Origin of the sequence: Leifsonia sp. ZF2019, assembly GCF_019924635.1 — a bacterium.
Taxonomy (GTDB): domain Bacteria; phylum Actinomycetota; class Actinomycetes; order Actinomycetales; family Microbacteriaceae; genus Leifsonia.
Genome location: NZ_CP065037.1, coordinates 2429065 through 2486735 on the forward strand (window position 1 = coordinate 2429065; position 57671 = coordinate 2486735).

Sequence of the window (57671 nt, forward strand, 5' to 3'; positions counted from 1 at the left end):
CGGAGCCGATCTCCTCCGGGAACGAGAACAGGTCCAGCTCCGCACCGAGCTTGCGGTGGTCGCGCTTGGCGGCCTCCTCCATGCGGGTCTGGTACGCGCGCAGTTCGTCCTTCGTCGGCCACGCGGTCCCGTAGACACGCTGCAGCTGCGGGTTCTTCTCGGAGCCGCGCCAGTAGGCGGCGGCCACCCGGGTGAGCGCCCAGCCGTTGCCGATCATGCGCGTGCTCGGCACGTGCGGCCCGCGGCAGAGATCCTTCCAGACGGTCTCGCCGCTCTTCGGGTCGACGTTGTCGTAGATGGTCAGCTCGCCGCCACCCACCTCGACGTTCTCATTGTCGCCGCCGTCGGAGGCGGATCCCTTGAGACCGATCAGCTCGAGCTTGTACGGCTCGGACGCCAGCTCGGCGCGCGCCTCGTCGTCGGTGACGACCCGGCGCACGAACCGCTGGCCCGCGCGCACGATGCGCGCCATCTCCTTGTCGAGGGCCTTCAGGTCCTCCGGGGTGAACGGCTCGGCGACATCGAAGTCGTAGTAGAAGCCGTCGGTGATGGGCGGCCCGATGCCGAGCTTCGCCTCCGGGTTGACCGCCTGGACCGCCTGCGCGAGCACGTGGGCCGTGGAGTGGCGCAGGATGTTGAGGCCGTCGGGCGAGTCGATCGTGACCGGCTCGACGACGTCGGTCGTAGTGACGGTCGTCGCGAGGTCCTTCAGCTCGCCGTTGACGCGCATCGCGACAACGGAACGGTCGGTGAAGAGCTCGAAGCCGTCGGCCACCTGTCCACTCCTTGAGTTGTAGTTGTTGGGACGGAACAACTCTACTGGTGCCGCGGAGCGGCGTCGTCCGGCCCTACACCAGCTCCCGCGTCATGTAGACGCTGTTCGGGTCGAGCCGGTACGACCCGAACGGCCCGCAGAAGGCGAAACCGTGCCGCTCGTACAGCCGGCGCGCGGGAGCGAAGAACTCCGTCGACCCGGTCTCGAGGGACACCCGCTGCGCGCCGCGAAGCCAGGCGTCGTCGAGCGCGTGCGCGAGCAGACGGGCCGCGATCCCCTCCCCGCGCCGTCCGGGGTCGGTGCGCATGCTCTTGAGCTCTTCCCACCCGTCCGAGAGCGGGGCGAGAGCCGCCGTCCCGATGACCGCGCCACCGTCCTCCGCGACCCACAGCCGAACCCCCGGGCGTTGCAGCCCGGCCAGGTCGAGCGCGTGCCGACTCTCGGGGGGCGCCGTGTGCTCCATGTCATCGAGGTGCGCCTGGAGGAACGAGCGGAGCGCCGGCTGGGAGAAGTCGGCGCGGGCGATGCGGAACGTCATGCGCCGATGGTAGAGCGGGCATGTGTCGGCGGTGTTACCGCAGGGGCAGACAGGCTTTGCCGTCATCCGGCGCCGAACACGCCCGTCACGGACTGTGCCGCGATGAGCCCGCCGGAAATGACGGTCCGAGAACTGTCAGAGCGCTTTCAGATACCCGGCCGTGGGGACCTTGACGAAGCCGAGGCTCTCGTACAGCCCCCGCGCGGCGGCATGGAAAGCGTCATCCCCCGTCCCGATCCCGACGACGTCGACGTCGCCACGGTCGGTCATCCGGTCGAGTGCGTGCATGCACAGCTCTCGGCCGACGTTGTGCCGCCGTGCGGCAGGTGAGACGGCGAGCAGGTAGATCTCGCCGTGTCGCTTGCCCTCGTAGACCCTCCACGAGACGTAGCCGACCGTATCGTCATCGACCGTCGCGACCGCTACCCACGAGAGGCGCTCTGGTGCGTGAAGTGAGGGAACTTCGTCGCGGTAGTCCTGCTCCCAGCGGCCATGCTGATGCGCGAAGATCGCATCGCCGAAGAGCGGGCGCACGAAGTCCTCGTAGAACGGCCGAAACGTCTCAATCGTCAGGTCGACCAGGGCGCCGGTATCGGCGGCGTCGAAGTCTCGTATCTGCATGGTGCGATTATCGCCCTCCCGTGTCACCGCGCGGATCGCTGGCGGCACTCGCTCGCCTGCTCGATCGCCGCGTCCGTCGGCGGTCCGAGCTGCCTGCCGCCCCCGATACTCCCCCATGACGTCTAAGCCGGTGCGGAATCGGCACAGGAACGCCCCGATTCGCGGGGCGTGGGGAGGCTCTGCGCACGGCGTCGAAAGCTCCTGCGCGCCCGAACGAGCCACAAAGACAGCCAGCTCGGTGCGGGTCGGGATGCCCCACTTCGTGCGTATCCCCGCGAGCGTGGACGTCACCGTCGTCTCGGCGACGAAGAATCGCTACGCGAGCTCCGCGTCCGATGCGCCACCACCACCGGCGCAAAGTCGCGTTGCCGATCAGCCCGTTGCGCCATCTTCGCTGCGGCGTCGCGACGGGCGTCGTTACCTCGGGAGTCATGCACCTACGCCGACAGTGCTTCGCCGCGCGTGGCGAGAACGCCGCGTCACCGGCTGCAACGGACCGGGCGCCATCGTCATCCGGCGCCGAACAGACTCATCACCCATTGTGCCGCGACGACGATCCCGATCACGACCACACCGCCGGCGGCCGACGCTGCGAAAACGACCAGACCCCGCCGGGTGCGGCGGCCGACGACGGTTCGGCGATCGAACGACACGACGGAGACCTTGTCGATGTTCGGCGCGACGATCGCCACGAACGGTTCCTGCGGATCATCCGGCAGCCCGTACGGCAGAGGCCTGTCCGGGCCGTCGGCTCGGACGGCTCCGTCCTCGTCCTCGCGCATCCCGATCATGATGCCGCCATCCCCTCGATACCCGAAGCATACCGAATCGGCGGAAGGGCGGTCCTCAGCAGAACGCCTCGAGCGCGCCACGGTACCGCACCGGATCGCCACGGGATTCCGCGGTGATGAGGATGGCGTGCGGGCCGATGCGTCGGGCGAACGTTCCCCTGCACGGGATCTCCACGATCGTGGTCAAGCCGCACCTCCACGCCTCGATCAGCGCTTCGAGCGCGACGCGCTCAGGCTGTGCCTCGAACGCCGCCGGCAGGAGCGCGGCTCGGCGCTCGAATTGAGCATGCAACCACTGCTGCGCGTCGTCGGTGATCGCGTCGTCTCCGACCTCCTCCCTCCACGAGGTCCCGACGAGTTCGTGCAGAAGTCGAGCACGTTCGTCCGAACCGTCGGCCGAGGCCTGCAAACGGTCGAAGATCCCAGGGTCGCGGGGAGCGCCCGCGTGGTGCAGGACCTGTTCCCACACCCGGGGCCACGCATCCGCCCACGCGCCGATCGGCGCAGATCTCCGCAGTGCGTCACCGATGGCGGGCGGCGTGTCGACGAGCACCGGCGGCAGCTCGGCGCCCGGCGGATCGAGTTGCCACGCCTCCCGAATCCACAGCAGCTCCAGCAACGACTGCACATCGTCCTCGATGGTGATCACCATGTCGGGCGGCCAGGGGTTTCCCGGCATCGGCTCGGTAGAGAACAACGGACTCCCCCTCGACTCGTCACCCTCATCCTGGCTTTCTGCGCGAGAACGGGCAACCCATCGGCACCTCCACCCGAACCCGTCCGAGAAGGGCGTCCTCAGCAGAACTCTGTGAGCGCGGCCCGGTACCGCGCCGGATCCCCACGGGTCACCGCGGTGACGAGGATGGAGTGGGGCCCGATGTGTCTGGTTAACGTGCCGCTGCACGGGATCTCCAAGATCTTCCTCAGACCGCATGCCGCAGTTCCACCACCGGCTGCAGATCGTCCTCGACGGTGATCACGATGTCGTGCGGCCAGGGGTCACCCGGCATCGGCTCGGGTTGTGACTCCTTGACGCCGTGATGCTCGAGGTCGGTCTTCTCGACGACTGGGTCGTCATCGCATCGACGGAGACGGGAGGACCGTCGATCACCGTCTACGAGTGCTCGTGGCGCCGGATCGTCGCTGCGGCTGAGAGCCGGCTCGCCTCACGGTGAAGCCAGAAGTTGTGATTCTGCGTCATGAAACGGGTCCCCCCTGTCTCTATGGGAGAGGTTCGGTTTCGGGCATCGGGGGTTCTTGGTCGCTCAGGGACTCTTCGATACCGTGACAGTGTCGTAAGCATGATGGAGGGGTGCCCGTTATCGCAGATGTCAGAGGTTCAGGGGGCAAGCCGACGAGGCTGGGTCGCCTTCTGCTGGCTGCCGGTGCGTCGGTGCTTCTCGTGTCGTCGCTGGCCGGATGCTCGATCCCGGGAATCCTCTCCGGCGAAGGGGGTTCTTCGTCCCGTTCGGCAGCCAGCTCGGACGACCTTCAGAGCGTCACGAGCGCCGTGCTCGCCGCGGATTCCCGCGTGACGGACGCGTCCGGCACGGTGAGCTACTCCGGTGCCGCCCGCACGCTCACCGTGGCGGTGATCATGAGCGGTGAGGATCCGGTGACCACCTCGACGCTCACGGCGGTGCTGATCGCCGTGCGTGATGCGACCCCTACCGGCATCCAGACAATCACGGTGATCGCCCGCAAGGCGGCCGACGAGGAGAAGATCCTCGATCTGAGCGGCGCGATCGCGGGACTCCCGAAAGATGTGACACCCCTCTGGGACGGTGGGGTCACCCTGAGCCGTGTGGATCTCGAGAAGCTGAAACCAGCGCAATGAGGACCCTGAACCGGGTTCTCCGGATCGGGGTGCTGCTCACCGCTCTCGCTGCCGTGGCGGTGCTCCTTCTCGCAGCCGGCGGGAGTGCCGCGCTGACGGTCGACACGGTCATCCCCGTGATCGCTGCGACCGGAGCAGCGGGCGGGCTGGTCTCGAGTGTCCGATACGGCACGGTGCGGCTGGCCGTCGGCAGAGACAGCGCTGCGGCGACGTCCATCGATGCAGCCACAACGACATGGGGGAAGCTGAGGGGTATGACAGCCGACGCCGCCTGGTCGGTGCTGGCGGGCGTGATCGGATGGATCATCGCGTCGATCCTCAGCGGGGACGCTCTGGGGTTCTTCGTGCTCGGATCGATGTGGCTGGTGGGGTTCCTCGCGGTGGTCGTCGCCGTGTTCCTGGTGTGGATGCCGGTGGCGGTCTTCGTCGCGGCAGTGAGGGCGAAGGGAGCGGGCGGGAAAGCCCGCGGGAGCTGGCTGGCTCTGGCGTGGTGCCTGGTCGGCCTCGACCTGTTTGTGATCCTGATGGTCGCCGACGCTGTCCTCGTTCCCCGCGGCACGGACGGCCAGTCCCACCCGGAGAATCTGTGGCAGACGATCTTGTTCGTGGGGGTCAGCGGGCTGTTGGTCCTTCTGTCCATCGCGTGGGTCGTCTTCCGGGTCAGCTCCTGGAGCCCCCATGTGAAACGGCGGCGTTCCGCAGAGCCGTCCCGATCGGACACGCAGAAACGGAGTCGGCGATGAACAGCAGGACGAGCACCCCACGACGTACCCGGAGCTTTCTGGGAGCGTCGATTCTGCTCGTCGTCGTCGGATCGGCGATGTCAGGGTGCGCGGTGCTGCCACCGTCGCGGGACGCAGACCTCGACATGCTCACGCACCGAGAAGGGAGCATGTCATGACGAACGCGCCTGCAGGCTGGTACACGAACCCCGACCCGGCACGGCCGGGATCTCTCCGCTACTGGGATGGCACCCGATGGACGGAGCACGTTCACCCGCCGGCCGGATCCCCGGCGCAGGTCCCTCCGCGACGGAGAACGGGCAAGCTCGTCGCGAAGATCGTGGTGCCCATCGCCATCTTCTTCGTGTTGGGCATCGCCGTGACGGTCTACCTCGGCTTCGCGATCGTCTGCGGCGAAGCACCCCACTACTGCTCGTAGTCGCCGTCGGACAACGGCAGCGACGCTCGCGTGGCGGCTGTGGTCAGTGCGGTGGAAACGGCAGACACTCGGGTCGTGAGCGCAACCTTCGAGGAAGGCGTGAGCGGCACCGGATACGGGTGGAGCGTCGATGTCGTCTTGTCCGGCGATGAGCCCGTCACCCCTGAAGAACTTTCTGCACTGCTGCTGGCTGCGCGCCGCGCGGGCGACCGCGACCCCACGTTGATCGATCTTTTCGCCACGAGCCCATCCGGGGCCTCGCTAGACCTCACCAGCCCGGCAGACGACCTCGGCGTGCGCTACGCCGAGGTCGGCGCCCGAATCGGCGTCGTTCGCAGCGCGATCGATGACGCTCTCGGCGCGCGCGGCGCTCCACGGTGGTGCTGGACACGGGCATCTCCTGGTGGCAGCGGCGCCCCACCGTGCGAACACGTAAAGGCACCTCGTGGATGAGATGCCTGCCGAGTGTCGGGTGCAGGCGGTGCCGTCGCGAAGATTGTTGAGGCCGTGCGCGAGATCCCGTGTCGCTATCCAGCCTACGGCGCTACGTCTGATTCTTGGTGATAGTCGCCAAATAGGCTCGCTGGCTCCGTACCACGGGCGTACCACGCGACGCCACAGACTGGTGCGGAGAAACAAAAAACCCCCGGAAATCCGGGGGTTTCTCTCTGTGGGCGATACTGGGATCGAACCAGTGACCTCTTCCGTGTCAGGGAAGCGCGCTACCGCTGCGCCAATCGCCCAGAGCCTGAAGCGGGTTCAGGATCGAGGTGGATACGGGATTCGAACCCGTGTATACGGCTTTGCAGGCCGCTGCCTCGCCTCTCGGCCAATCCACCGAAGCCACAACACGGATTTCAACCGTACCGTATCGAGAAGCCCGGAATCCGAAGAAACCGGGCCGACTCGAGCGGATGACGAGACTCGAACTCGCGACCCTCACCTTGGCAAGGTGATGCGCTACCAACTGCGCTACATCCGCATTTCGTTCCGCGGTTCCCCGCGGCACTTGAATGACTTTAGCCGATCCTTTCACCGAATCCAAAACCAGACCCGCCACCCGGGTGTGTCGCCGCGCCCGGGCGCCACCGATGTGCATTCGCGGCCCTGCGTCGGCTAGTATCGAATCTCGCAGCCGGGCGACCGGATGCGATCCCCACGGGCGATTGGCGCAGTTGGTAGCGCGCTTCCTTCACACGGAAGAGGTCATCAGTTCGAGTCTGGTATCGCCCACCAGAGTGAAGGCCCCCGGTTCGCCGGGGGCCTTTCGACGTCCCCGCGGCGGTCGATGCCGCTGTCGGCGGCGTCATCCTCGCCGCCGACATCCCCACCACGCCGACCGTCATCGTCGTCGCCGGTGCGGGAGCCTTCGCCGCCTGCTCGCTGAGCGGCGGCCCCTGAGCCTCCGTCGGGCCTTTGCTACGCCCCGTGACGCCTCCGCTCGCGCGTCGCGGGCGCGTGAGGCACCCTGAACTGCATGAGCTTCGGACCGGCACGCCCCCTGGAGCAGCTCTTCGCGACCAGGTCGAGTATCAAGTGGCGCCGCTACCCGGCGGACGTCCTTCCTGTCTTCGTCGCGGAGATGGATTTCGACGTGGAGCAGGCGGTGCTCGACCGTGTGGCGGAGACGTTGCGCAACTCGGACACGGGATACCTGGACTCGGCGGGCCCGCTCGCTCCGGCGTTCGCGCGCTTCGCGGAGGAGTCGTGGGGATGGCGGGTCGACACCGAACGGGTGCACCTGGCGACGGACGTGACCGTCGGTGTCGTGGAGGCGCTCCGGCTGGCGCTGCCGGAGTCGGGCGGACACGTCGTGCTCACTCCCCCGGTCTACCCGCCGTTCTTCGAGATGGTCGAGGAGGCGGACGCGGTGGCCGTGACGGTCCCGCTGCTCGAGGAGAAGGACTGGTCGCTCGACCTGATCGGCATCGAGCGCGCGTTCGCCGCCGGTGCGGACGCGCTGCTGCTGTGCAATCCGCAGAACCCGACCGGTCGATGTCATAGCCGCACCGTGCTCGAGTCCCTCGCCCGCCTCGCCGCCGCCTACGACGTCTTCGTCGTCAGCGACGAAGTGCACGCTCCGCTCGCCCATCCGGGCACCCGGTTCACCCCCTTCGCCCCTCTCGCCGCAGCAGCCGGGGCACGCTCCGTCACCGTGACCTCGGCCAGCAAGGCCTGGAATCTCGCCGGCCTCAAGTGCGCCGTCGTCGTCGCCGCGGAGGAGCGCTCCGCCGCCCTCCTGCGCGGGCTCCCCGATGAGCTCGCCGCCCGCACCAGCATCCTGGGCCTGCACGCCAACGTCGCGGCCCTCTCGTGCCTCGAGTGGCGGGATGCGCTGCTCGACCGCCTGGTCGACAACCTGCACGTGCTGGAGACCGAACTGGCCAGGCGGGCGCCCTCGGTCCGGCTCGTGCGGCCGGACGCCGGCTACCTGGTGTGGCTCGACTTCCGGGCGACGGGGCTCGGCGACGATCCCGCGCGCGTGCTCATCGACGAAGGCCGTGTCGCCCTGAACTCCGGCCTGGCGTTCGGGGAGCCCGGCCGTGGCTTCGCCCGCCTCAACCTGGCGTGCGACCCCTCCACCGTCGTCGAGGCGGTGCGCCGCATCGCCGCCACGCTCGACGCGCGAGGCCCGCGCCGCCACTCCCCCGCACCGATCCTCGCCCGCGCCGTGTAACGCGCATCCAGGGGCCGCGAAACGCCGTTCCGGAACGCCCGGAACGGCGTTTCGTGACCCCTGCGTGCGCGAGCCAGGTGTTACACGCCGGCGGCGTCGAGTGCGGCCGCGAGGTCGGCGGCGAGATCGCGTGGGCTCTCCAGGCCGATCGAGAGGCGGATGAGACCGGGGGTGATGCCGGCGTCGGCGCGCTCCTCAGGCGTCAGCTTCGCGTGGATGGTGCTGGCGAGGTGGATGGCGAGGCTCCGGACATCCCCGATGTGCGTCATCGGCGTGATGAGGCGCAGCGCGTCGATGAAGCGGCGCGCGGCCTCCCGGCCGCCGGCCAGCTCGAACGACACGATGGAGCCGGCCCCGGAGGGAAGGTACCGCTGCGCGAGGGCATGATTCGCATCCGACGGCAGGCCGGGGTAGAAGACGCGCGCGACCTCGGGCCGGGCGGCGAGCAGCTCGGCGACGGCCTGGGCGTTCGAGACGTGGCGGTCCATCCGCACCGAGAGAGTCTCGATGCCGTGCAGCAGGAGGAACGTGCTCGACGGAGGGACGGTCGGTCCGTACTCCAGCACGATCACCGAGCGCAGGTACGCCAGGTAGGCGCCGGCGCCGTACCGCTCGACGAACGACGGAACACCCGCGCGCGGCGGCTCCGTCAACTGCGGGAACCGGTCGGCGTGGGCGGCCCAGTCGAAGCGGCCGCCATCGACCACCGCGCCGCCGAGGACGGCCCCGTGCCCGGCGAGCCACTTGGAGGTCGAGTGGATGACGATGTCGGCACCGTCCGCGATGGGGCGCCACAGGTACGGGGTCGGGACCGTGTTGTCCACCACGAGCGGGACGCCCGCCGTGTGCGCGATCGCCGCGAGCCGTTGGATGTCGACCACCTGGTTCAACGGGTTCGGCAGCGTCTCCGTGTACACCGCGCGCGTGGTCGGGCGCACGCGCGACGCCCATTCGTCGTCGGAGGCGTCGTCCGCTACGTACTCGAAGTCGATCCCCTGGCGGGCGAGCACGCCGCGGAACATCTCCCGCGTCCCTTCGTAGAGCGAGCGGGTGACCAGGACGTGGTCGCCGGAGGCGGCCAACGCCGTCAGCGCCGCGGCGATCGCGGCCTGGCCACTGGCGACCACGATGCCGTCGACGCCGCCCTCCAGGTCGGCGATACGGCGCCCGGCGACGGCGTTGGTGGGGTTCTCATTGCGGGAGTAGGCGCGGTACGCGCTGCGGCCGGCGAACCGCGCCTCCCCGTCGTCGAAATCGTCGAAGACGTAGCCGGCCGTCTGATAGATCGGCGTGACACGCGAGCGGGTCTCGGCGTCGATCACCGCCCCGGCATGGATCTGGCGCGTCTCGAAGTCCCAGGTACAGTCCTCTGGCATGCGGCCACCCTAGTGTCCGCCTCCGGCCCCGGCATCTCCGCGTTGCGCTGTGCGACGCACGATGACGAACGGTGTCTCACCCCCACCCGTAGCGCTGCCGCAGCGACGCGCGCACCGCGTCGAACGCGCGGCGGTCGAGCGCGGCGGCCTCGCGCCGCATGCCGCCCTGGTGCAGGCGGTACACCCGGTCGACCCGGGCATAGCTGGGGCGGTGCCTGCCGTCCCACGACCCGGCGCCCACCGGGACGTACTCGGGTCGGCCCGGATGCTCCTGACTCGTCAGAGCCACCGCCAGGACGGTTCCTGCGGACTCGGAGGCGACGACGAGCACCGGCCTGTCCTTGCCACGCCCGTCCGCCTCCTCGAAGGGCACCCAGGTCCACACGATCTCCCCCGGGTCGGCGTCGCCGTCCGTGCTCGGAACGTAGGACGTGCGGATCGCGCCCAACCGCCGCGGGTCGACCTGCACGGTCGCCGTCGCCCCCGAGCGGCCTGGCTCAGCGCCGGGGCGGGCGGGGGTCGGTGCGGAGGGGGTCGGAGCCGCGCTCGGACGGAACAGCCGGCCGATCGCGCTCAGGATTCGTCGAGGGGATGCCACGCTCCGCACCATAGCGGACGCGCGTGAGACCGACGGTGAACCGGAGCAGCACGGCGATGAGCAGCGCGATCACGAAAGCGTAGACGAGCACGGCGACCGCGGCGACGCCCTGCGCGATGAAGAGATCGAAGTTGCCGCTCTCGACCATCCCGCCGCCCGCTCCGAAGAGTCCGACGAACAGGAGTCCGACCGCGCTGCCGACGATCATGATGACGCACAGCGCCAGGGCCGGCCCGAACCGCGCGCGGGCCGCGAGGTCCACCATCGTCGCGCAGGCCAGCGCGGCGAGCGCGCCCAGGAGGAGGGACCAGCCGAGGGTCAGCACGCCCGACGCGGGCGTGATCGCCACCAGTCCGGACGCCGCGCCGCAGAAGACGCTGACGAGGGTGGGCCGCCGCAGGAGCACCCGATCGACGAGCATCCACATCAGGCAGCCCGCCGCGGAGGCCAGGAACGCGTTGATGGCGATCGTGGCCGTGTACTGGTCGACCGCGCCCTCCGACCCCGTCACGAGTCCGAGCCAGCCGACCCAGACCAGCGTGCCGCCGATCGCGACGACGGGGAGGCTGCGCCCGCTCTCGGCCGGGTGCTCCCCTCGTCCGCACGCGACGATCACTCCGACGGCGGAGGCGCCCGCGGCGAGTCCGACGGGGAGCGCTCCCCCGTAGTCCACGACGCCGAGCAGAGAGACCGCCCAGCCGTCGCTCAGCGCGAAGACGGCATAGCCCACGGGGAACAGCACGAGGACGCTCCACGCCGCGCAGAACAGGAGCCACGCACCCAGCGTGATGCGCGAGGCGACTGCGGCACCGACGACGGCGATCGCGACCGCGCAGACGGCGATCAGGGATCCGGCCCTGGCGAGCGCGTACGCACCCCGCTGGCCCGCGAGCGCGACGTCCGGCGCACCGACGATGTGCGGGAGGAGCGACTCCCCCGCGAGCATCCCGTAGCCGCCCAGGACGGCGAGCACGACGACCACCGCCGTCCCCGTGAGGACGAACAGCAGCGCGCGCCGTGCCCGGGCGCGCCCGGCGAGACCCCCGACGAGGAACGCGAGGCCGGGCACGACCAGGAGGGTCAGAGCGCCGCAGAAGAACAGCAGCAGCGCATCCACCTGATCGCTCGTCGCCATCCCGCCCCTTCGCTCGAGAATGCCAGCATCACCCTACCGAGCCGCGGCGGCATCCGGCACGGCCCGCTCACACGGCGGACGGGGCGCCGCCCGAAGGCGGCACCCCGTCCGGCGTGCTGTGTGCGGAGGACCGAGAGGCTCAGACCGTCTCGAGGGCGTAGCCCTCTTCACCGTGGACCACGGTGTCGACGCCGGCCAGCTCGTCCTCGTTCTTGATGCGGAACCCGATGGTCTTCTGGATCGCCCAGCCGATGACGTAGGCGAGGACGAAGGAGTAGATCAGCACCGCGAAGGCACCGAGCGCCTGGACACCCAGCTGCTGGAAGCTGCCGCCGTAGAGGAGGCTGGAGAAGGGCTTGCTGGCGTCGCCGTCCACGTGGGTGAAGCCGAAGAAGCCGATCCACAGGGTACCGATGATGCCGCCGACGAGGTGGATGCCCACGACGTCGAGCGAGTCGTCGAAGCCGAGCTTGAACTTCAGGTCGATCGCCAGGGCGCAGACGGCGCCGGCGACGACACCGAGGAGGATCGCCCATCCCGGGGTGAGGATGTTACAGGCCGGGGTGATCGCGACGAGGCCCGCGACGGCGCCGGATGCCGCTCCGATGGAGGTCGGCTTGCCGTCCTTCAGCTTCTCGACGATCAGCCAGCCGATGGTCGCGGCGGCCGGGGCGGCGAGGGTGTTGACCCAGGCGAGCGCTGCGACACCGTCGACCGCGGCCTCCGAACCGGCGTTGAAGCCGAACCAGCCGAACCACAGGAGGGCGGCGCCGAGGAGGGTCAGCGGCACGTTGTGCGGCTTGCTCATGCCCTTCTGGAAGCCGACGCGCTTGCCGAGGACGAGCGCGAGGGCGAGGCCCGCCGCACCGGCGTTGATGTGCACCGCCGTGCCGCCGGCGAAGTCGTTCACGTGCAGGCCGGCCGCGATCCAGCCGTTCGAGAGGTTGAACACCCAGTACGCGACCGGGAAGTAGACGACCGTGACCCAGATGCCGGCGAAGATCATCCACGAGCCGAACTTGGCGCGGTCGGCGATCGCGCCGGAGATGAGGGCGACGGTGATGATGGCGAAGGTCGCCTGGAACCCGGCGAAGGCGAGCCCGCCGAGGTCGGGGGTGAGCCCGTCCTTGCCCATGAGGCTGCTCAGGAACCAGTCCGGCGTGCCGAGGACGCCCTTGATGGACTCGGGCCCGAACGACAGGCCGTAGCCGTAGACGACCCAGAGGACGCCGACGAGGGCCATCGCGCCGAAGCTCATCATCATCATGCTGACGACGCTCTTGGCTCGGACCATGCCGCCGTAGAAGAAGGCGACACCGGGGGTCATCAGCAGAACGAGGGCTGCGGCGACCAGAAGCCACAGGGCGTTGACCGTCCCGGCTTCTGCGTAGTCCGCTGCTGTGTGGAGCACCATGCGAATTGTCTACCTCTCTGTGCGTGCCCCGGCTCACGTGCGCTCCCATTCGGGGCGGGAGCGGTTCGGGGTGGAGCCAGTCTGAACGCGAGAGGTTTCGGTCGGAGACAGCGCGTGTTTCGCGGGTGTTACGCGTGGGGCCCGCGTGTAAACACTGTGTTTCCGCGGGCTTTCGATGTGCCGGGCGGTCGGTGCGAGTCCACCTAGGGCGTGTCTCCTAACCGTTGTTGTGGTCGTGGTGCAGGCTGGGCGTTGTGTCGCGGTCTCGGGTGTTGTCGGATTCTCAGTGGGAGCGGATCGCGTCGTTGATGCCGGCCCCGTCGCCGAAGGGCGGTCGCCCGTTCGGTGATCATCGTTTGGTGGTCGAGGCCATCATTTGGCGGTATCGGACCGGGATTCCGTGGCGGGATCTGCCGGCGGAGTTCGGTCCCTGGCAGACGGTCTGGAAGCGTCACAACCGATTCAGTCACGACGGCACCTGGGACCGGGTGCATGCTGCGCTGTTGACTGAGGCCGACGCGGCCGGGGTGCTGGATTGGACGGTGAGCGTGGATTCCACGATCAACCGAGCCCACCAGCATGCGACCACCTTCGCCCGTGTCGAGGAGCCCGCGGGCCGCCGCCCCACCAACACCCCAGGGGGCACGATCGAATCACAAGAATCTTCGTCAGGAACCCGCTGACCACGCGATCGGCCGCTCGCGTGGCGGCCTGTCGACGAAGATCCACCAACTCGTCGATGGCAACGGACTCCCGCTTGTCGTGCTCCTCACGCCGGGCCAGTCCGGTGATTCGCCGATGTTTGACGCCTTGATGGGACAGCTCCGAGTAGATCGAATGGGTCGAGCTCGCACCCGGCCCGACGCCGTCCGCGGCGACAAAGCGTATTCATCACGCGCAATCCGCTCCCACCTCCGCCGACGCGGTATCGCGGCAGTCATCCCCGAACCCGACGATCAGAAGCGACACCGCCTCAACCGCGGCAGCGCGGGCGGCAGACCACCCCGATTCGACGCGATCAACTACCGAGGACGGAACGTCATCGAACGCGGCTTCTGCGACACCAAGCAATGGCGAGGCCTCGCCACCCGCTACGACAACCTCGCCGTCACCTACCGGGGAGCAGTCGTCCTCCGCGCAATCACACTCTGGCTCAAACGGTTAGAAGACACGCCCTAGGCGTCGTGCGGAGGCAGTTCGCCGGCGGTCAGCGCGATCATGCGCGAGACGGAGCGGAGGTACTTCTTGCGGTAGCCGCCGCCGAGCATGTCGTCGTCGAACACCTCGTTCAGCGGCACACCGGTCTGCACGATCGGGATCTCGGCGTCGTAGACGCGGTCGATGAAGGCGACGAGGCGCAGGGCGGCCATCTGGTCGTGGAGCACGTGGACGCCGTCGAGGCCGATGACGTCGACGCCGTCGATGATCTTGATGTAGCGGGAGGGGTGCACGGTCGCCAGGTGGGCGATGAGGTCGTCGAACCCGTCGGAGGTCGTGGTCTCGCCGCGTTCGGCGAGCGCTCCCAGCACCCGCGCGTACTCGTCGGGCTGCACCGTGACGGCATTGCCGGTGGTGTCGCGGCGGCGGTAGTCGAGGCCGTCGATGCGGAGGGTCTCGAAGTTGGCGGAGAGGGACTGGATCTCGCGGAGGAAGTCGCTCGCGGCGAACCGGCCCTCGCCCAGCGCATTCGGCGGGGTGTTGCTGGTGGCGGCGATGCGGGTACCGGAGGCGACGAGCTCGCCGAGCATCCGGGTCATCATCATGGTGTCGCCCGGGTCGTCGAGCTCGAACTCGTCGATGCAGATGAGCGTGGAGCCGCGGAGGAGGTCGACCGCTCCCGCATAGCCGAGCGCGCCGACCAGCGCGGTGTACTCGATGAACGTGCCGAAGTACTTCGGTCCCGGCGCCTCGTGCCAGAGGGAGGCGAGGAGGTGGGTCTTGCCGACGCCGAAGCCGCCGTCGAGGTAGACGCCCGGCTTCATCGCGGCGACCTTCTTGCGGCTGCGGCTGAACAGGCCGGCCGGGCGCTGCGGCTCCCACGACTTCGCGAAGAGCTTGAGGGTGGCGACCGCCTCCGCCTGCGAGGGGTAGTCGTGGTCGGGGCGGTAGGTCTCGAAGGACGCGCGCTCGAACTGCGACGGCGGGACCAGGCTGGCGGCGATCTCGGCCCCGGTGATCTGGGGCGAGCGGTCGGCGAGGCGCGGGAGGGCGCCGAGCTGGTCGAGGGTCATGGCGGGAGGGCACCTTCGTGGTCGGGAGCGGGCGCGTGGATGTCGCTGTGTTTCGCTGTGCGGGCGGCCGCCTGTCGCAGGCGGTCCGCGGCCGCGTAGCCTGAGACGGCGTCCCCTGCTTTCGCAGAGCCCCAGCCTATCCCGGAGGAAGAACAGCATGGCCATCGAGACCGACCCGTCCACCGACTTCGCCGACTACGCCCACCCGGAGCGCCTCGTGAGCACGGCGTGGCTGGCGGAGCACCTGGGCGAACCGGGGCTCGTCGTGGTGGAGTCCGACGAGGACGTCCTCCTGTACGACACCGGGCACATCCCGGGCGCCGTCAAGATCGACTGGCACACGGACCTCAACGATCCGGTCGTGCGCGACTACGTGAGCGGGGAGCGGTTCGCCGAGCTGCTGGGCTCCAAGGGGATCGCGCGCGACTCGACCGTCGTGTTCTACGGCGACAAGAACAACTGGTGGGCGGCGTACGCGCTGTGGGTCTTCACCCTGTTCGGCCACGAGGACGTCCGCCTGCTCGACGGCGGCCGTGACAAGTGGATCGCCGAGGGCCGGGAGATCACGCGCGACGTCCCCGCGCCCACCCCGGTCGAGTACCCCGTGGTCGAGCGCGACGACACGCGCGTGCGCGCGTTCAAGGACGACGTGCTCGACCACCTCGGACGGGTGCGTGCGGGTCGAGGGGCCCTCATCGACGTGCGCTCCCCCGAGGAGTACAGCGGCGAGCGCACCGAGATCCCGGGGTACCCGACCGAGGGCGCCCTCCGTGCCGGACACATCCCGTCGGCGGCCTCGGTGCCGTGGGCGCGGGCTGCCGCGCCGGACGCGACGTTCAAGCGCCGCGCCGACCTGGAGGCGATCTACCTGGGTGACGCCGGACTGGAGCCGGGCGACGACGTGATCGCCTACTGCCGTATCGGCGAGCGCTCCAGCCACACGTGGTTCGTGCTGACGCACCTGCTCGGCTTCGAGAACGTGCGGAACTACGACGGCTCGTGGACGGAGTGGGGTTCCGCGGTGCGCGTGCCGATCGCGACGGGCTCCGAGCCCGGTGAGGTCCCGGCGAAGTAGCCTGGAGACATGACCGACCTGACCGGCGTCCTGGCCGAGATCCGCGACGACTTCCTCGCACTGGAGCAGCCCGACCGACTGCAGCTGCTGCTGGAGTTCTCCGACGAGCTGCCCCCGCTCCCGGAGCGCTACGCGGATCACCCCGACCTGCTGGAGCGGGTGGAGGAGTGCCAGGCGCCGGTCTTCATCTTCGTGGAGGTCGACGAGGCGAACGTGGTGCACCTGTTCGCCACGGCGCCGCCCGAGGCTCCGACGACGCGCGGATTCGCGTCCATCCTGGTCCAGGGCCTCGCCCGGCTGACCGCCGACGAAGTGCTCGCGGTTCCGGACGACTTTCCGCAGACCCTGGGTCTGACCCAGGCGGTGTCCCCGCTCCGCATCCGCGGCATGTCGGCGCTCCTGGGGCGCGCGAAGCGCCAGGTGCGGCAGAAGCTCGCGGCCTGAGGCGAGGCGGGTCGGGCGGTCCGATCGCGCGGAGGGTCACTCCCCGGGCGCGTGGACGGTGCCGTCGAGCCACTCCGTGATCGACGTGCTCCACTTCGTCTCGTCGTAGTTCCACAGTTTGGTGTGGAGGGCGACCGTGAACGGCACGAATGTGACGATGTCGCTCCGCGCCTCCGCCAGCGCACGGGACGACGTCGAGGGCACGAAGCCGTCGTCGTCGCTGTGCAGGATGAGGGTCGGCAGCGTGAGGTCGGCAGCGCGCGCGACGAAGTCCATGCTCGCCAGGTCGATCGGGGCGTCCTGTCCGGTGATCGGACCGCTCCACGTGGACTCGATGAGCCGGATGGCGCCCCGCGAGATCGGCTCGGGCAGGCGGAGCAGATGCGCCTGATACTCGAGGGTGTCGACCCAGTCGACGACCGGCGACTCCAGGATGATGCCCGCGACCCGTCCCAGGTTCTCGGAGCGGGTGACCGTCTGCAGCACGACGGCTCCGCCCATCGACCAGCCCATGAGCACGATCGACTTCGCCCCTTCGGCGATGGCGTAGCGGATGGCCGCGTCGATGTCGTGCCATTCCGTCCCGCCGAGACCGTACCGCCGGTCGGCGCTGTCTGGGGCGTCGCCGTCGTTGCGGTATGAGGCCAGGAGGCAGGTGTAGCCGGCCTCATGGAAGGTGCGGACCGCCCGGAGGCCCTCCTGGCGGGTGGCGCCCCAGCCGTGCACCTGGATCACCCAGCGGCCCTCGTCGGCCCGGGAGGGGTCGGCCGGGAACACCCACGCGGGCGCCTGCCCGAGCTCCGCCGGGATCTCGACACTGCGCACCGGGAATCCGGGCTCCTCCGGCTGCAGGTAGTAATAGCCGCTGATTCGCGCGCGGCCCGGCCGCAGGTCGCCGTACTCGATGCGCTCGAGCTCGCGGGTGACCGTCGACTCGTCCATCGCGAGCAGGCCGCCCACCTTGGCGTGCCCGGAGTCGCCGTCGAAGAAGACGCCGAACCGGCCCGGCATCCGGCTGTCCGGCGTGGAGGCGAGGGTGATGGTGCCGCGGGCGGTGTCGACGGCGCGCACGCTCTGGTTCTGCGGGCGGCGGCGCACCGGCGTGATCACCGTGCGGGCGACCCGGCTGATCGCGTAAGCGGCGCCCGCGGCGGTGGCGAGCGCCAGCCCGCCGGCCGCGATCGCCGTCACGGCGAGCGCCTTGGTGAATCCACCCGTCCTGTTCCCACTCGCCATGCGGTCAGCGTACCGGCGCGGCCCGCCGCCCACCCTCAGGAGTTCTTCAGGCGGCGTGCCTTACCGTCGGCGACCCGCAAAGGCTTCTAGTGTTCAAGACGTGTCGACTCCTCCCGCCACCCCGCACGTGCCGGCCGCGTTCGCCGCGGCCCTCGCGTCCGTCCGTGCCGCCCCGTCCCGCGAGGAGCTCACGGTCACCGAGATCCCCGCGCCCGCCCAGCTCGCCCCGTACGCGGTGGCCCTGGCCGCAGACGTGCGACCCGCTCGGCACGGCGACGACTCCGAGCTCGGCACGGGCCGGTTCATCCTGCTCTACGACCCGGACGAGCCGGAGGCCTGGGGCGGCCCGTTCCGCATCGTCTGCTTCGCGCAGGCGCCGCTGGAGACCGACATCGGCCTCGACCCCTTCCTCGCGGATGTGACGTGGTCGTGGCTGGTCGACGCCCTCGACGCCCGCCACGCCCGGTACACCGCCGCGAGCGGCACCGCGACCAAGATCATCAGCACCGGGTTCGGTGAGCTGGCGGCGCAGGGCGATGGCTCGCAGATCGAGCTGCGCGCGTCGTGGAGCCCGCAGGAGACCGACATCACCGCGCACGTCGAGGGCTGGGGCGAGCTGCTCTGCATGCTCGCCGGGCTTCCGCCGACGAGCGAAGGTGTCAGCGTCCTCGCCACGAGACGGGGTCCGCGTGCCTGACCACTCCGTGATCGACTCGCGTGAGGGGTATCTCGCTGCGGTCGACGCCATCGTCGGCGGCTCCGGACCGATCGCCGTGGACGCCGAGCGGGCCAGCGGCTTCCGATACTCTCAGCGCGCGTACCTCATCCAGATCTTCCGCCGCGGCGCAGGGACCTTCCTCTTCGATCCGCCCGCGATCGGCCGCTTCGACGAGCTGAACACCGCGATCGCGGACGAGGAGTGGGTACTGCACGCGGCCACCCAGGACCTCACCTGCCTGCGCGAGGTCGGCCTCGACCCGTCGCGCATCTTCGACACGGAGCTCGCCGCCCGCCTGCTCGGGATGCCGCGTGTCGGCCTGGGGACGGTCGTGGAGGAGCTTCTGGGCGTCCACCTGGCGAAGGAGCACAGCGCCGCCGACTGGTCGACGCGCCCGCTGCCCGAGCCGTGGCTGGTCTACGCGGCGCTCGACGTCGAGTTGCTCCCCGATCTGCGCGACGCCATCGCCGGCCTGCTCGACGAGGCCGGCAAGACGGACATCGCGCAGCAGGAGTTCGCCGACGAGCTGACCCGGGAGCTGACCGTGGTGCGCAGCGAGCCCTGGCGGCGCCTGTCGGGCATCCACTCCATCCGCGGGATCCGCAATCTCGCCGTCGCGCGCGAGCTGTGGCTCAGCCGGGACGCCCTGGCGCGCGAGATCGACACCGCGCCGGGCCGCCTCGTGCCCGACGCCGCCCTCACGGCCGCGGCGAAGGCCCTTCCGGACAGCAAGCGCGCCCTCGCCGCGATGCGCGAGTTCACCGGCCGGGCGAGCCGGACGGAGCTCGACCGCTGGTGGGAGGCCGTGGAGGCCGGCCGCACCACCAACGACCTGCCGGTGCTCCGGGGCAACGGTGACGCCCTCCCGCCGCCGCGCGCCTGGTCCGATCGCAACCCGGAGGCCGACGGACGCCTGAAGGCCGCGCGCGCCGCGCTCACCGCGTTGTCGGAGGAGCGCAGCATCCCGCTCGAGAATCTCCTCACCCCGGAGACACTGCGCCGCATCGCGTGGACGCCGCCCGAGGAGGTCACCGACGCCTCGATCGCCGACGCGCTCGCCGCACATGGCGCCCGCCCCTGGCAGATTGAGGCAACCTCACAGATCATCGCCCGCGCGTTTGTGGAAAGCATGCAAATGCCCGCCGAGTCGTCCGAGACGGATTCGTAGAAAGAATCAAACGATTCCCGTGGCCCGCGACGGCCTCCCTAGGATCGACACGGACCTGATTTGGGAGGCACTGTGGCCGAAAGAACCGATGTCGTGTTCGTCGACGGAGTCCGGACTCCGTTCGGACGGGCCGGCGAAAAAGGGCAGTACTGGAACACCCGGGCGGACGACCTGGTCGTGAAGGCGATCATCGGGCTGCTCGAGCGCAATCCGAACGTGCCCAAGGACCGCATCGACGACGTGGCCATCGCGGCGACGACGCAGCAGGGCGACCAGGGTCTGACCCTGGGCCGCACGGCGGCGCTCCTCGCCGGCCTGCCGAAGTCGGTCCCCGGGTTCGCGATCGACCGGATGTGCGCCGGCGCGATGACGAGCGTCACCACCCTCGGCTCCGGCATCGCCTTCGGCGCCTACGATCTCGCGATCGCGGGCGGTGTCGAGCACATGGGCCGGCACCCGATGGGGTTCGGGGCGGACCCCAACCCGCGCTTCCTCTCGGAGCGCCTGGTGGGCGAAGACGCCCTGAACATGGGCATGACCGCCGAGCGCATCCACGACCGCTTCCCCGCGCTGACCAAGGAGCGCTCGGACCGGTTCGCGATGCGCAGCCAGCAGAAGACGGCCGCCGCCTACGAGAACGGCAAGCTGCAGCCCGACCTGGTGCCCGTCGCGATCCGCTCCGAGGCGGGCTGGGGCCTGGCCACCCGCGACGAGGGGATGCGCCCCGAGACCAACATGGAGTCCCTGGCGACCCTGCGCACCCCGTTCCGCCCGCACGGCCGCGTGAGCGCCGGCAACTCGTCCCCGCTGACCGACGGCGCGACCGCGAGCCTGCTCGCGTCCAGCGACGCCGTCACGGAGTTCGGCCTCACCCCGAAGATGCGCATGGTCAGCTTCGGCTTCGCCGGCGTCGAACCGGAGATCATGGGCATCGGCCCGGTCCCCTCGACCGAGAAGGCGCTCCGCAAGGCGGGCCTGTCGATCGATGACATCGGCCTGTTCGAGCTCAACGAGGCGTTCGCCATCCAGGTGCTCTCGTTCCTCGACCACTTCGGCATCGACGACGACGACCCCCGCGTCAACAAGTGGGGCGGCGCCATCGCCATCGGCCACCCGCTCGCCGCCAGCGGCGTGCGCCTGATGATCCAGCTCGCCCGTCAGTTCGAGGAGCACCCGGAGGTCCGCTACGGCGTGACCGCGATGTGCGTCGGCCTGGGCCAGGGCGGCACCGTCATCTGGGAGAACCCCCACTTCACTGGAAAAGCACGGCACGACAAGCGCGCTGCACGGAAGGCCTGAGACCGAGTGACCGACTACACCACGATCGACTTCTCCCCCCTCGTCGCCCTCACCTCCGACGAGGTCGTCACCCACTCCTTCGTGAAGGACATCCCGCTGCCGAGCGGCAAGACCCTCGCGCTGGTGACCCTCGACAACGGGCGCGACCACACGCGCCCCAACACGATGGGCCCGGCCACCCTCCTCGAGCTCGGGAAGACCTTCGACGAGCTCACCGAGCGGGCCGGCCGCGGCGAGATCGACGCCGTCGCCGTCACCGGCAAGCCGTTCATCCTCGCGGCGGGGGCCGACCTCAGCCGCGTGAGCGACATCCCGAGCGTGGAGGTCGCCAAGCTGCTCCCCCAGCTGGGCCACTTCGTGCTCGGCAAGCAGGCGACCTTCGGCGTGCCCTCGTTCGTCTTCACGAACGGCCTCGCGCTGGGCGGCGGTGTGGAGATCGGCCTCAACGCCGACTACCGCACCATCGACCGCAACGCGGCCGCGTTCGCACTGCCGGAGGTGTTCCTCGGCCTGATCCCCGGCTGGGGAGGCGCGACGATTCTGCCGAACCTCATCGGCATCGAGAACGCCCTCAAGGTCGTCATCGAGAACCCGCTCAAGCAGAATCGGATGCTGAAGCCGCAGGAGGTCTTCGACCTCGGCATCGCGGACGCCATCTTCGACTCGGCGAACTTCCTCGAGGAGTCCCTGCTCTGGGCCGACAAGGTGCTCACCGGGCAGGTCGAGGTCAAGCGGCCCAACGTCCCCGGCAAGGTCGAGCGCATGGTCAAGTGGGACGCCGCCATCGGCATCGCCCGCAAGATGCTGGAGAGCCGCATCGGCACGGTCCCGAAGTCGCCGTACAAGGCGCTGGAGCTGCTCAAGGCCGCCAAGTCGAACGACCGCGCCGCCGGCTTCGAACTCGAGGACGAGGCACTGGCGGAGCTGATCTCGGGCGACCAGTTCCAGGCGAGCATCTACGCTTTCAACCTGGTGCAGAAGCGCGCGAAGCGTCCGGCCGGCGCCCCCGACAAGAAGCTGGCGAAGAAGGTCACGAAGATCGGCGTGATCGGCGCGGGCTACATGGCCAGCCAGTTCGCGCTCCTGTTCGTGCGCCGGCTGCGCGTGCCCGTCGTGATAACTGACCTCGACCAGGCGCACGTCGACAAGGGTGTGGCATACATCCACGACGAGATCGGGAAGCTGCAGGAGAAGGGCCGGATCCCCCCCGACGAGGCGAACCGTCTGCGCGCCCTGGTCACCGGCACGACCGACAAGGCCGACTTCGCGGACTGCGACTGGGTCATCGAGGCCGTTTTCGAGGAGCTCACGGTCAAGCAGAACGTCTTCGAGGAGGTCGAGCAGTACCTCTCCGACGAGGCGGTCATCGCGACCAACACGTCCTCGCTGTCCGTCGAGCAGATCGGCGCCAAGCTGAAGCACCCGGAGCGCCTGGTCGGCTTCCACTTCTTCACCCCGGTCGCGGTCATGCCCCTGATCGAGGTCGTCAAGACACCGCACACGGACGAGGCGACGCTCTCGACGGCGATGGTCACGGCCGCGGCGCTGAAGAAGAACGCGGTGATCACCGCGGACACCCCCGGCTTCGTGGTCAACCGCGTGCTGGCGAAGGTGCTCGGCGAGGCGATGCACGCCGTCGACGACGGCACCTCCTTCGAGACCGTCGACGAGGCGTTCGCCCCGCTCGGCCTGCCGATGCCGCCGTCGCGTCTGCTCGACCTGGTCGGTCTGAAGGTGGGCGCACACGTGCTGGACACGCACCACGCCGCGTTCCCGGACCGGTTCTACCGCAGCGAGAACCTCCACAAGCTCGCCGAGTACGGGACGCTGCTGGAGAAGGACGGCAAGGGCAAGGTCAAGGGCGTCGACAAGGGCGCGGCGAAGATCATCGCCGGCGGCACGAACCCGTGGACGAAGGAGGAGATCCTCCGTCGTCTGGAGGACGGCCTCGCCGACGAGATCCACCGCATGCTGATCGACGACCACGTGGTCGAGGCGCCGGAGGACATCGACCTCTGCATGATCCTCGGCGCGGGCTTCCCGTTCCAGATGGGCGGCATTACGCCGTACCTCGACCGCGTCGGAGCGTCGGAGCGTGTCTTCGGAGACACGTTCCAGCACCCGCCGGTGAAGGGCGTCGCGTAACCGGACACGCTTCCCGCACGACGGACGCCCCGCTCACGACGAGCGGGGCGTCCGTCATGTCAGGACGAGGTCGAAGTAGCCGCGCAGCGCCGCCACGGCGTCGATCGCGTCGGGCGCGTACAACCATTGCAGCTGGATGCCCTCCCAGAGGGCGACCACCGTGGCCGCGGCGAGCGCCGGGTCCACGCCCGCGCGCAGACGGCCGGCCGCGCGCATCGCCTCGAACTCGCGGGTGTACGCGGAGCGGAGGTCGTCGTAGCGCGCGGCGAAGAACGGGCGGCCCGGGTGTTCGTCCGTGACGGCCTCCGCCGCGAGCACGCTGTAGAGCGCGATCAGCCCCGGGATGCTCTCGTTGGTGCGGGCGCGGTCGAGGATGCGATCGACGAACGGCTCCGGGCTGCCGTTGAGGGTCGCGTCGAGTGCGTCCCCCTCCTGGTCGCGGCGGGCGAGGACGGCGAGGAGCAGCTCCTCTTTGTCGGCGAAGTGGTGCTGGAGGGTGCTGAGACCGACCCCGGCGGCGGCGGCGATCTCCCGCAGGGAGCTGCCGTGGTATCCGCGCGTGGCGAAGGCCCGGTAGGCCTCGTCGACGATCTGGGCGCGCCGTGCGGCCGTCTTCGCGTAGGGCCCGCGTGCGCTCGCGCTCTGCTCTGCCATGCTGCTCCTCGAAATTAGGTCACGTGCCCGATTTTCGGCTAACGTCGATGCTAGTCCACACCGAAGGAGCCGAGACCCGTGCTGAGCCCGTCCTACCTCTCCGACACCGCACCCGGCCGGGGCGCACGGCGCGCACCCCGCTCGTGGCTCGCGAGCGACGCCCCCACCCTCTCGCTGAACGGCACCTGGCGCTTCCGCCTCTCCCCCACGGCCGGCCTGGACGACGCGATCGCCGCGCCCGACTTCGACGACGGCGGCTGGGGCACGATCCCCGTTCCCTCCCACTGGGTGCTCGAGGGGGACGGCGCCCACGGCCTCCCGATCTACACGAACGTGCAGTACCCGTTCCCGCTCGACCCTCCGCACGTTCCGGACGAGAACCCGACCGGCGACTACCGGCGCACGTTCGTCCTCCCCTCCGACTGGCCCGCCGACGCCGCCCTGGTGCTGCGGTTCGACGGCGTCGAGTCGATGTACCGCGTGTGGCTCAACGGTGCCGAGGTCGGGATCGGCACCGGCAGCCGGCTCGCGCAGGAGTTCGAGGTCACCGACCTCGTGCGGACCGGCGAGAACGTCCTCGTCGTGCGCGTCCACCAGTGGTCGGCCGCCAGCTATCTCGAGGATCAGGACCAGTGGTGGCTGCCGGGCATCTTCCGCGACGTCACACTGGCGGCCCGGCCGGCGGACGGTCTCGACGACGTCTGGCTGCGGACCGGATGGGCGGAGGGCGCGGGCTGGATCGACGCCGAGATCACCGCGAGCGCCTCGGCGTTCCCCGTGACCCTGCGCATCCCGGAGCTCGGCGTCGAGACGGTGTGGGCCGAGCCGGACGACGTCGCACGGGTCGAGCTCGCCGCGGTCGATCCGTGGACGGCCGAGACCCCGCGTCTCTACGCCGCGTCGGTGGAGGCCGCCGGCGAGACCGCCATCCTGCGCACTGGATTCCGCACCGTCGAGATCCGCGGCGACCGCTTCCTCGTCAACGGGGAACGCGTCGTCTTCCACGGGATGAACCGGCACGAGGCGCATCCCGAGCGCGGCCGCGTCTTCGACGAGGAGCACGCCCGCGAGGATCTGGCCCGCATGAAGCGGTTCAACGTCAACGCCATCCGCACCAGCCACTACCCGCCGCATCCCCGCCTGCTCGATCTGGCCGACGAGCTCGGGTTCTGGGTGATCCTCGAGTGCGACCTCGAGACCCACGGATTCGAGTGCGCGGCCTGGGTGGGCAACCCGAGCGACGACCCCGCGTGGCGCGACGCCTATCTCGACCGGATCAAACGGACGGTCGAACGCGACAAGAACCACCCGAGCATCGTGATGTGGTCGCTCGGCAACGAGTCGGGCACGGGAGCGAACCTCGCCGCGATGTCGGCGTGGGTGCACGCCCGCGACACCGGCCGTCCGGTGCACTACGAGGGCGACTACACCGGCGAGTACACCGACGTCTACTCGCGCATGTACTCCACCGTGCCCGAGACCGAGCAGATCGGCACGGACGGATCGACCGCTCCGCTGCTCGGCTGCACACCCGCGCAGGGCGCGCGCCAGCGCACCAAGCCGTTCATCCTCTGCGAGTACGTCCACGCGATGGGCAACGGTCCGGGTGCCATCGACCAGTACGAAGCCCTGGTGGATGCGCATCCGCGCCTGCACGGCGGCTTCGTGTGGGAGTGGCGCGACCACGGCATCCTGACGCGCACGGCGGACGGCACGCCGTTCTACGCGTACGGCGGCGACTTCGGGGAGGTCGTGCACGACGGCAACTTCGTCATGGACGGCATGGTCCTGAGCGACGACACCCCGACCCCGGGCCTGCACGAATACGCGGCCGTGGTCGCGCCCGTGCGCTTCGCGTTCGACGCCGACGGCCCCGGCGTCACCATCGAGAACCGCCGGCACACCGCCTCCACCGCGGATCTGCGGTTCACCTGGCGGCTGGAGGCCGACGGGCGTGCTGTGGACGGCGGCGCCCTGCCCGTTCCGGAGATCGCCGCGGGCTCCTCCGTCCGCGTCGCCCTCCCGGAGCTCACCCCGCGCGTCGGCGTGGAGAACTGGCTGACGGTGGAGGCGGTGCTCGCCGCCGCGACCGCCTGGGCGCCCGAGGGGCACATCGTCGCATCCGCCCAGTCCGATCGGACACCCGCCGCACTGCCGGCGCCGACCGCACCGCGGATCACCGGTTGGCGCGACGCCGAGGGGACGCTCTCCCTCGGCCCCGCGGCCTTCGAGTCCGGTCGCCTGGTGCGCCTCGCCGGTCGCCGCGTGGACGGACCGCGGCTCGAGCTGTTTCGCGCCCCCACAGACAACGACGAAGGCGGCGCCTTCAGCGACCCGACCGGGAGCGACGGGAGCGTCGCCGGCGTCTCCAGCGCCTCGCTGTGGCGCTCGCAGGGCCTCGACCGGCTCGTCCACCGGCTCGTCGCGGTCCAGGAGGCTCCGGGAGCGCTGCGGACCGTCACCCGCGTCTCGGCCGCGAATGCGGCGCTCTCGGTCAGCGTGGAGACGGTGTGGGCGCTCGTCGGGGCGAGCCTCGAGCTCCGCGTCGAGATCGAGCCGTCCGCCGGCTGGTCCACTGTGTGGCCTCGCATCGGCGTCCGCTTCGACCTGCCCGACGACGACGCGCCCGTCACCGACGCCGAGTGGTTCGGGCTCGGACCGCTCGAGTCGTACCCGGACAGCCTCCGGGCGGCCCGGGTCGGGCGGTACACGGCGACGATCGACGGGTTGTCGGTCCCGTACGCCCGCCCGCAGGAGACCGGTCACCGCTCGGCCGTGCGCGAGCTGGTGCTCGGCCCCCTCCGGCTCCACGCCCTCCCGGACACCCGCGGCCGTCTCCCGGGCTTCGTGCTCACCCGCCACACTCCCCAGGAGATCGCCGCGGCCGGGCACCCGCACGAGCTTCCGGTCTCCCGCACGACGCACCTGTTCCTCGACGCCGCCCAGCACGGCCTGGGCTCGCGCGCCTGCGGGCCGGACGTGTGGCCCGCGTTCTCCCTCCGCCCCGAGGCGCGCACCCTCCGGGTCCGCTTCAGCACGCTGCCCTGACGACAGCGGGGTCGCGAAACGCCGCTTCGAGCGTCTCGAAGCGGCGTTTCGCGACCCCTGGTTGCGGGGAGGGATTCAGGAGGGATTCAGCGGTTGAGCGGCGTCATGTCCGCGTAGCGGTCGCCGACCGGCGCGGCGACAGCGTCGAGTCGCTCGATCTGCTCCGGGCTGAGCTGGACCTCGGTCGCCTCGACGTTCTGCTCCAGGTTCTCCACCCGACGCGTTCCGGGGATCGGGACGATGTCGTCGCCCTTCGCGAGCAGCCACGCGAGCGCGACCTGCCCGGCCCTCGCGCCGACCTCGCGCGCGACGGCGTCAACCTGCTCGACGATCCGGATGTTCGCCTCCAGGTTGTCACCCTCGAAACGCGGGTTGAATCGGCGGAAGTCGTCCTCCGAGAGTTCGTCGAGCGAACGGATGGTGCCCGTCAGGAAGCCGCGGCCGAGCGGCGAGTACGGCACGAAGCCGATGCCGAGCTCACGCACGGTCGGCAGCACCGCCTCCTCCGGGTCGCGCGTCCAGAGCGAGTACTCGGTCTGGACAGCCGTCACGGGATGCACGGCGTTCGCGCGCCGGATGGTCTCCGGGGCTGCCTCCGAGAGTCCGTAGTGGAGGATCTTGCCCTCCTCGATGAGCTCCTTGAGCGCGCCGACGGTCTCCTCGATCGGAGTCCCCGGGTCCATCCGGTGCTGGTAGTAGAGATCGATGCGGTCGGTGCCCAGTCGCTTCAGCGACCCCTCGACGGAGAGCCGCACGTTCTCGGCCGAGCCGTCGAGTCCGCGCTCGTCCTTCTGCCGGTGCAGGATGGTGCCGAACTTGGTGGCGATGACGACCTGATCGCGCCGGCCGTCGGCGAAGGCGCGCGCCAGGAGCTCCTCGTTCGCGTAGGGCCCGTAGATCTCGGCTGTGTCGAAGAACGTCACGCCGAGATCGATCGCCCGGTGAAGGGTGCGGATCGAGCCAGCGTCGTCCTGTCCAGCGCCGGTGTAGAACGCGGACATCCCCATGCAGCCGAGGCCCAGCTGCGAGACCTCGAGCCGCTCGGTTCCGAGAGTGGTCTTCTTCATGCGTTCGTTCCTGCTTTCTTCTCGTAGAGACCGATCTTGTAGTCGATGGCCGCGAGACTCGCCGCCATCTCCTCGAGCTGCTGCGCCACCCCCATGCGGTGCAGGAGCAGCAGCTCCAGCCGTTCCGCGGTGGTGTCGTCGCCGCGCCGGGCGAGCTCCACGTACCGGCGCACAGTAGCGATCGGCATCGCGGTCGATCGCAGCTTCGTGAGGAACACGACCCAGGCGAGGTCGGCTTCCGAATAACGGCGGTGCGAGGACGAGGCACGCTCGACGGGACTCAGCATGAGACCTTCGCGCTCGTAATAGCGGAGGGTGTGCGTGGAGAGCCCGGTGCGCTCGGCGACGTCGGAGATGGACATCGCCGTGATGCTGTCGGTCATACCGCCACGATAAGACTTAGAGTGCGCTCCAAGTCAACCCGGCGACAGCCTCAGCGTTCGCTGGACACCCGCCCTGCGTTGCGCAGGAGTAGGACCGCTGCCACCATGAGCAGCGCCGCCCAGAGCGCTGCGAAGATCGCGTCACCCCACGCATCGCCACGGATCCATCCAACTTGGTAAGTGAGAGGATTCGCTGTCGACACGATCCGGGAGAACGCTGGCGCAGTCTCCAGCGAGTAGAAAAGCGGCGCAGACAGAACCACGGGCAGGGATGTCAGGACGACGATCATGTCCCTCTTGGCGTAGGACTGAATGCGCGATCCGACAGCTACACCCGCACCGATCCAGCCGATCGCGATGAGGACGGCGATCCCGAGCCAGCGGAGTGTCGACGAGCCGAACACATCCCAGCCGAAAGTCGCGAGGCCGCACAGTGCAACGAGGGTGATCTGGACCGCGAGCACCCCAAGGGTAAAGATCACGATACTGACCAGGTAGCCGACCACGGAGCCGCCCTGCAGCGTGTAGAGCGCGAAAACGCCCCACTTGCGATCATTCGCGACATCGCTCATCGCATTCGTCGCCGCACGAAATGCCAGGAAACAGCACATCCCGGCAAACGCGAATCGGCCGTAGCCGCTCGGATCGGCCATCCCACCGGCCACGCCCGGTACGAGGAACACGAAGTACGCCAGCGGCTCGATGAACTTAGCCAAATAGGAGAAACGCCAGTTCCAGAGGGAGAACACGTGGTACTTCGCAAGGCGCAGCGGTCGGGCGATCATGCAGCACCGCACAACGCTTCGTAGGCGTCCCACAGATCGTCCGATCCGCTGGATCGCCGGACGAAGTCGGCAACGGGTTCATCTGCAACGATGAGCCCACCCTTCAGCGCGATCACACGAGTGCAGAATGAGGCGAAGCGGGATGTCTCATGCGTGCTGATCAGGGCTGAAGCGCCCTCTGTTCGCCTCCGCTCCAGGTACTCGAAAACGATCCGGATCCCAGCGGGATCCAGTCCCGTCGTCGGCTCATCGAGGATCATCAAGCGCGGTTTTCCGATCAACGCTCGCGCGATCTGCGTCCTGCGAAGCTCTCCGCCGGAGAGAGTCTCCGCGGTTCGGGTGACATATTCGGTCAGATGCAGCGCGGTTGCGAGTTCGTCGAGGTCGCGTCGGAGTTCAGTGCACTGCACCGCACGTCTCATCTCGACGCCGAGTGTGATGTTCTGCTGCACGGTCAGGGACCAGTCGATGATTTCACGCTGAGGGCACCAACCGATCTCACCTGGGTCGACTGAGCGCTCGATGCTTCCGGTAGTAGGGCGCAACAGGCCACCGAGAACTTCGAACAGCGTCGATTTCCCTGCGCCGTTGTGACCGACGACCGCGATGAGCTCGCCTGGATGGACGACGAGTGAGACCGGACTCAGTGCAGGTTTGGGCCGGCCGGGATACATCTTGCTGATTTCGCGGGCCCGAAGAAGGGGTGATCTATCCATCGATCGCCTCCATGATTCTCTGGGCCACGTCTTCGACCGCGTCGGAGGATGATGTCGTCACGATGATCGTGCTCTTCGGGAGGAGACGTCGGGCGTCGAACGCCCGTGAGCGCGTGAACCACGAGAGTCGTATTCGCATGTCGACCTCTCGGAGGTCGAACGACTTCCCCTTCTGCAGCGCGACTACCGCGTCTAACCGTCCGCCGGGTGCATTGCCCGCGCCGAGGACATCGATGGGTCTGATCAATGCGACGAGTCCAGTATCCGGTGAGACAGTGACACGATGATCAGAGCTGTTGAGCATGTCGACGCGTGCGCGAAGTGTATTCCTCCGGAAGCCGAGAGGTGATTCATGCTTCAACACCGATTCTGTCTGCACGTCGAACACGGCAGTGGAATCGCTCACCAAGCGGCCGTCGAGCGAGCAAATGGCAATCCGGCGCCACGAGGCTGCTCTCCATCGCTTCCATGATTAGTCCTTGACATTTCACACCTTGAATCCCCAAGGTATGAAGTGAAACTACCGTTAAGTACGTTCCTATTCAAGGCAGAGTTCTCACCTCGTGCGGGCGCGCTCTATTCTCGAGCGGGGCGAACTGCTCCGCCCAGGGACCATGACATGTCGATCAGTCGGGCGAACCGTGCACCCTTGCAGCGAGCGCCCCTCCAGCGACATAGGTGCGCCGAAGTCGCTCGATCTACCCGTCCGCGTTGCGCCGGGTCAGCTCCTGCTCGGGCAACGGGCGTGCGATCGGCACGCGGCTGCCGAGCACCTGAGCCACGAGGTCGCGGGCGATCTTCTGGGCGGTCAGGCCGGCCTCGTCGAGGATCTCGTCACGGGTCGCGTGGTCGATGAACTCGTCGGGGAGGCCGAGCTCGTCGACCGCCGTGTCGATGCCGGCCTCGCGGAGGTCCTGGCGCACGCGGGTGCCGATGCCACCGACGCGGATGCCGTCCTCGATCGTGACGACGATGCGGTGCTCCGCCGCCAGCCCGAGCACGCTCTTCGGAACCGGGACGACCCAGCGCGGGTCGACGACCGTCGCACCGATGCCCTGAGCGGCGAGGCCATCGGCGACCTTGAGTGCGAGATCCGCCATCGGGCCGACGGCGACCAGCAGGACGTCCTTGCGGTCGTCGTCGCGCAGGACGTCGACGCCGTCCTCCAGGCGGTGGACGGCCGGGATGTCGGCCTGGACGCTGCCCTTCGGGAACCGCAGCACCGTGGGGCCGTCGTCCACGGCCACCGCCTCGGCGAGCTCCTCACGGAAGCGGGTGGCATCGCGCGGGGCGGCGAGGCGGATGCCGGGGACGACCTGCAGGATCGCGAGATCCCAGATTCCGTGGTGGCTCGGCCCGTCCGGACCGGTGACCCCGGCTCGGTCGAGCACGAACGTGACACCGGCCTTGTGCAGGGCGACGTCCATCAGCACCTGGTCGAAGGCACGGTTGATGAACGTCGCGTAGATCGCGACGACCGGGTGCAGGCCGCCGAAGGCGAGGCCCGCGGCGCTGGTGGCGGCGTGCTGCTCCGCGATGCCCACGTCGTGCACGCGGTCGGGGAAGCGCTCAGCGAATTTGTGCAGGCCCGTGGGCCGGAGCATGGCCGCGGTGATGCCGACGAGCTTCGGGTCCTTCTCGGCGAGCCGGACGATCTCGTCCGCGAAGACGCCCGTCCAGCTCGGCTTGCTGGAACTGTCGATCGGCTCCCCGGTCTCCGGATCGATCTGACCGACGGCGTGGAACTGGTCTGCGGCGTCGCGCAGAGCCGGCTCGTAGCCGCGCCCCTTCTGCGTGATCGCGTGCACGATGACGGGCGCGCCGTAGTTCTTCGCCTGCAGAAGGGCCTCCTGCATCGCCTGGATGTCGTGGCCGTGCACCGGTCCGATGTACTTGATGTCGAGGTTCGAGTAGAGCGCCTCGTTGTTCGAGAACCGGCTGAGGAAGCCGTGCAGGCCGCCGCGCACGCCGCGGTAGAACGAGCGGCCCGGGGCGCCGAGCTTGTCGAACGCGCGCTGGCTGGTGAGGTAGAGGCTCCGGTAGGCGCGCCGCGTGCGCACGGTGTTGAGGAACCGGGCCATGCCGCCGATCGTCGGCGCATAGGAGCGGCCGTTGTCGTTGACGACGATGATCAGCTTGCGGCTGTTGTCGTCGGAGATGTTGTTGAGGGCCTCCCACGTCATCCCGCCGGTGAGGGCGCCGTCGCCGACGACGGCGATGACGTGCCGGTCGGTCTGCCCGGTCATCTCGAAGGCGCGCGAGATGCCGTCCGCCCAGGAGAGCGACGACGACGCGTGCGAGCTCTCGACGATGTCGTGCTCGGACTCCGACCGCTGCGGGTAGCCCGCGAGGCCGCCCTTCTGGCGCAGCTGGGAGAAGTCCTGACGACCGGTCAGGAGCTTGTGCACGTACGACTGGTGCCCGGTGTCGAAGACGATGGCGTCGCGCGGCGAGTCGAAGACGCGGTGGATCGCGATCGTGGTCTCGACCACGCCGAGATTGGGGCCGAGGTGCCCGCCGGTCTTCGCCACGTTCGCGACCAGGAAGGCCCGCACTTCAGCGGCCAGCTGGTCGAGCTCCCGGTCCGTGAGCCGATCGAGATCGCGCGGCTCGTGGATCGTTTCGAGGATGCTCATGGATTCGAGTGTAGGGCCGTGGAATCGAGAGGAGGCTCGGAACCGGCGATTCCGAGCCTCCCCTTGACAACGGTCTGGTTACACCAGGCTCCGGAGCACATACTGCAGGATGCCGCCGTTGCGGTAGTAGTCGGCCTCACCCGGGGTGTCGATGCGGACGACCGCGTCGAACTCGACCGTCTGCTTGCCCGCGGGCGATTCGGAGCTCGGCTCGGCCACGACGCGGACGGTCTTCGGGGTCCGGCCCTCGTTGAGCTCCTCCAGGCCCGAGATGGAGACGACCTCGGTGCCGTCGAGGCCGAGCGACGCCCAGCTCTCGCCGGCCGGGAACTGCAGCGGGACGACACCCATGCCGATGAGGTTCGAGCGGTGGATACGCTCGAAGCTCTCGGTGATGACCGCGCGGACGCCCAGAAGGCTGGTGCCCTTCGCCGCCCAGTCGCGGGACGAGCCGGAACCGTACTCCTTGCCGCCGAAGATCACGAGCGGGGTGCCCTGCGCCTGGTAGTTCTGCGACGCGTCATAGATGAACGACTGCGGGCCGCCCTCCTGGGTGAAGTCGCGGGTGTAGCCGCCCTCCACGCCGTCGAGGAGCTGGTTCTTCAGGCGGATGTTCGCGAACGTTCCGCGGATCATGACCTCGTGGTTGCCGCGGCGCGAGCCGTAGGAGTTGAAGTCCTTGCGGTCGATGCCGTGCTCGTCCAGGTAGCGGCCGGCCGGGCTGTCGGCCTTGATGTTGCCGGCGGGGCTGATGTGGTCGGTGGTGACCGAGTCGCCCAGCTTCGCGAGCACCCGGGCGCCGGAGATGTCCGACACCGGCGTGGTCTCGAGCGTCATGCCGTCGAAGTACGGGGGCTTGCGCACGTAGGTCGACTTCTCGTCCCACTCGAAGACCGAGCCGGTCGGAGTCGGGAGCGACTTCCAGCGCTCGTCGCCCTCGAACACGCTCGCGTACTCGTGGGTGAACATGCCCTCGTTGATCGAGGAGTCGATGGTCTCCTGAACCTCTGCGGCATCCGGCCAGATGTCCTTGAGGAAGACGTCGTTGCCGTCCGCGTCCGTGCCGAGGGCGTCGGTCTCGAAGTCGAAGTTCATCGACCCGGCCAGAGCGTACGCGATGACCAGCGGCGGGCTCGCCAGGTAGTTCATCTTGACGTCGGGGTTGATGCGGCCCTCGAAGTTGCGGTTGCCCGAGAGGACGGCGGTGACCGCGAGGTCGCTGTCGTTCACGGCCTGCGAGATCTCGTCGAGCAGCGGGCCCGAGTTGCCGATGCAGGTGGTGCAGCCGTAGCCGACCGTGTAGAAGCCGAGGGCCTCGAGGTCCTTGGTGAGACCGGCCTTCTCGTAGTAGTCGGTGACGACCTTCGATCCCGGTGCGAGCGTGGTCTTGACCCACGGCTTCGACTTGAGGCCCTTCTTCGCCGCGTTGCGGGCGAGGAGTCCGGCCGCGAGCATGACCGACGGGTTCGAGGTGTTGGTGCACGAGGTGATCGCCGCGATCGCGACCGCGCCGTGGTCGATCACGAAGCTGTCGCCGCCCTCGGCCAGCGTGACGGGCGTCGGGTTCGACGCCGTCTTCGGCGCGTGGCTGTGGTGCGAGTGCGAGTGGATGCTCTGGGCGTCCTCCGGCTGCAGCTCTCCGGGGTCGGAGGCCGGGAACGACTCCGAGATCGTCAGGTCGACCAGATCGTGCGAGACGTCCGCGTAGTTGGTCAGGTCCTTCTCGAACTGGTCCTTCGCGTCGCTGAGCTCGATGCGGTCCTGCGGGCGCTTCGGGCCGGCGATCGAGGGGACGACCGTGGAGAGGTCGAGCTCGAGGTACTCGCTGAAGACCGGCTCGGTCTCCGGATCGTGCCACAGGCTCTGCGCCTTGGAGTACTCCTCGACGAGCTTCACCTGCTCCTCGCTGCGGCCGGTGAGGCGCAGGTAGTCGAGGGTCACGTCGTCGATCGGGAACGTGGCGGCGGTCGAGCCGAACTCGGGGCTCATGTTGCCGATGGTGGCGCGGTTCGCGAGGGGCACCTCGGCGACGCCCGCTCCGTAGAACTCGACGAACTTGCCGACGACACCGTGCTTGCGGAGCATCTCGGTGATCGTGAGCACGACGTCGGTCGCGGTGACGCCGGTCGGGATGGCGCCGCTCAGCTTGAAGCCGACCACCTTGGGGATGAGCATGGAGACGGGCTGGCCGAGCATCGCCGCCTCGGCCTCGATTCCGCCGACGCCCCAGCCGAGCACGCCCAGGCCGTTGACCATCGTGGTGTGCGAGTCGGTGCCGACGCAGGTGTCCGGGTAGGCGAGCAGCTCGCCGCCGACCTCGCGGGTCATGGTGACGCGGGCCAGGTACTCGATGTTCACCTGGTGCACGATGCCGGTTCCCGGCGGCACGACCTTGAAGTCGTCGAACGCGGTCTGGCCCCAGCGGAGGAACTGGTAGCGCTCCCCGTTGCGCTCGTATTCGATGTCCGTGTTGCGCTCGAGCGCGTCCGCCTGCCCGAAGAGGTCGGCGATGACGGAGTGGTCGATGACCATCTCGGCCGGCGCGAGCGGGTTGATCTTCTTCGGGTCGCCGCCGAGCGCCGAGACGGCCTCGCGCATCGTGGCGAGGTCGACGATGCAGGGCACGCCGGTGAAGTCCTGCATGATGACGCGGGCCGGGGTGAACTGGATCTCCGTGTCCGGCTCGGCCGTGGGGTCCCACGAGCCGAGGGCGCGGATGTGGTCGGCGGTGATGTTGGCGCCGTCCTCGGTGCGGAGGAGGTTCTCCAGCAGCACCTTGAGGCTGAACGGCAGCTTCTCGTAGCCGTCGACGGTGTCGATCCGGAAGATCGTGTAGTCCTTGTCGCCGACGCTCAGGGTGCTCTTCGCACCGAAGCTGCCGAACGCGGAACCTGTAGTGGCTGACACGTTGCCCTCTCCTTCATCGGCAGGCGCTGTCACGCGAGCCGCATCCATCTTGGTTGTCCGTCGAAGCGTGTTTCCAGCAAGGTAAGCCTAAGTCGTCGGCGACCGGATTTATCTTGACGTCAAGATAAATCTACCACGTTCACTGCCGGTCGAAGACCAGGCCGCGCTCCCTGGCGAACCGGTAGAACAGCTCGATCCCCGCCGCTCCGACGGCACCGACCGCGATGCCCCACGCCAGTCCCCACGACAGGCTCAGGTGCATCTGGAAGAACTCGGCGGTGAACGGGATCGCGCACACCAGGACGAACGCTCCGGCGACCGCTCCGAGGAGCGCCCAGCGTGGGCCGCTCAAGGGCCGGGTGAGCACGCACAGTATCCAGAGCGACACGCAGAAGAGCGTGACCGTCGCGATGCTGCGCGCCTCGTGCAGCGGCAGCGTTCGGTGGATGGGGGCGTACGCGACCACGGCCGCGAGTCCCGCGATCACGCCGGTCGGCACCGAGTATTTCAGGATGCGCGGCAGCACGCCGGGCGTGTAGATGCGCCGGTTGGGCGCCAGCGCAAGGAAGAACGACGGTATCCCGATCGCCAGCGACGACACCAGCGTCATCTGCCGCGGAAGGAACGGGAACGGCCACAGCAGCACCGCGCTGACGAGGGCGAGCAGGATGCCGTAGACGGTCTTCGCGAGGAAGAGGTTCGACACCCGCTCGACGTTCGCGATGACACGGCGCCCGGAGGCCAGCACGCCCGGGAGACGGTCGAAGCGGTTGTCGAGGAGCACGAGTCGCGAAACAGCCTTCGTCGCGGCGGTCGCCGAGCCCATCGCGATCCCGAGATTCGCGTCCTTGATCGCCATCGCGTCGTTCACACCGTCGCCCGTCATCGCGACCGTCCGCCCCTGCGCCCGCAACAGGCCGACCGCGGTGCGCTTCTGCTCGGGGCTGACCCGCCCGAGCACGTTCGCGGTGCGCAGGGCGGTCTCCAGCTCCTCGTCCGTCGTGAGAGCGGACGCGTCCACTGCGGCGCCGTCGAGGCGCAGCTCACGTGCGATGGCACCCACCGTCACCGGGTTGTCCCCCGACATCACGACCACGCGTACGTCCTGCTCGGCGAAGTAGCCCAGCGTGTCGCGAGCCTCCGGCCGCAGCGTCTCCCCCAGGATCACCAGGCTCGCGGGCACGAGCGCGAGACCGGTGAGCGCGATCTGCGCGCCCTCGGGCAGCGCCGACGACGCCCGGGCGAGCGCCAGCGTCCGCCGACCGGTCGCGGCGATCTCCGTCGCGCGGGCGAGCTCGGCCGGGTGGTCCGCGAGGACGCGTTCCGGGGCGCCGAGCACCCAGGAGGTCTCCTCGCCGGCGATGCGGACGACCACTCCGCTGTACTTGGTCGCCGAGCTGAACGGGACGCGCCGCACGACCGTGTAGGCGTCGCTCCGGAACCGGTCGGCGAGGATCCCCGCCGTCGCGTTCCCCGCATCGTCGGCGCCGAACGCCGCGAGGGCGATCTCCGACTGCTCGTGGGGGACGGTGTCGCCGAGGTGCATGGTCCCCTCGAGCTCCAGCTCGCCGCTCGTCAGGGTGCCCGTCTTGTCGAGGCAGAGCACGTCGACACGGGCGAGCACCTCCACGGCCGCCAGCTCCTGCACCAGCACCTTGCGGGAGGCGAGCTGGATGGCCGCCACGCCGAACGCGAGGCTGGTGAGGAGGACGAGCCCTTCCGGGATCATGCCGACCACGGCCGCGACCGCGTCGATCAGCGCCCGCCGCCAGCGCGCGTCGACGAACAGCTCGCCGAAGCCGCCGTACGCGAGAACACGACCGACGAGCGTGATGAGGATGATCGGGCCGAGGATCCACGACAGGTAGACCAGGATGCGGTTCGTCGCATCGCGCAGCTCGGAGTGCACCAGCGAATGCCGCTTGATCTCGCTCGTGAGCTTGCTCGCGTACGAGTCGGCGCCCACGGCCGTGACGAGGGCGTAGCCGGTGCCGGTGACGACGTGCGAGCCCGACAGGAGCTGCGCGCCGTCGTCCTTGAACACGGGATCGGACTCGCCCGTCAGCAACGACTCGTCGAGCGCGAGGCCCGTGCTCTCCACCACGACGGCGTCCGCCGGGATCTGATCGCCCGGGCGCAGCACGAGCAGATCGTCGAGCACGACGTCCTCGAGGGGGACGGCGACCACCGCCCCGTCCCGGCGCACCCGGCTCTCCGGAGCGGCGAGCAGGGCGGCGCGGTCGAGCACGAGCTTGGCGCGCACCTCCTGCACGATCCCGATGAGGGCGTTGGCGACGACCACTCCGTAGAAGAAGCCGTCCCGCAGGTCGCCGAGCAGCAGCACCGCCACGAAGCAGACCGTGAGGATCCCGTTGAAGAGCGTGACGATGTTCTCGCGCAGGATGTCGCCGATCGAGCGGGAGCTCGTCTGACGCTGCGCGTTGTGTCGGCCGTCCGCGCGGCGTTCCGCCACCTGGGCCGCGCTCAGGCCGTCTCCCACGCGCGCGTCGGTCATGCGTCCCCCGGGGTGCCTCTGCCTAGGTGTCCGCCGGTGTGGGCGGGATCTCCCGCGGCGGGTTCTTCTGCGAGGGGGTCGTGCCCTGCCGGGTCTGCTGCGGGAACTGCCCACGCACGACGAAGTAGGTCACCAGCAGGAGCGGTGCGTACAGCGGCACGCCCATCAGAAGCTTGGTGAGCGCCAGTGCGCTCGTCGCCTCCGGCGTGTGTGCCAGATAGAGCGGGACCTGCACCAGCAGCCGGGCTGCGAAGAGCAGGAACCAGAGGAAGGTGAGCGCCTGCATCACCCGGAACTTCGACTTCACCCCGCGCCACGCGAGGCCGTCGCCCATGAGGTACCCCGCAGCGAGGCCGATGAGCGGCCACCGCACCAGGATCGAGATCAGCAGCGCGGCGCCGTATGCGGCATTGGTCCAGATGCCGAGCAGGAAGTTGTCCTCGCCGCGACCGGTGATCAGCGCGAGGATCGCCGAGACGCCGACGCCGATCAGGCCCGCGATCGCCTGCGTGACGGGCGTCTTGCCGGCGATGCGGACGATGGTGAAGACGACCGCGACCAGCACGGAGGCGCCGATCGAGAGCGGCACGTTCTCGGTGAACGTGAAGAGGATGAGGAACACGAGCCCCGGCAGGATGGTCTCCGCAAGTCCGCGCACCCCGCCCAGCGCGCCGAGCAGTGCGGCGCCGGTGGGGGCCTCCCCTTCGGCGAGCTGGCCGAGACCCGACGTGCGCGCCGCGCGCGCGAGGCTCGCGCCGACGCTCGCAGCCACCTCGTCGCGCTGCGTCGCGTCGCCCGGCGTCGTCTCGTCGTTCGGGGTCTCGTCACGCGGGGTCTCCCGCGGGTCGTGCTCTGCCATGCGTTCCTAAAGAGAGGTGTAGCTGTTGTCCGTGCCGCCGGCCGACGGCGCGGCCGGCATCCGCAGCGGGATGAGGTCGCGCGGGGGCATCGGCACCGAGCCGCGGACGACCACGATGCTGCGGAAGAGATCTTCGACGAGCGCGGCCGCCTCGGGCTGGATGGCCGCGTCCCCGGCGATCACGCCGCGCAGGAACCAGCGGGGCCCGTCGACGCCGACGAAGCGCGCCACCCGGGTCTCGCCCGGCTTGCCCTGCGGGGCGGCAACCGGGATCTCGGCGATCAGCTCGGGCCCGAACACGCCGTCCCGCTCACTGATCCGGCCGCCCTGGCGCTGCACCTGATCCGCGATCTGGCCACGGATCTCGTGCCAGAGCCCGCTGGAGCGGGGGGCGGCGAACGGCTGCACCTGGAGCGTCGATCCCGCGTAGTCCAAGCCGACCGCGACGACGCGCTGCGACTCCTCCTCCACCTCGAGACGCAGATGCAGTCCCTCGCGGGGCAGGATCTTCACGCCGCCCAGATCGACGTAGGGGCGGACCGGGTTGGCCTCGCTCTCGTCGAGCGGGCCCTCGGTCTCGCGGTCCTCGGGCGCCGACTTGGCGTCGTCGAGTGGCGCCTCCGGGGCGAGCTCGTCGGCGCCGGTCCCGGCCGCCTCGTTCTTCTCCGGGGTGCCGCTGGTGTCGCTCAAGCGTGTTCTCCTGACTGGGTCACGGTGTATCCGGACGAGCCGAAGCCCGCGGTGCCGCGGTGGCTCTCCGGAAGGGTGTCGACGGGGATGAACCGGGCACGCGTGACCGGCATGACGATCAGCTGGGCGATCCGGTCGCCGACGGCGATATCGTACGGCATCGACCTGTCCGTATTGAGGACGGTCACCCGGATCTCGCCGCGGTACCCCGCGTCGACGGTGCCCGGGGAGTTGACGATCGTGATGCCGTGCTTCATGGCGAGCCCGCTCCGCGGCACGACGAAGGCCGCGTATCCGTCGGGGAGGGCGATCGAGACGCCGGTCGCGACCGTGTGCCGCTGCCCGGGGGCCAGCGTCACCGCCTCCGCCGCGCACAGGTCGGCTCCGGCGTCGCCCGGGTGGGCGTAGGCAGGGAGGGTCGCGGCGATGATCGGAACGTCGACGGATTCGGTCACGTGTCGAGGGTAGTGCAGAAGTCTGATCGAATAGAGACCATGGACCTCTACCGTGAGCGGCTCTGGGCGACCCCCTGGCTCTTCGTCTCCACCCTGCTGATCATCCCCGCGGTGATGCTCGTGTTCGCCCCGATCAACTTCACGGTCGGGGTCGTGCTGGCGATCGTGTTCTATGTCGCGATCGTCGTGGCTCTGCTCGTCTCCGCACCGACGCTGCGCGTGACGAAGGAGGAGCTGATCGCCGGACACGCGCGCATCCCACTGTCGCTCACGGGCGATCCGGTCGCCTTCACCGGCGACGCCGCCACGCTCGAGCGCGGCCAGCGGCTCGACGCGCGCGCCTGGCTGCTCATCCGCGGCTGGATCAAGCCGGTCGTCAAGGTCCCGGTCGCCGACCTCGACGACCCGACGCCGTACTGGCTCCTCTCAACAAGAAACCCGGACCAGCTGGTCCGGGTTCTCGAGGAGGCTCGACTCACGTCGTGAGTCGCGGGGCGCGTCGCTCAGGCGGCGCACTCCACACAGATCGGCCCGAGCTTGCTCTCGTGGTCGATCTGCGAGCGATGCTTCACCAGGAAGCAGTTCACGCAGGTGAACTCGTCGGCCTGCGGAGGGAGCACCACGACATCGAGGTCGAGGTCCGACAGGTCGGCACCGGGGAGCTCGTAGCCGCCGGGGTTGTCGGCGTCCTCGACGTCGACAACGCCGGACATCTTGTCCGGAACTCGCTCCTTGAGGGCCTCGATCGACTCGGAGTCGTCCTCGGTCTTCCGCGGTGCGTCGTAATCCGTTGCCATGCCCATCCACTTCTCGTACGTAACGGCCGATTCTCGCAATCGGCGGCCATAGTTTGCATCAATCGCCAGGGAATAGCAAAACCACTCGGAAGCCTCTCAGCGATTGCGCAGGAGTCAACTTCCGGCACGCCCGGCGTATTCCCCGGATCGCCCCCGTTCCCGTGCCATCCTGGCCCGGTACGCACGCGAGTTCGGAAGGCATCCACATGCAGGATTTGAAGGTCATCGGGGTCGAGAACGGTGCGATCGTCGCCGTCGGCGACGACGGTGAGCGATTCCGCATCGCCGTCGACGACGCCCTGCAGTCGAAGATCCGCCAGGTGCGGCAGCAGGCGTCCGCAGAGAACGTCAAGCTGTCGCCGCGCGAGGTCCAGGCCCACATCCGCTCCGGCATGTCCGCGGAGGACGTCTCCGCCGTGACGGGCGCCCCGCTGGAGTACGTGCAGCGTTTCGAGGGCCCGATCGTCGCGGAACGGGAGCACATCGTGGCGAGCGCTCTCAGCGTGCCCGTGCGGACCGCCGTCGAGGTCGATCCTCTGGGCGACCCCGACACATTCGGCTCCGTCATCCGCGATCGTCTCGCCTCGCTGGGCGTCACGGGTGAGCGCTGGGCGAGCTGGAAGGACTCGGAGACCGGCTGGATCGTCAAGCTCGAGTTCACCGCCGACGAGATCGACCACGACGCGCGCTGGTCGTACGACGCGCGCAAGCACGGCCTCTCCCCCCTCAACTCGGAGGCGACGACGCTCTCCCAGGCCGGCGAGCTGCGCGGCGGCGCGCTGATCCCGCGGCTGCGGGCGGTACTGCCCGACGAGGGGGAGCCGGACACCTCGCGCTTCGACAGCGGCGCCTTCACTTTCCCGGAGCCCGTCGCCGACCTCCTCGGGCCCGAGATCACCACGCCGATCGAGCCGTTGACCACGGCACGTGCCGGCGCCAGCAACTCCATCTCCGTCTCCGCCATCAACCGGGCCGACGACGAGACCCCACGCGACCTGCACCAGACCGCCGACCTGCTGGAGGCGCTGCGCCGCCGCCGCGGCGAGCGCGAGGCCGCGACCTACGACGAGAAGCCGGAGACTCCCGCCTCCCCCGCCGCCCCGCGACCGGAGGACGCCGCCCTGGTATCGGCGCCCACGCCGTTCCGCATCGTGGACGAGGCGATCGGCGCGGTCGACCCCGCCTCCCCGATCGAGGAATCCGCTCCGGTGGTGACCTCCACGGAGCAGACCCCCGCCGGGGGCGGACGGCGCAAGGGTCGCGCCTCGATGCCGAGCTGGGACGAGATCGTCTTCGGCGCGCGCACGGACGACGACCTGGCCTGACCGGCCGACCACCCCGACGGCAGCGCTACCCGGCCGCTCCGAACCGCAGCAGCGGCACGCGGGTCTCGTCCGCGGTGAGCGAGCCGTGCTGGCCGACCATCCCACGGCCGGTGCGTGCCGTGTCGCGCGAGTCGTAGTAGGCGATGCGCTTGCGGGCGCCCACCAGGACGTCCCCGATGCGCGGGGCCACCGCGTCGTCGACGTGCGGGCCGAACCAGCCCGCTGCGACGGCTTCCGCGCGTGTCGCCACCCACGACCGCTCCCCCTCGACGGCGCGCCATCGCCCGGCGACGGCCGCAGCGTCCTCGCCTGATTCCGCGTAAAGGTGGAGGAACCGCGGCTCGCCGGCGACGGCCGCCACTCCCTCCAGCAGTTCGGGAGCGGTGTCGAACAGCACGTGACCGCTCTCGGGCACGTCGAGCACCCCGTGGTCGGCCGTCAGCAGGGCCGCGCTCCGCGGGCCGAGGCGGCGGGCGAATGCGGCCACCAGCGCGTCCAGCGTCTCCAGCGCCGCCGTCCAATCCGGCGACTCCCATCCCTTCGCGTGCGCGAGCTGGTCGAGCTCGGCCACGTACAGATAGGTGATGCCCGGACCGGCGCCCGCGACCACCGACTCGGCGATCTCGAACCGGTCGGCCATGGTGCGGCCGCCGACGAACTCGGCTCCGCGCAGCACGGCGGCGGTGAAGCCCGAGTCGGCGTACTTGGGCAGGCCGATGGCACGGGCGGCGACGCCCTCCTCCGCCGCCCGCTCGAAGACGGTGCGTGAGCGCTGCCAGGTCGCGGGGTCCATCCGGTCGTCCCAGCCGCTCAGCTGGTTGGTGAGCCGACCGGCATCATCGCGCACCCGGTAGCCGACCATGCCGTGCTCCCCCGGCAGCGTTCCGGTCGTGAGCGTGGTGAGCGCGGCCGCGGTCGTGGTCGGGAAGCCGGCGTCGATCGTGGTCGTCCTGCCGAGCAGCGGGGCGACGGTACGGGCGTGCCCGGCGCGCGCACGCAGCGAGGAGGCGCCGAGGCCGTCGACGACGATCACCACGACGTGGTCCACGGCGGGGAGTCCCAGCTCGTTCTCCTCCCCCCGCACGGCGGCGAGCGAACTCGGGAGAACCGCGGCCAGGCTCGTCCTGGTGGTGAACGCGGCCGGTAGCATGGGGGACGACATCCGGCCCAGTCTGGCACACGCGGGCAGGACCCCTCCGCCCTTCCCGAGATTGCACGAATGACACCAGCAGACGACCAGGCTCCGGCCGGCATCACCGAACGCATCGAAGACGTCGACGTCACGACCGAGATGCAGGGCTCCTTCCTCGAGTACGCCTATTCGGTGATCTACTCCCGCGCCCTCCCTGACGCGCGCGACGGCCTCAAGCCGGTGCAGCGCCGCATCCTCTACATGATGACCGAGATGGGTCTGCGGCCCGACCGCGGTCACGTCAAGTCGGCGCGCGTGACGGGCGAGGTGATGGGGAAGCTGCACCCGCACGGCGACAGCGCCATCTACGACGCCCTCGTCCGCATGGCGCAGGACTTCACGCTGCGGGTGCCCCTCGTCGACGGGCACGGCAACTTCGGCTCCCTCGACGACGGCCCCGCGGCCGCCCGGTACACCGAGGCGCGCCTCGCGGCCGCCGCCCTCGCACTCGCGGAGGACCTCGACGAGGACGTCGTCGACTTCGTGCCCAACTACGACGCGCAGCTCATGCAGCCGGACGTGCTGCCCGCAGCGTTCCCGAACCTCCTCGTGAACGGCGCCAGCGGCATCGCGGTCGGCATGGCGACCAACATGGCCCCGCACAACCTCATCGAGGTCGTCGGCGCCGCCCGTCACCTGCTCGACAACCCCGAGGCCACCCTCGACGACCTGATGGCCTACGTGCCCGGCCCCGACCTCCCGTGCGGCGGCACCATCGCCGGGCTCGCCGGTGTGCGCGACGCCTACGCGACCGGGCGCGGCAGCTTCCGGATGCGCGCCAAGGTGGCCGTCGAAGCGATCACCGCGCGCAAGAGCGGCCTCGTCGTCACCGAGCTCCCCTACATGGTGGGGCCGGAGAAGGTGATCGAGAAGATCAAGGACGGCGTCAACGCGAAGAAGCTGAACGGCATCTCCGACGTCACCGACCTCAGCGACCGCCAGAACGGCCTCCGCCTGGTCATCGGCATCAAGACCGGGTTCAGCCCGGACGCCGTGCTCGAGCAGCTCTACCGGCACACTCCGCTCGAAGAGGGCTTCTCGATCAACAACGTCGCGCTCGTCGAAGGCGGCCCGCAGACGCTCGGCCTCCGGGACCTGCTCTCCGTCTATCTGGACCACCGTGTGCGTGTCGTCACACGCCGCTCCGAGTTCCGGCTCGCGCGCCGCAAGGAGCGCCTGCACCTCGTCGAGGGCCTCCTGATCGCGATCCTCGACATCGACGAGGTCATCCAGGTCATCCGCACGTCGGACGACACCGAACAGGCCCGCACGCGCCTCATGCAGGTGTTCGACCTCAGCACGCTCCAGGCCGACTACATCCTCGAGCTGCGGCTGCGACGCCTCACCCGCTTCTCGCGCATCGAGCTCGAAACCGAGCGCGACCAGCTGCGCGCCGAGATCGCCGAGCTGGAGGAGATCCTCGCCAGCCGAGCGCGCATCAACGCCCTGGTCTCCGACGAGCTGGAGCAGGTCGCGGCGAAGTTCGGAACGCCGCGCCGCACCCTCCTCACCGAGGCCAAGCCGTCCATCGCCGGCGTCTCCGGGCGCGGCAAGGCCGGCCAGGTGCAGCTCGAGGTCGCCGACGTGCCGTGCCGCGTGTTCCTGTCGACGACCGGACGCATCCTGCGGGTGGACGAACCGCCCGCGACCGACGGCGTCGAGCCCGGGGCGCTGGGCCGCATCCAGGCGCCCGCGCGACGCAGCAAGCACGACGCGATCCTCTCGCAGCTGGACACCACGAGCCGCTCCGAGATCGGGGCCGTCACGAACACCGGCCGGCTCATCCGCTTCTCCCCCGTCGACCTGCCCGCGGCGCCGCTCAACTCGATCCAGCTCGGCGCCGGCGTCAAGGTCGGCGACTACCTCGCCCTTGCCGACAAGAAGGAGCGCATCCTCGCGGTCGTCTCGCTGGATGCGCCGCGCACCATCGCGCTCGGGACCCGCCAGGGCGTCGTGAAGCGTGTCGTCGCGGGCGACTGGGCCAACAAGCAGGAGTTCGAGATCATCGCGCTCAAACCCGGTGACGAAGTCGTCGGCGCCCTGCAGGTCGACGACTCGGACGAGCTCGTCTTCGTGACGAGCGACGCACAGCTCCTGCGCTTCCCGGCCTCCTCGGTGCGCCCCCAGGGCCGCGCAGCAGGCGGCATGGCCGGCATCAACCTCGGGGACGACGCCCGCGTCCTCTCCTTCGGCGCCGTCCCGGCGGACGAGAAGGAGGCCGCCGTGGTCGTCACGATCGCGACCGGGGCGCAGACGCTCCCCGGCACGGACCCGGGCAGCGGCAAGGTGAGCGATCTGGCCGAGTTCCCGGCGAAAGGCCGGGCCACCGGCGGCGTGCGCGCCCAGCGCTTCCTCAAGGGCGAGAGCGAGCTCGCGGTGGCCTGGGTCGGCCGAGGGCCCGCCCTCGCGGTCGCCCCGGACGGCGTCGCACGCGCACTGCCGGAGGGCGGCTCGCGCCGCGACGCATCGGGTACGCCCCTCGACATGGTCGTCGGCTCGATCGGCCGCCAGATCGGCTGAGCGGGCCGCACAGGCACCGCAGCGGGGTCGCATCCTGCCGCTTCCGGCCTCCCGGAACGGCGGACTGCGACCCCGCTGTCGTGCGCGCGGCCGACGGATCGGCTAGGCGTCGATGCGCGCGCGGCTGAGGTCGTCGGCCCCTGCGATGATGAACTCCTTGCGCGGAGCCACCTCGTTGCCCATGAGCAGCTCGAAGACGCGCGACGCGGCCTCCGCATCGGGGACGCGCACGCGGCGCAGGGTGCGATGGGTCCGGTCCATCGTCGTCGTCGCCAGCTGGTCGGCATCCATCTCGCCCAGACCCTTGTAGCGCTGGATGGGCTCCTGGTGCTTCTTGCCGCGCTTCGCCAGGTCGGCGAGGACCGCGTTCAGCTCCGCCTCCGAGTAGGTGTAGATCGTCTCGTTCGGCTTGGACCCGGGGTTCTGCACGATCACCCGATGCAGGGGAGGCACGGCGGCGAACACGCGCCCCTCCTCGATCATCGGCCGCATGTACCGGAAGAACAGCGTCAGCAGCAGGGTGCGGATGTGCGCACCGTCGACATCCGCGTCGCTCATGATGATGACCTTGCCGTAGCGGGCGGACGGCAGGTCGAAGCTGCGACCGGAGCCCGCGCCGATGACCTGGATGATCGCGGCGCACTCGGCGTTCGAGAGCATGTCGGACACGGAGGCCTTCTGCACGTTCAGGATCTTGCCGCGGATCGGCAGCAGCGCCTGGTACTCGCTGTCGCGCGCGCGCCGCGCCGTGCCGAGGGCCGAGTCGCCCTCCACGATGAAGAGCTCGCTGTTGGCGACATCGCTCGATCGGCAGTCGACCAGCTTGGCCGGCAGCGACGAGGTCTCCAGCGCGTTCTTGCGGCGCTGCGTCTCCTTGTGGGCGCGTGCCGAGATCCGCGACTTCATCTCGGCGACGACCTTGTCGAGCACGAGGGCCGCCTGCGCCTTGTCGTCCCGCTTGGTGGACGTGAACCGCTCGGTCAGGGTCTTCTGCACCACCTGGGCCACGATGTTGCGCACAGCCGGCGTGCCGAGCACCTCTTTGGTCTGCCCCTCGAACTGCGGTTCGGGCAGCCGGACGGTGAGCACGGCGGTCAGACCGGCGAGCACGTCGTCCTTGTCGAGCTTGTCGGTGCCGACCTTGAGTCGGCGGGCGTTCTGCTCGACCTGCGCGCGGAGGAACTTGAGGAGCCCCTGGTCGAAGCCGGTCTGGTGGCTGCCGCCCTTGGGCGTCGCGATGATGTTGACGAAGCTGCGCATGACGGTCTCGTAGCCGGTGCCCCAGCGGAGCGCGATGTCGACCTCGCAGCTGCGGGTCAGCTCGGTGGGGACCATCGCCCCGCTCTCCGAGAGCACGGGGACCGTCTCGGTGAAGCTGCCCTCGCCGGTGAGCCGCCAGGTGTCGGTGATCGGTGAGTCCGGGGAGAGGAAGTCCACGAACTCCGAGATGCCGCCCTCGTACTGGAAGGTGGTGCGCTCGCCCTCGGGGCTGCGCTTGTCGTCGATGGTGATCGCGAGTCCCGGAACGAGGAACGCGGTCTGGCGTGCGCGCCCGACCAGATCCTCCACCGAGAACGTCGCGCCCTTCGTGAAGATCTGCCGATCGGCCCAGTAGCGGATGCGGGTGCCGGTCTTCGCCTTGGCGACCTTGCCGACGACGCGCAGTTCGCTGCCGCTGACGAACGGCGAGAACGCCGCATCCGGACTGGCGCCGTCCTTCCCGTCGGCGAACACACCCGGCTCGCCGCGGTGGAACGACATGGCCCAGGTCTTGCCGTCGCGGTCGACCTCCACATCGAGCCGCTCGGACAGCGCGTTGACGACCGACGCGCCGACGCCGTGCAGCCCGCCCGACGCGGCGTACGATCCGGTGCCGAACTTGCCGCCGGCGTGCAGCTTGGTGAAGACGACCTCCACGCCGGTCAGGCCCGTCTTGGGTTCGACGTCGACAGGGATGCCGCGCGCCGTGTCGCGCACCTCCACGCTGCCGTCCGGGTGCAGCACGACGTCGATGGCGCTGCCGTGCCCCGCCAGCGCCTCGTCGACGGAGTTGTCGATGATCTCCCAGAGGCAGTGCATGAGCCCGCGCGAATCGGTCGAGCCGATGTACATGCCGGGACGCTTCCGGACGGCCTCCAGCCCCTCCAGCACCGAGAGATGCCTGGCCGAATAGTCTGAGCTCGCCACGAGTGCTCCTTGCGTTCCGGGTCCGCCCGGAGGATGCGGGCGTGCTGCATCCTCCAGCGTAGACAACGCCGCGGACACCCTCCGCCACCGACACCCGACGCCGCGGATGCTTCGCGTTGAGCGAAATAGCAGCCAATGCGCGACGGATTGGCGCCCGGGCGTGGTTCTATAGAGGTACCGAGTTCACCGGTTGCGACTGAAAGGAGCATCACATGTCGACGATCACTTCGGAGAATGATGCGGTTGACGAGCTCGCTTCGGGTCCGCAACTGACTGCTGCGGACCGTTGCGACAGCTGCGGAGCACAGGCCTACATCCGCGTCGTCGTGAACAACGGGGAGCTCCTCTTCTGCGCCCACCACGGCAAGAAGCACCAGGAGAAGCTGTCCGAGATCGCGCACAGCTGGCACGACGAGAGCGCCCGCCTGTTCGAAGAGCAGCGCGCGTAACGCGATCGCGTCGCGACCCGCGAGGCTGACCGGACGATGACCGCAGGGCACGGCGTGCACAGGCGCGCCACCATCGACCTGTCCGTCGTCCGCTCGACCGCAGCGGCCCTCACCGCATCGCTCCACGACTCCACCGCCGATCTCCGCGCCGACGCGTACGGACACGGGCTCATCCCCGTCGCCCGTGCGCTGTCGGAGGCGGGGGTCGGCGGTTTCGTCGTCTCCCGCGTCGAGGATGCGGCGGCTCTGGCCGACGATGGCGTCGCGGCTCGCGTCACCGTCGGCGGACCGCCACCGGACGCGCCGTCGCTGCTCGGTCCCGAGCTCTTCGGCCTCGAGCCCCGCGTCCCTGCGCCGCCGGCCATGCGTCTCGAGGGAGAGATCATCGCCGTGAAGCGCGTCGCGGCCGACCGGGGCGTCTCCTACGGCTACACCTACCGGACCTCCCGCCCCTCGACGCTCGTGCTGGTGGCCCTCGGCTACGCGGACGGCGTCCTCCGCCTCGCCTCGAACAAGGCGCCGGTCCAGGTCGGTGCCACACGCGGCCGGGTGACCGGCCGGATCGCGATGGACCAGTTCGTCGTCGACATCGGCGATGGCGCCGCTTCCCCCGGTGACCCTGTCGTGCTCTTCGGCGATCCGGCGGCAGGCGAACCGGGCGTGCTCGACTGGTCCGACGCGATCGGCGTGTCCGCCGCCGTGATCACAAGCCGGCTGGGCCGGCGTATCGAGAGGCTCTACCGCGCATGACGATCGTCGACGCCATCGCCGAGCCGTTGCCACGCGCGGTCATCGATCTCGCGGCCCTCCGGCGCAACGTCTCCCACCTGGCATCCATCGCCGCTCCGGCGGAGGTCATGCTCGCCGTCAAGGCCGACGCGTACGGCCACGGCTTGCTGCCGATCGCGGAGGCGGGACTCGAGGCCGGGGCCACCTCACTCGCCGTTCTCGAGGTCCCCGCCGGGCTGGTCCTCCGGCGGGCGGGAGTCACCGCTCCCCTGCTCGCCTGGCTGCACGGCCAGGACACGGACTGGCGCGCGGCGATCGAGAACGACATCGAGCTGGGGGTCTCCGCGGTCTGGCAGCTCGAAGGGATCGCCGCCGCGGCCGCCGACCGGCCGGCCGTCGTCCATCTCAAGGTCGACACCGGCCTGAGCCGCAACGGCGCGACGCGCGAGGACTGGCCGGCGCTCGTCGACACCGCGCTCGCGCTGCAGGAGCGCGGCCTCCTGCGCGTCCGCGCCGCGTGGTCGCACCTGGCGGACGCCTCCCTCGAAGAGGACAGGCGGGCGCTCGGAGAGTTCCACGAGGCCGTCGCCGAGGCGGAGGCGCGCGGTGCCGTGTTCGAGATCCTCCACCTGGCTGCGAGCTCCGCGGGAATCCGGATGCCGGAAGCACGCTTCGACCTCGTGCGGTTCGGTATCGCCGCCTACGGATTCTCCCCCTTCGATGACGCCACCGGCGCCGAGCTCGGGCTCGTCCCCGTGATGCGCCTCGAGGCCCCCGTCACCGACATCCACGTCGGCGGCACCACACGGGTACGCATCGGCATCGGCTTCGGCGACGGTGTCCCGACGCTGGGGATCGCAAAGTCGTCCGTGCAGCTGGCCGGCCACCGATGCCCGGTGATCGAGGTCGCCGCGGACTCGATGCTGGTCGACGCGGGCGACGCGCGCGTGCGCGTCGGCGACACCGCCGTCCTGTTCGGGCCCGGCGACCACGGCGAGGCCACCGCGGAGACCTGGGCCGACTGGGCCGAGACGATCGCCGACGAGATGATCACGGGAGTCGCCGCGCGCGTCCCCCGGGTGTACGTCGGCTAGAGCGAGACGCCCAGCCGCTCGGCGATGGCGCGCCGCGCGTTCGTCGCGTAGCGGTCCACCCGCTCCGTCTGTGGGACCGGTGGCAGCTCGCCCCGCAGTGCCGTCGCGAGCAGGAGATCCGCCAGCGCGGGGTTCATCGGGAGGACCGGACCGTGCAGGTGCGTGCCGATCGCCGCGCCGACGGTCACGCCTTCGACGGAACCGTCGTTCCCCGTCCCGCTGAGCACGCGGCCCAGCGGTTCGCCGCCCTCGAGCTCGGTCCGCGCCGAGTGGTTCTCGAATCCGGCCAGCGTCCCGGTCTCCGCCGTGCGCACGACGATCTCGCCGACGTGGCGGGCACTGCCGAGCACGGCGCGGCTCGGGAACACTCCGGCGCCGGCGAGCGTCTCGCCGTCCGGAGTGACCAGCTCGCGGCCGAGCAGCTGCCAGCCGCCGGACACGGCGAGGATCGGCACGCCGGCATCGCGCCAGTCGCGCAGGCGGCCCGCGATGTTCACCACGTCCGCGTGGACCGCGCGCTGTGCGGAGAGCGGTCCGGAGCCGATGTGCACGATGTCCACGCTCGCGGGCAGATCGGCTCCGGGCGTGTGGGTGACGACCTCGGTCTCGACGCCGCGCCAGTGGGCGCGTTCGGCGAGGGCGAGCACATTGCCGGCGTCGCCGTTGATCCCCAGCTCGCGCGGGTACAGGTGCAGGATGCGCAGCACGCTCACCGCTCGCCGCCTTCCAGGTCGAGGAATCCGAGCTGCTTGCGGATCAGCATCATCTGCTCGTAGTTGACGATCATGGTCTTGGTGCCGTGCGCGGGCTTCGGGAGGGCGAGGAAGGCCGCGAGAGCCGGCTTCAGCTCGGGCACCACCTGGTGCACCGGAATGCCCGCGTACGCGAACCGGGTGGCGAACTGCCACGCCTTGGTCCCCGAGACGACGTCGACCTGCTCCAGCTTCGAGAGGTCGATGTCGTACACCCACGACGGGTCCGGTGTGCCCTCGTCGACCGCGACGAACACCTGCTCCGGGGACGCCGCGAGGTAGTCGAGGTTGAGCTGCAGGCTCGGCGGGTTCTTCATCATGATGATCTCGATGTCCTCGTCACCGACCCGTAAGGTCTCCCCGCGCCCATAGACGGTGCGGAGCGAGGCCATCGCCGCGACGACCGCCGTCGACCGGAACCGGTCGCCGAGCAGCCGTCGCGCCAGCGCCGTGGCGCCGGCGGCGTCGACAGCGTAGTGCAGCCCGCGCGCCGGAAGCCCGATGCGGACGTTCTCCCCGCCGATCGTGAGCTGGGCGCTCTGCGTCTCGAGGGCCGAGACGAACACCGCGGGCACTGGCAGGGCGCCGGCGGCGACCCCGCTGAGGTCTTTCACGTTCGCGAGGCCGTTGGGCGCCGCCTCGATGATCGAGGGCGCGACGGCGAATGTCGAGACATCGCGGCCGCCGGCGGCGAGGTCGGCCCCGATGCGCGACAGGCTGTCGTCGTCGGCGTTCACCACCACGAACTCGGACGAGGTCTCGGCGATGGACCGCAGCATCCCCACGACGCGCGTGGGCTCGAAGAAGCGGTTGAGCTGGTCGATCTGCACGTTGAGCAGCAGCGAACCCCGTGGCTTCAGCAGTGTGGCGAGATCGACGCCGTAGGCCTCGTCGACCTCGATCACACCGACGTCTCCGCGCACATAGCCGTCGAGCGGAACGTCCGCGAGCAACGCCGAGGCGATGCCCTGCGGGAGGTTGCCGCCGGACGGATTCGTGAACACCTCGAGACCGTGCTCACGCAGGATGGCCGTGAGCATGTTGGTGGTCGTCGACTTGCCGTTGGAGCCGGAGACGAAGACCACGCCGAGCGGCAGCCGGCTGACAGCGCGCTCCAGGAACGTCGGTGCGATCGCGAGCGCGACCCGGCCGGGCACCGCCGACCCCCCGCCGCGCAGGCGCAGGAGCCAGCGGGCGAGGCGGCCGGCGACGACCGCCAAACGATAGCGCACCGGTTTACTCGAGGTAGTCGCGCAGCGACTGCGAGCGTGACGGGTGGCGCAGCTTCGCCATCGTCTTCGACTCGATCTGGCGGATGCGCTCGCGCGTCACGCCGAAGGTGTCGCCGATCTGGTCGAGCGTCTTCGGCATGCCGTCGCCCAGGCCGAAGCGCATGCGGATCACGCCCGCTTCACGCTCCGAGAGCGAGTCGAGCAGGCTCTCCAGCTGCTTCTGCAGCATGGTGAAGCCCACCGCGTCCGCCGGGACGACCGCCTCGGTGTCCTCGATCAGGTCGCCGAACTCACTGTCGCCGTCCTCGCCGAGCGGGGTGTGCAGCGAGATCGGCTCGCGACCGTACTTCTGCACCTCGATGACCTTCTCGGGGGTCATGTCGAGTTCCTTCGACAGCTCCTCGGGGGTGGGCTCGCGGCCCAGGTCCTGCAGCATCTGGCGCTGCACGCGGGCGAGCTTGTTGATGACCTCGACCATGTGCACCGGGATGCGGATGGTGCGGGCCTGGTCCGCCATCGCGCGCGTGATCGCCTGGCGGATCCACCAGGTCGCGTACGTGGAGAACTTGAAGCCCTTGGTGTAGTCGAACTTCTCGACGGCGCGGATGAGACCGAGGTTGCCCTCCTGGATCAGGTCCAGGAACTGCATGCCGCGGCCGGTGTAGCGCTTGGCGAGGCTGACCACGAGGCGCAGGTTGGCGCCGAGCAGGTGGCTCTTGGCGCGCTGTCCGTCCCGCGCGACCCACTTGAGCTCGCGCTCCAGCTCCTTGGTCATGCCCTGCGTGTTGGCGAGCTTGTCCTCGGCGAACAGGCCGGCCTCGATACGCATCGCGAGCTCGACCTCCTCCGCCGCGTTCAGCAGTGGGACCTTGCCGATCTGCTTGAGGTAGTCCTTGACCGGGTCGGCCGTCGCGCCGGTGATGGTCGTCGAGTAGACCGGGATGTCGTCGTCCTCGTCGACCGCGCGCAGCACCAGCGCATCGGTCGGCAGCGGGGCGGCCGCGACGGCCGCCGCGGCGACGTCGGCCGCCTTCTGCGGTGCGTCGGCGTCGTCGGAGTCATCCGCGTCGTCCGAATCGCCGGTCGCGGCATCCGTGTCGTCGTCCGAGTCCTCGGCGTCGATCTCGACCTCGGCGTCGTCGTCGACCTCCTCGTCGTCGTCCTCGCCGGCCGCACGCCCCTTGGGCTTGCTCGCACCCTTCTTGGCCGCCGGCTTCGCAGCAGCGGTCTTCGTCGTCTTCTTCGTGGCGGCCTTGACCGCCGTCGCGCCCTCGGCGCCCGCCACCGTCTCCTCGACCGTGTCGGCCTCCGGGGCCTTCGTTGCTGCACGGGTTGCCATGTGAACACCTTTCAATACCAAGCGGGACCGGACTCCTCGCGGCTCCGTCGTGGCTCAGGGTTGCGTGCGGACATTACTAAGACCCATGTCAAGTCCTGGGAGGAACGTCGGGCATCGTCGAATGCTCCGACCCACAGGAAATGAACGGGTCCAGATACCAATTATTGCACGATTCACGCATGCCCCCGACCACGTCGGCCGTCGCGCACGGCCGGTCGCGCCTTCTTCCTCGGCCTCGCGGTCAGCGAGTCTCGCGACCGCTCCGCCTGCGCCATGCGTCGGAGAGTGAAACCCAGATCGGGGCCACTTCTATTCCCTCGTCCTCCTGCATCCGGCGGCGGGTGCGGCGGCGGGCGCGGACGAGGAGCGCGACTCCGAGGCCGACGATCACGTATTGGATTGCGAACGCCCAACGGAACGCGTCGAGCGCATACAGGTCGGGGGCGCCGCCAGCGGCGACCCGGGCCCCGTTCTGCAGGTCCAGAGCGACGCCGATCAGGAACATCATCACGAAACTGGCCAGGAACCCGCCGACGTTGACGATCCCGTTCGCCGAGCCCAGCGAATGCAGCGGGTTGGACGTGCGGGCGAAGTCGAACCCGATGACGGAGCCCGGGCCGCCGATGCCGATCGCGATCAGGAGCACGACGAGCAGCCAGGCCGGCGGCACTCCCGGCCACAGGAGCACGACGGCCCACACGACGCCCATCATCCCGACGATTCCGAGCACCAGGTTGCTGCGGCGCAGGGGGAAGCGCGCGGTGAGGAGCCCGAGGACCGGTCCGGCGATGAGGCCCGTGACCACGGAGACGATGAGCAGCGCTGCCGCCTCGGCCGGATCGATGCCGAGGGCGAACACCATGAACGGCAGGCCCCACATCAGGCTGAACACGGTGCCGGAGGACTGGGTGACGAAATGCGACCAGAAGCCCAGCTGGGTGCCGGGGCGGGCGAGGCTGACGCGCAGTTGCCGCAGCGACTCCGACCAGGTCGCCGGGCGCGGCCCCTCCGTCGAGCCGACGGGGCGGTCGAAGACTGCGACCGCGATCGCGATGAGCGCGAGCACCGACAGCGATGCGGCGGAGAGGAAGGCGGTCGTCCACCCGGCCTGGTGGAGGATGAGGGCGAAGGGGATGGCCGACAGCACCTGGCCCAGCTGGCCGATGTTGCCGATCCACTGCGACAGCTGCGGGACGATGCGGCCGCGGAACCACGAGTTGGTGAGGCGCATCACCGACGTGAACACGGTGGCGTCGCCCGCGCCGACGAGGATGCGACCCAGGATCGCGACCGCGATGCTCGGCGCGAAGGCGACCGCGATCTGCCCGGCGACCATGAGGGCCGTCCCGGTCAGCATCAGCCGACGAGACCCGATCCGGTCGATCAGCACGCCGACGGGGATCTGCATCGCCGCATAGACGATGAGCTGGACGACGGCCAGAGAGGAGAGGACCGACGCCGAGACGTGGAACCGCTCGGTGGCCGAGACGCCGGCGACGCCGATGCTGGTGCGCTGCATCACCGCCACGAGGTAGGCGAAGGCGCCGATCCCGAAGACGAACCAGGAGCGCCGCGAGTTCACCCCCCGAGTCTAGGCCCGGCGCCGCGTCGGCTAGCGGTCCGCGAGGCCGTTCTCCTCGTCGCCGTGCCGGCGGAACGCGAGGAAGTTCTCCAGTTCCGCGGCGATCTCGTCGGCGGACGGGAGCTCGCCATCGCGGTCGGTGAGCGGGGAACGCAGCTGGTTGTCCTCCATGTACGTGTCGTGCCGCTCCTCGAGCGTTCCGACGAGCTTCGCGAGCTCGGCGTTGCCGGCGACCTGCTCGTCGATGTTGGCGATGAAGTCGCGATCCTCCTGGCGGAGCCGGTCGCTGGGAAAGATGAGGCCCGTGGCCGCGCTGATCGAGTCGAGCCCGGCGATCGCCGCGGCGGGGTATTCGGTGTCCGCGAGGTAGTGCGGGATGAGGAGGACGAATCCCGCGATCGGATACGACCGCTCCTGCAGGCGGTACTCCAGCAGGTGGAGCGCGTTGCCGGGCACCTGCGTCTGCGGCTTCCACACCGACATCGCCTCGATGAGCTCGGAGCGGTTGCCGCTGACCGTGACGCCGATCGGCCGTGTGTGCGGCACCGGCATCGGGATGGCGTGCACCCAGGTCACGCTACGCACCCGGTAGCGCTCGATGAGTCCGAGCACGGCCTCCGTGAACGCCTCCCACCGGAAGTCGGGCTCGAAGCCCGAGAGGAGGAGGAACGGCTGGCGCAGCTCGTCATACGCGAGGTAGAGCTTGAGCGTGGCCGGCTGGTAGTCGGCCAGGTGGTCCTGGTCGAAGTAGATGAGCGGCCGCCGGGCGCGGTAGTCGAGCAGGATGTCCGCGTCGAAGGTCGCGACGACCGTGCTGTCCAGCGTGCCGAGCAGATACGTGCCGAGCTGGCTCACGCCGGCGCCCGCGTCGGCGAAGCCGGTCAGGCCCGCGACGAGCGGAAGTCCCTCCGGGACCTCGACGGCCGGGTTGAGCTCGAACAGATCAGCGGGGTGTCGCATGCATCAACTCTAGGCCGACCGGATGGCGGCGGACGCTGCCTGCGGCGGCCTCGCAGCACGCCCACAGCGAACAGCCGGTCGGCCGGGCGGGCTAGGGTCGGAGCATGACGGTTCCTGCTCTCGCGCTCGCCTCCGATTCCTCTTCTCTCACTCCCGCCGACGTCGTGGTGGTCGGCGCCCGCGTCGCGCGCGACGAGATCACGGTGCTCTCGGGTGCCGATCGCGACGGCCTCGCCGCGCAGCTCGCCGCCGTCGGCTTCGGCGGCGGACGCGACGAGCTGGTGCGCCTCCCCGGCGCCGACGGCGGCCCGTCGATCGCCGTGATCGGGCTCGGCGACGAGCTCGACGAGGACGCCCTGCGGTATGCCGCGGGCAGCGCTGTGCGCCAGCTGGCCGGCATCGAGCACGTCGCCGTCGACCTCCCGGCGTCGGACGACGCGCGCCTCGGTGCCGTGGCCGAGGGAGCCGCTCTCGGGTCGTACGCTTTCACCGAGTACCGCGAGAAGAGCAGCGCCAGGACGCCGGTCGGCCGCATCACCGTCGTCGGGACACCGTCGACGGTCGTCGCGGACGACCTGCTGGCCCGCGCCGCCGCCGTCGCCGGCGCCGCCGCGCTGGTGAAGGACCTCGTCAACACTCCCCCGCTCGACCTCTACCCCGAGACGTTCGTCGACCGCGCGCAGGAGGCCGCGGCCGGGCTCCCGGTCGAAGTCACGGTCTGGGACGAGGCCGCGCTGGCCGAGGGCGGCTTCGGCGGCATCCTGGGCGTCGGTCAGGGCTCGACCCGCCCACCGCGGCTGGTGAAGGTCGACTACGCCCCCGCCGGAGCCGCGCGCCACCTCGCCCTCGTCGGCAAAGGCATCACCTTCGACTCGGGCGGCCTCTCTTTGAAGCCCGCGTCCGGCATGGTCGGCATGAAGTACGACATGACGGGCGCCGCCACCGTGCTCGCCGTCGCCCTGGCGGCCGCGCGCCTCGCCCTGCCCATCCGTGTCTCCGCGTGGCTGTGCCTCGCCGAGAACATGCCGTCGGGCTCCGCCATCCGACCGAACGACGTGCTGCGCATCCGCGACGGCCGCACGGTCGAGGTTCTCAACACCGACGCCGAGGGTCGGCTCGTGCTCGCCGACGGGCTCGCCGCAGCGAGCGAGGAGCACCCGGACGCGATCGTCGACGTCGCCACCCTCACCGGTGCCGCCATGGTCGCGCTGGGCACCCGCTACGCAGCGGTCATGGGCTCCGAGGGCCTCGTCGACGACGTGCTCTCCGCCGCTCGCGCCAGCGGCGAGCTGCTCTGGCCGATGCCGCTCGCGGGCGAGCTGCGCGCGACGATCAACTCGGACGTCGCCGACATCGCCAACGCCAACCCGGGCGTCACCGCGGGCGGGATGCTGCTCGCCGGCGTGTTCCTGCAGGAGTTCGTCGGACGCACCGGCGACGACGACGACGCTCCGCGCATCCCGTGGGCGCACCTCGACATCGCGGGACCCGCGAAGGGACCCGCGTCGCCCTACGGATTCACGGGCAAGGGACCGTCCGCCGTCAGCGTACGTGCGCTC

51 protein-coding genes, 4 tRNA genes and 1 pseudogene (2 of these 56 only partly in view) are annotated in these 57671 nt (G+C 69.8%); 22 read left to right on the forward strand and 34 right to left on the reverse strand.

Features of this window, described 5'->3' with window-relative positions; translation table 11 throughout:
* From thrS to IT072_RS11900, 5 genes are all read right to left on the reverse strand, one after another.
* On the reverse strand, nt 1–775 hold the 5' portion of the coding sequence (gene thrS, locus IT072_RS11880) for a threonine--tRNA ligase (RefSeq protein ID WP_223356853.1). 1193 nt of this gene lie to the left of the window's left edge; the window shows 775 of its 1968 coding nt (coding positions 1–775); it begins with the start codon at nt 773–775; the stop codon falls past the left edge of the window.
* Nucleotides 776–848: 73 nt separating this feature from the next.
* Complete coding sequence (locus tag IT072_RS11885) at nt 849–1313, reverse strand: GNAT family N-acetyltransferase (RefSeq protein ID WP_223356855.1); 465 nt, start codon at nt 1311–1313, stop codon at nt 849–851.
* Between the two features lie 135 nt (nt 1314–1448).
* A complete protein-coding gene (locus IT072_RS11890; RefSeq protein WP_223356856.1) occupies nt 1449–2225 on the reverse strand; it encodes a GNAT family N-acetyltransferase in 777 nt (258 codons plus the stop codon).
* Between the two features lie 218 nt (nt 2226–2443).
* Nucleotides 2444–2716 carry a hypothetical protein gene (locus tag IT072_RS11895; protein ID WP_223356857.1) on the reverse strand — a complete coding sequence of 91 codons (273 nt, stop codon included), beginning with the start codon at nt 2714–2716 and terminating at the stop codon, nt 2444–2446.
* Between the two features lie 64 nt (nt 2717–2780).
* On the reverse strand, nt 2781–3377 hold the full coding sequence (locus IT072_RS11900; protein ID WP_223356858.1) for a hypothetical protein: 597 nt from the start codon (nt 3375–3377) through the stop codon (nt 2781–2783).
* A gap of 385 nt (nt 3378–3762) precedes the next feature.
* Between IT072_RS11900 and IT072_RS11905 the strand changes: the two genes are divergently transcribed.
* From IT072_RS11905 to IT072_RS11925, 5 genes are all read left to right on the forward strand, one after another.
* Nucleotides 3763–3900, forward strand: a complete 138-nt coding sequence (locus IT072_RS11905) for a hypothetical protein (protein ID WP_223356859.1) — start codon at nt 3763–3765, stop codon at nt 3898–3900.
* A 356-nt stretch (nt 3901–4256) separates the two neighbouring features.
* On the forward strand, nt 4257–4562 hold the full coding sequence (locus IT072_RS11910) for a hypothetical protein (RefSeq protein WP_223356860.1): 306 nt from the start codon (nt 4257–4259) through the stop codon (nt 4560–4562).
* Nucleotides 4559–5305 carry a hypothetical protein gene (locus IT072_RS11915; RefSeq protein ID WP_223356862.1) on the forward strand — a complete coding sequence of 249 codons (747 nt, stop codon included), beginning with the start codon at nt 4559–4561 and terminating at the stop codon, nt 5303–5305. Before IT072_RS11910 ends, IT072_RS11915 begins: the two co-directional genes overlap by 4 nt.
* 154 nt (nt 5306–5459) lie before the next feature.
* Entirely contained in the window at nt 5460–5723 is a 264-nt protein-coding gene (locus IT072_RS11920; RefSeq protein ID WP_223356864.1) for a DUF2510 domain-containing protein, read from the forward strand.
* Between the two features lie 75 nt (nt 5724–5798).
* Nucleotides 5799–6176: a hypothetical protein gene (locus IT072_RS11925; protein WP_223356866.1), complete on the forward strand. Its 378-nt coding sequence runs from the start codon at nt 5799–5801 to the stop codon at nt 6174–6176.
* A gap of 218 nt (nt 6177–6394) precedes the next feature.
* Here IT072_RS11925 and IT072_RS11930 read toward each other — a convergent pair.
* The 3 genes from IT072_RS11930 to IT072_RS11940 form a co-directional block, all read right to left on the reverse strand.
* A tRNA-Val gene (locus IT072_RS11930) sits at nt 6395–6466 on the reverse strand.
* 25 nt (nt 6467–6491) lie between these two features.
* Nucleotides 6492–6562, reverse strand: a tRNA-Cys gene (locus IT072_RS11935).
* 70 nt (nt 6563–6632) lie between these two features.
* Nucleotides 6633–6705, reverse strand: a tRNA-Gly gene (locus tag IT072_RS11940).
* Between the two features lie 178 nt (nt 6706–6883).
* Here IT072_RS11940 and IT072_RS11945 point away from each other — a divergent pair.
* Nucleotides 6884–6959, forward strand: a tRNA-Val gene (locus IT072_RS11945).
* A gap of 241 nt (nt 6960–7200) precedes the next feature.
* Nucleotides 7201–8400 (forward strand): MalY/PatB family protein, encoded by a 1200-nt coding sequence (locus tag IT072_RS11950; RefSeq protein WP_223356868.1) that lies wholly within the window; start codon nt 7201–7203, stop codon nt 8398–8400.
* Nucleotides 8401–8480: 80 nt separating this feature from the next.
* Here the strand turns inward: IT072_RS11950 and IT072_RS11955 are convergent, their stop codons facing one another.
* The 4 genes from IT072_RS11955 to IT072_RS11970 form a co-directional block, all read right to left on the reverse strand.
* Nucleotides 8481–9776 (reverse strand): O-acetylhomoserine aminocarboxypropyltransferase/cysteine synthase family protein, encoded by a 1296-nt coding sequence (locus tag IT072_RS11955; protein WP_223356870.1) that lies wholly within the window; start codon nt 9774–9776, stop codon nt 8481–8483.
* Between the two features lie 76 nt (nt 9777–9852).
* On the reverse strand, nt 9853–10374 hold the full coding sequence (locus IT072_RS11960) for a type II toxin-antitoxin system PemK/MazF family toxin (RefSeq protein ID WP_223356872.1): 522 nt from the start codon (nt 10372–10374) through the stop codon (nt 9853–9855).
* On the reverse strand, nt 10274–11509 hold the full coding sequence (locus IT072_RS11965; protein WP_223356873.1) for an ammonium transporter: 1236 nt from the start codon (nt 11507–11509) through the stop codon (nt 10274–10276). The genes IT072_RS11960 and IT072_RS11965 overlap by 101 nt, the downstream gene beginning before the upstream one ends.
* Nucleotides 11510–11648: 139 nt before the next feature.
* Nucleotides 11649–12923, reverse strand: a complete 1275-nt coding sequence (locus IT072_RS11970; protein WP_223356874.1) for an ammonium transporter — start codon at nt 12921–12923, stop codon at nt 11649–11651.
* Nucleotides 12924–13177: 254 nt separating this feature from the next.
* Between IT072_RS11970 and IT072_RS11975 the strand changes: the two are divergent.
* Nucleotides 13178–14102, forward strand: a pseudogene (locus IT072_RS11975) (IS5 family transposase).
* On the opposite strand, the gene zapE reads toward IT072_RS11975, so the two are convergent.
* The gene (gene zapE, locus IT072_RS11980; RefSeq protein ID WP_223356875.1) at nt 14099–15154 is read right to left on the reverse strand and encodes a cell division protein ZapE; all 1056 of its coding nucleotides are present in this window, start codon (nt 15152–15154) and stop codon (nt 14099–14101) included. The pseudogene IT072_RS11975 and the gene zapE sit on opposite strands and share 4 nt — an antisense overlap.
* A 157-nt stretch (nt 15155–15311) precedes the next feature.
* On the opposite strand from zapE, the gene IT072_RS11985 reads away from it, so the two are divergent.
* The gene (locus IT072_RS11985) at nt 15312–16229 is read left to right on the forward strand and encodes a sulfurtransferase (protein WP_223356876.1); all 918 of its coding nucleotides are present in this window, start codon (nt 15312–15314) and stop codon (nt 16227–16229) included.
* A 9-nt stretch (nt 16230–16238) separates the two neighbouring features.
* Nucleotides 16239–16673, forward strand: a complete 435-nt coding sequence (locus tag IT072_RS11990) for a SufE family protein (protein ID WP_223356877.1) — start codon at nt 16239–16241, stop codon at nt 16671–16673.
* Nucleotides 16674–16709: 36 nt separating this feature from the next.
* Here the strand turns inward: IT072_RS11990 and IT072_RS11995 are convergent, their stop codons facing one another.
* Complete coding sequence (locus tag IT072_RS11995; protein WP_223356878.1) at nt 16710–17909, reverse strand: alpha/beta hydrolase family protein; 1200 nt, start codon at nt 17907–17909, stop codon at nt 16710–16712.
* A gap of 100 nt (nt 17910–18009) precedes the next feature.
* Here IT072_RS11995 and IT072_RS12000 point away from each other — a divergent pair, with 100 nt between their 5' ends.
* The 4 genes from IT072_RS12000 (at nt 18010) to IT072_RS12015 (ending at nt 23239) form a co-directional block, all read left to right on the forward strand.
* On the forward strand, nt 18010–18606 hold the full coding sequence (locus IT072_RS12000; protein ID WP_223356880.1) for a DUF3000 domain-containing protein: 597 nt from the start codon (nt 18010–18012) through the stop codon (nt 18604–18606).
* Nucleotides 18599–19795, forward strand: a complete 1197-nt coding sequence (locus tag IT072_RS12005) for an HRDC domain-containing protein (RefSeq protein ID WP_223356888.1) — start codon at nt 18599–18601, stop codon at nt 19793–19795. The genes IT072_RS12000 and IT072_RS12005 overlap by 8 nt, the downstream gene beginning before the upstream one ends.
* A gap of 72 nt (nt 19796–19867) precedes the next feature.
* Nucleotides 19868–21094, forward strand: a complete 1227-nt coding sequence (locus tag IT072_RS12010; protein WP_223356890.1) for a thiolase family protein — start codon at nt 19868–19870, stop codon at nt 21092–21094.
* 6 nt (nt 21095–21100) lie between these two features.
* A complete protein-coding gene (locus tag IT072_RS12015) occupies nt 21101–23239 on the forward strand; it encodes a 3-hydroxyacyl-CoA dehydrogenase NAD-binding domain-containing protein (protein ID WP_223356892.1) in 2139 nt (712 codons plus the stop codon).
* A gap of 54 nt (nt 23240–23293) precedes the next feature.
* Here IT072_RS12015 and IT072_RS12020 read toward each other — a convergent pair whose 3' ends face one another.
* Nucleotides 23294–23893 carry a TetR/AcrR family transcriptional regulator gene (locus IT072_RS12020; RefSeq protein ID WP_223356894.1) on the reverse strand — a complete coding sequence of 200 codons (600 nt, stop codon included), beginning with the start codon at nt 23891–23893 and terminating at the stop codon, nt 23294–23296.
* Between the two features lie 78 nt (nt 23894–23971).
* Between IT072_RS12020 and IT072_RS12025 the strand changes: the two genes are divergently transcribed.
* On the forward strand, nt 23972–26941 hold the full coding sequence (locus tag IT072_RS12025) for a glycoside hydrolase family 2 TIM barrel-domain containing protein (RefSeq protein WP_223356896.1): 2970 nt from the start codon (nt 23972–23974) through the stop codon (nt 26939–26941).
* A gap of 86 nt (nt 26942–27027) precedes the next feature.
* Here IT072_RS12025 and IT072_RS12030 read toward each other — a convergent pair whose 3' ends face one another.
* From IT072_RS12030 to dut, 11 genes are all read right to left on the reverse strand, one after another.
* Entirely contained in the window at nt 27028–28008 is a 981-nt protein-coding gene (locus IT072_RS12030; RefSeq protein WP_223356898.1) for an aldo/keto reductase, read from the reverse strand.
* Nucleotides 28005–28391 (reverse strand): MerR family transcriptional regulator, encoded by a 387-nt coding sequence (locus IT072_RS12035; protein ID WP_223356899.1) that lies wholly within the window; start codon nt 28389–28391, stop codon nt 28005–28007. Before IT072_RS12035 ends, IT072_RS12030 begins: the two co-directional genes overlap by 4 nt.
* A gap of 50 nt (nt 28392–28441) precedes the next feature.
* Nucleotides 28442–29176 (reverse strand): ABC transporter permease, encoded by a 735-nt coding sequence (locus tag IT072_RS12040; protein WP_223356900.1) that lies wholly within the window; start codon nt 29174–29176, stop codon nt 28442–28444.
* Nucleotides 29173–29892, reverse strand: coding sequence for an ABC transporter ATP-binding protein (locus IT072_RS12045; RefSeq protein WP_223356901.1), 720 nt, complete (start codon nt 29890–29892; stop codon nt 29173–29175). Before IT072_RS12045 ends, IT072_RS12040 begins: the two co-directional genes overlap by 4 nt.
* Nucleotides 29885–30280 (reverse strand): hypothetical protein, encoded by a 396-nt coding sequence (locus IT072_RS12050; protein ID WP_223356902.1) that lies wholly within the window; start codon nt 30278–30280, stop codon nt 29885–29887. The genes IT072_RS12045 and IT072_RS12050 overlap by 8 nt, the downstream gene beginning before the upstream one ends.
* Nucleotides 30281–30590: 310 nt before the next feature.
* Nucleotides 30591–32528: a 1-deoxy-D-xylulose-5-phosphate synthase gene (gene dxs / locus IT072_RS12055; RefSeq protein ID WP_223356907.1), complete on the reverse strand. Its 1938-nt coding sequence runs from the start codon at nt 32526–32528 to the stop codon at nt 30591–30593.
* 78 nt (nt 32529–32606) lie between these two features.
* A complete protein-coding gene (acnA, locus tag IT072_RS12060; protein ID WP_442786759.1) occupies nt 32607–35483 on the reverse strand; it encodes an aconitate hydratase AcnA in 2877 nt (958 codons plus the stop codon).
* Between the two features lie 91 nt (nt 35484–35574).
* Nucleotides 35575–37950: an HAD-IC family P-type ATPase gene (locus IT072_RS12065; protein WP_223356911.1), complete on the reverse strand. Its 2376-nt coding sequence runs from the start codon at nt 37948–37950 to the stop codon at nt 35575–35577.
* 22 nt (nt 37951–37972) lie between these two features.
* On the reverse strand, nt 37973–38809 hold the full coding sequence (locus IT072_RS12070) for a DUF3159 domain-containing protein (RefSeq protein WP_223356913.1): 837 nt from the start codon (nt 38807–38809) through the stop codon (nt 37973–37975).
* 6 nt (nt 38810–38815) lie between these two features.
* Nucleotides 38816–39499 carry a DUF3710 domain-containing protein gene (locus tag IT072_RS12075; protein ID WP_223356914.1) on the reverse strand — a complete coding sequence of 228 codons (684 nt, stop codon included), beginning with the start codon at nt 39497–39499 and terminating at the stop codon, nt 38816–38818.
* Nucleotides 39496–39954, reverse strand: a complete 459-nt coding sequence (gene dut, locus IT072_RS12080) for a dUTP diphosphatase (RefSeq protein ID WP_223356917.1) — start codon at nt 39952–39954, stop codon at nt 39496–39498. The genes IT072_RS12075 and dut overlap by 4 nt, the downstream gene beginning before the upstream one ends.
* A 39-nt stretch (nt 39955–39993) precedes the next feature.
* Here dut and IT072_RS12085 point away from each other — a divergent pair, with 39 nt between their 5' ends.
* The gene (locus IT072_RS12085; protein WP_223356919.1) at nt 39994–40440 is read left to right on the forward strand and encodes a DUF3093 domain-containing protein; all 447 of its coding nucleotides are present in this window, start codon (nt 39994–39996) and stop codon (nt 40438–40440) included.
* Nucleotides 40441–40457: 17 nt separating this feature from the next.
* On the opposite strand, the gene IT072_RS12090 is transcribed toward IT072_RS12085, so the two are convergent.
* Nucleotides 40458–40751: a DUF4193 domain-containing protein gene (locus IT072_RS12090; protein ID WP_039920738.1), complete on the reverse strand. Its 294-nt coding sequence runs from the start codon at nt 40749–40751 to the stop codon at nt 40458–40460.
* 206 nt (nt 40752–40957) lie between these two features.
* Between IT072_RS12090 and sepH the strand changes: the two genes are divergently transcribed.
* Complete coding sequence (sepH, locus tag IT072_RS12095; RefSeq protein WP_223356922.1) at nt 40958–42076, forward strand: septation protein SepH; 1119 nt, start codon at nt 40958–40960, stop codon at nt 42074–42076.
* Nucleotides 42077–42101: 25 nt separating this feature from the next.
* Here the strand turns inward: sepH and IT072_RS12100 are convergent, their stop codons facing one another.
* Entirely contained in the window at nt 42102–43226 is a 1125-nt protein-coding gene (locus IT072_RS12100) for an alkaline phosphatase family protein (protein ID WP_223360965.1), read from the reverse strand.
* 69 nt (nt 43227–43295) lie between these two features.
* On the opposite strand from IT072_RS12100, the gene IT072_RS12105 reads away from it, so the two are divergent.
* Nucleotides 43296–45788, forward strand: coding sequence for a DNA gyrase/topoisomerase IV subunit A (locus IT072_RS12105; RefSeq protein ID WP_223356924.1), 2493 nt, complete (start codon nt 43296–43298; stop codon nt 45786–45788).
* Between the two features lie 102 nt (nt 45789–45890).
* Here the strand turns inward: IT072_RS12105 and IT072_RS12110 are convergent, their stop codons facing one another.
* Complete coding sequence (locus IT072_RS12110; RefSeq protein WP_223356925.1) at nt 45891–47975, reverse strand: DNA gyrase/topoisomerase IV subunit B; 2085 nt, start codon at nt 47973–47975, stop codon at nt 45891–45893.
* A 212-nt stretch (nt 47976–48187) separates the two neighbouring features.
* Here IT072_RS12110 and IT072_RS12115 point away from each other — a divergent pair, with 212 nt between their 5' ends.
* The 3 genes from IT072_RS12115 to alr are packed head-to-tail and all read left to right on the forward strand — an operon-like array spanning nt 48188 to nt 50247.
* Nucleotides 48188–48424, forward strand: coding sequence for a DUF7455 domain-containing protein (locus IT072_RS12115; protein ID WP_025155638.1), 237 nt, complete (start codon nt 48188–48190; stop codon nt 48422–48424).
* Nucleotides 48425–48460: 36 nt separating this feature from the next.
* Nucleotides 48461–49174 carry an alanine racemase gene (locus IT072_RS12120; RefSeq protein WP_223356927.1) on the forward strand — a complete coding sequence of 238 codons (714 nt, stop codon included), beginning with the start codon at nt 48461–48463 and terminating at the stop codon, nt 49172–49174.
* Complete coding sequence (alr, locus tag IT072_RS12125; protein WP_223356936.1) at nt 49171–50247, forward strand: alanine racemase; 1077 nt, start codon at nt 49171–49173, stop codon at nt 50245–50247. The genes IT072_RS12120 and alr overlap by 4 nt, the downstream gene beginning before the upstream one ends.
* Here the strand turns inward: alr and IT072_RS12130 are convergent.
* The 5 genes from IT072_RS12130 to IT072_RS12150 all read right to left on the reverse strand — a co-directional run bounded on the left by IT072_RS12130 (nt 50244) and on the right by IT072_RS12150 (nt 56112).
* Complete coding sequence (locus IT072_RS12130) at nt 50244–50960, reverse strand: type 1 glutamine amidotransferase (protein WP_223356938.1); 717 nt, start codon at nt 50958–50960, stop codon at nt 50244–50246. The two genes, alr and IT072_RS12130, sit on opposite strands and share 4 nt — an antisense overlap.
* Nucleotides 50957–52231 carry a MurT ligase domain-containing protein gene (locus IT072_RS12135; RefSeq protein ID WP_223356940.1) on the reverse strand — a complete coding sequence of 425 codons (1275 nt, stop codon included), beginning with the start codon at nt 52229–52231 and terminating at the stop codon, nt 50957–50959. The genes IT072_RS12130 and IT072_RS12135 overlap by 4 nt, the downstream gene beginning before the upstream one ends.
* Before the next feature lie 4 nt (nt 52232–52235).
* Complete coding sequence (locus IT072_RS12140) at nt 52236–53570, reverse strand: RNA polymerase sigma factor (protein ID WP_223356942.1); 1335 nt, start codon at nt 53568–53570, stop codon at nt 52236–52238.
* A gap of 241 nt (nt 53571–53811) precedes the next feature.
* The gene (locus IT072_RS12145) at nt 53812–55152 is read right to left on the reverse strand and encodes an MFS transporter (RefSeq protein WP_223356944.1); all 1341 of its coding nucleotides are present in this window, start codon (nt 55150–55152) and stop codon (nt 53812–53814) included.
* Nucleotides 55153–55182: 30 nt separating this feature from the next.
* Nucleotides 55183–56112 carry a proteasome assembly chaperone family protein gene (locus IT072_RS12150; protein ID WP_223356946.1) on the reverse strand — a complete coding sequence of 310 codons (930 nt, stop codon included), beginning with the start codon at nt 56110–56112 and terminating at the stop codon, nt 55183–55185.
* Nucleotides 56113–56216: 104 nt separating this feature from the next.
* Between IT072_RS12150 and IT072_RS12155 the strand changes: the two genes are divergently transcribed.
* Nucleotides 56217–57671, forward strand: partial view of a leucyl aminopeptidase gene (locus IT072_RS12155; RefSeq protein WP_223356948.1) — the 5' portion only. Its footprint extends 33 nt past the window's final position; only the first 1455 of its 1488 coding nucleotides appear in the window; it begins with the start codon at nt 56217–56219; the stop codon falls past the right edge of the window.

Bases quoted from the DNA above. Each gene is read 5' to 3' on its own strand.
- IT072_RS11955 (WP_223356870.1), bottom strand. From the start codon at position 9,776: ATGCCAGAGGACTGTACCTGGGACTTCGAGACGCGCCAGATCCATGCC.
- IT072_RS11950 (WP_223356868.1), top strand. From the start codon at position 7,201: ATGAGCTTCGGACCGGCACGCCCCCTGGAGCAGCTCTTCGCGACCAGG.
- IT072_RS12020 (WP_223356894.1), bottom strand. From the start codon at position 23,893: ATGGCAGAGCAGAGCGCGAGCGCACGCGGGCCCTACGCGAAGACGGCC.
- IT072_RS11895 (WP_223356857.1), bottom strand. From the start codon at position 2,716: ATGCGCGAGGACGAGGACGGAGCCGTCCGAGCCGACGGCCCGGACAGG.
- IT072_RS12045 (WP_223356901.1), bottom strand. From the start codon at position 29,892: ATGGATAGATCACCCCTTCTTCGGGCCCGCGAAATCAGCAAGATGTAT.
- IT072_RS11970 (WP_223356874.1), bottom strand. From the start codon at position 12,923: ATGGTGCTCCACACAGCAGCGGACTACGCAGAAGCCGGGACGGTCAAC.
- IT072_RS12150 (WP_223356946.1), bottom strand. From the start codon at position 56,112: ATGCGACACCCCGCTGATCTGTTCGAGCTCAACCCGGCCGTCGAGGTC.
- IT072_RS11900 (WP_223356858.1), bottom strand. From the start codon at position 3,377: ATGGTGATCACCATCGAGGACGATGTGCAGTCGTTGCTGGAGCTGCTG.
- alr (WP_223356936.1), top strand. From the start codon at position 49,171: ATGACGATCGTCGACGCCATCGCCGAGCCGTTGCCACGCGCGGTCATC.
- IT072_RS11965 (WP_223356873.1), bottom strand. From the start codon at position 11,509: ATGGCGACGAGCGATCAGGTGGATGCGCTGCTGCTGTTCTTCTGCGGC.
- IT072_RS11920 (WP_223356864.1), top strand. From the start codon at position 5,460: ATGACGAACGCGCCTGCAGGCTGGTACACGAACCCCGACCCGGCACGG.
- IT072_RS12100 (WP_223360965.1), bottom strand. From the start codon at position 43,226: ATGCTACCGGCCGCGTTCACCACCAGGACGAGCCTGGCCGCGGTTCTC.
- IT072_RS12035 (WP_223356899.1), bottom strand. From the start codon at position 28,391: ATGACCGACAGCATCACGGCGATGTCCATCTCCGACGTCGCCGAGCGC.
- IT072_RS12030 (WP_223356898.1), bottom strand. From the start codon at position 28,008: ATGAAGAAGACCACTCTCGGAACCGAGCGGCTCGAGGTCTCGCAGCTG.
- IT072_RS12040 (WP_223356900.1), bottom strand. From the start codon at position 29,176: ATGATCGCCCGACCGCTGCGCCTTGCGAAGTACCACGTGTTCTCCCTC.
- IT072_RS12115 (WP_025155638.1), top strand. From the start codon at position 48,188: ATGTCGACGATCACTTCGGAGAATGATGCGGTTGACGAGCTCGCTTCG.
- sepH (WP_223356922.1), top strand. From the start codon at position 40,958: ATGCAGGATTTGAAGGTCATCGGGGTCGAGAACGGTGCGATCGTCGCC.
- IT072_RS11915 (WP_223356862.1), top strand. From the start codon at position 4,559: ATGAGGACCCTGAACCGGGTTCTCCGGATCGGGGTGCTGCTCACCGCT.
- IT072_RS12120 (WP_223356927.1), top strand. From the start codon at position 48,461: ATGACCGCAGGGCACGGCGTGCACAGGCGCGCCACCATCGACCTGTCC.
- IT072_RS11990 (WP_223356877.1), top strand. From the start codon at position 16,239: ATGACCGACCTGACCGGCGTCCTGGCCGAGATCCGCGACGACTTCCTC.
- IT072_RS12085 (WP_223356919.1), top strand. From the start codon at position 39,994: ATGGACCTCTACCGTGAGCGGCTCTGGGCGACCCCCTGGCTCTTCGTC.
- acnA (WP_442786759.1), bottom strand. From the start codon at position 35,483: ATGGATGCGGCTCGCGTGACAGCGCCTGCCGATGAAGGAGAGGGCAAC.
- IT072_RS11885 (WP_223356855.1), bottom strand. From the start codon at position 1,313: ATGACGTTCCGCATCGCCCGCGCCGACTTCTCCCAGCCGGCGCTCCGC.
- IT072_RS12070 (WP_223356913.1), bottom strand. From the start codon at position 38,809: ATGGCAGAGCACGACCCGCGGGAGACCCCGCGTGACGAGACCCCGAAC.
- IT072_RS12065 (WP_223356911.1), bottom strand. From the start codon at position 37,950: ATGACCGACGCGCGCGTGGGAGACGGCCTGAGCGCGGCCCAGGTGGCG.
- IT072_RS11995 (WP_223356878.1), bottom strand. From the start codon at position 17,909: ATGGCGAGTGGGAACAGGACGGGTGGATTCACCAAGGCGCTCGCCGTG.
- zapE (WP_223356875.1), bottom strand. From the start codon at position 15,154: ATGACCCTCGACCAGCTCGGCGCCCTCCCGCGCCTCGCCGACCGCTCG.
- IT072_RS11985 (WP_223356876.1), top strand. From the start codon at position 15,312: ATGGCCATCGAGACCGACCCGTCCACCGACTTCGCCGACTACGCCCAC.
- IT072_RS12140 (WP_223356942.1), bottom strand. From the start codon at position 53,570: ATGGCAACCCGTGCAGCAACGAAGGCCCCGGAGGCCGACACGGTCGAG.
- dxs (WP_223356907.1), bottom strand. From the start codon at position 32,528: ATGAGCATCCTCGAAACGATCCACGAGCCGCGCGATCTCGATCGGCTC.
- IT072_RS12105 (WP_223356924.1), top strand. From the start codon at position 43,296: ATGACACCAGCAGACGACCAGGCTCCGGCCGGCATCACCGAACGCATC.
- IT072_RS12090 (WP_039920738.1), bottom strand. From the start codon at position 40,751: ATGGCAACGGATTACGACGCACCGCGGAAGACCGAGGACGACTCCGAG.